Raw genomic sequence first — 57,671 nt, 5'->3', positions numbered from 1 at the left:
GCCGCCAGATAATTTTGCTTACTTTCCATGCTTTCAACGTATCGTCAGACGGCATTAAGCCCTCAGGCCCGCTCCACTCACCGGAAAAGACGTAGCTAATATGTTGACTTCCTTCTGCTTTACATTCAACACCCGCGCTGTCATCGCCAGTCGCCTTCTGACAATTACCAAAGGCTTTAGTGTAAAGGTCGCTAAACGGTGTACCGATTTCGACACCCGCAGAAGAGGGAATATCGCTGTCGACTACATCAATACGGCTAATCGTTCCCTGATTGCCATTGATGACCATCGCCAGCTTGTCATCTTTCATCGCTTCATAAAAGCGCACCACATTACCGTTATCGGTCTTCATCCCGCTACGCAGGCGGTAATCACCGTCCAGCGCATCAGCAATGTTTTTTTCATCCAGCGGGGTTGCGCCAGTCAACGCTCCGACGCCCTGCTCAGTGACCTGCGTTGAAGAACCAAACCAGTTCCACGGATTGGCGGCAGACCAGTTCACCGATGACAACGTTGAACACCCGGTCAATAGCAGCGGCATCGCGCATAAAGTCAAACGCAGTGATTTCATTTCACTTCCTTCCTTATTTATCAACGTTGCTTGGAGTCCGGTTTCGCCAAAAAGTGCCGTTATTCTTTCTCGAGGGAAAAACAGGCGCGCAGACGTTGATTAGTTAACAGCCAGATCAGCGCAACGACATCCGCCACCAGCAGCGCCAGCCCGACGCCGTTGACCGGATCGCCTGCCAGCCACATCACCGGCTGCCAGCACAGCAGCACCAGTTGAGCGAGGATCAGTAACTCGCGCAGCCAGCGCCATAACACAGGAAACGCAAAGCGTCGCCCGCTGAGTAAAAATGCTAATACCGCGGGAACGCCGGGAAGCAAACCCAGCCAGAAAGCGTCGTGATCGGGATAAAACAGATTCAGCAACGTGTTGCCCTGCTCACGGGAAGAACCGGCAATCACAAACAGAACCCAGGTGCGCGCCTGCAGCAGCAGCACGCACCAGAAGAGAAAAGGTAGGCGCAGACGCCCATGAGCGTCATAGTCGGCCGGATGAAACTCAGTACTCTTCATCTTCGATCAAACGCTTGCCCAGATTGAGTACATCCGCATGTTCATAGCCAAGACGTTCATACATACCCTGTACGACGTCATTATCGTCACGCACCATGATTTGAATCTTCGGACAACCGCGGGCAATGAGCTTTTTCTCCAGCCGGTTGAGCAGCGCATTGGCAATGCCGCGACCGCGAAACTCAGGATGTACGCCCAGGTAATAGGCCGAGCCGCGATGCCCGTCATATCCGCCCATCACCGTACCGACCACCTCGCCATTCACTTCAGCGACCAGGAACAAGCTGACGTCATGATTGACTTTACGCTCAATGTCCATTTCAGGGTCGTTCCATGGACGCAGCAGATCACAGCGCTCCCAGAGGGTGATCACCTCTTCGAAATCTTCCTGGCGAAAAACGCGTATTTCCATGGTATTGGTTACCTTTTCAGGACGTTAAAAAGCGATTATGGCGCGAACGGCTGATTTAGCCAATATCTGACGCGAAGCGGCGGAAAAAATGGCATAATACGGAATTGTCACGTATTGAAATGAAAAGTAAAACAATTCTTATCCCGATCCGTCGCAACGGACAACGCGATACGATATAACGTTTAGAACCTTTTTTTACAACTCAGGCCGTATGAGCACTTTTAAACCACTAAAAACACTCACATCGCGCCGCCAGGTGTTGAAAGCCGGGCTGGCCGCCCTAACGCTGTCAGGCATGTCGCAAGCCATCGCTAAAGAAGAAGCGCTTAAGACCAGCAATGGACACAGCAAACCGAAAGCGAAAAAAGCCGGCGCTAAGCGCGTTGTTGTCCTTGATCCGGGTCACGGAGGGATTGATACCGGCGCAATTGGTCGCAATGGGTCGAAGGAAAAGCACGTGGTACTGGCGATTGCCAAAAACGTGCGCTCGATTCTACGCAACCAGGGGATTGATGCGCGCCTGACGCGCTCCGGCGATACATTTATTCCGCTTTACGATCGCGTCGAGATCGCACATAAGCATGGCGCTGACCTGTTCATGTCGATCCACGCCGATGGTTTTACCAATCCGAGCGCTGCAGGTGCGTCGGTCTTTGCGTTGTCCAATCGCGGTGCCAGTAGCGCCATGGCGAAGTATCTGTCCGATCGTGAAAACCGGGCCGATGAAGTGGCCGGGAAGAAGACCACCGATAAAGACCATTTGCTGCAGCAGGTGCTGTTCGATCTGGTGCAAACGGATACCATTAAAAACAGCCTGACGTTAGGCTCGCATATTCTCAAAAAGATCAAGCCGGTACATCGTCTTCACAGCCGCAGTACGGAACAAGCCGCCTTCGTGGTGCTAAAATCACCATCAATTCCGTCGGTACTGGTCGAAACCTCGTTCATTACCAACCCGGAAGAAGAACGTCTGCTGGGTACGGCGGCATTTCGCCAGAAAATCGCCACCGCTATCGCCAATGGCATCATCAGCTATTTCCACTGGTTTGATAACCAGAAAGCACACTCGAAGAAACGTTAACCATGAAGCCCGATGCACAGCGCGTAAAACAGTTCCTGCTCAGCCTGCAAGATGATATTTGCCAGCAGTTATCCGCCGTAGACGGCGCCGAGTTTGTTGAGGATAACTGGCAACGTGAAGCAGGCGGTGGCGGGCGCAGCCGGGTGCTGCGTAACGGCGGTATTTTCGAGCAAGCGGGCGTCAACTTCTCCCACGTTCACGGCGAGGCAATGCCGGCCTCGGCTACCGCCCATCGCCCCGAGCTTGCGGGACGCAGCTTTGAGGCCATGGGCGTCTCGCTGGTGGTACATCCGCAGAATCCCTACATTCCGACCAGTCATGCCAACGTGCGATTTTTTATCGCGGAAAAACCGGGCACTGACCCGGTCTGGTGGTTTGGCGGCGGCTTTGACTTAACGCCCTACTACGGCTTTGATGAGGATGCGGTTCACTGGCACCGCACGGCGCGAGATCTGTGCCAGCCGTTCGGCGAAGACGTTTATCCCCGTTACAAAAAGTGGTGCGATGACTACTTCTTCCTCAAGCATCGCAACGAACAGCGCGGCATTGGCGGGCTGTTTTTCGATGATTTGAATACGCCGGATTTCGACCACGGCTTCGCCTTTATGCAGGCGGTAGGTCAAGGCTATACCGAAGCGTATCTGCCCATCGTTGAGCGCCGCAAAGCAATGAGCTGGGGCGAACGTGAACGCAATTTTCAGCTTTACCGTCGCGGACGATATGTGGAATTTAACCTGGTGTGGGATCGCGGCACGTTATTCGGTCTGCAGACCGGCGGCCGTACGGAATCGATTCTGATGTCGATGCCGCCGCTGGTGCGCTGGGAGTATGACTGGCAGCCGGAAGCGAACAGCCCGGAAGCCGCCCTTAGCGAGTTTATTCAGGTTCGCGACTGGGTGTAACCCCAGACAATACCAGCCCCCAGGCCGGATAAAACGCATTTGCGTCGCATCCGGCACGTTCATCGCATCATGCCCACTGGCGCATGCGCTGATGCAGCGTCAATGAAGGTTTTTCCGCAAACAGCTGCTGGTAGTCGGTGGCAAATTGCCCTAAATGCCAGAATCCCCACTGCATGGCGGCGTCTTTCACCGTCGTACTCTGCGACCACGGGCTTATCAGCTCGCGACGTACAGCGTTCAGGCGAATCCGTTTTAACCAGGCATTCGGACCGATACCAAGGATCGCGTGAAAGGCGTTTTGCAACGTCCGACGGCTGACGTGCAGTTGATTACACAGATCGAGCACGGTCAGCGGTTCTGACATATTTTCCAGCACATATTCCCGCGCACGCGACAGCAGGCGACGATAGCTCTGATGGCTGATGCTCTCAGCCGTGATAATCGGCTGCGCCTCTTCCAACATAGTGCCCATCGCCAGCAGCAGGTTATCGCCCAGCACTTTGCGTACCGCAGGTTGATGGAGGTTTTCCGGATTTTCGCTAAACGTCGCCAGCGCCTGCTGCACAAAGCCCCATAACGCGGCTTTGTGTTGTTCTTTAACTTCCAGCGCCGACTGGTTGCGCAGCATATGCAGCACTCTTTCCGGGTTATGCAGGAAGTTGGCCTGACGGGCAATCGCCTCTTCCGAAATGACGACACCCAGAATGGTGTAATCATCCGGCGTACTCAGTTCAAACTCTGTCCCGCCAGGGCGGGTGGCAATTTCAGCGCTCCCCAGACACTGGGTGCCAATAAATCCCTGTTCGCCGCGCGTGGCCGGAATACCAAACCAGAAAGAGTTCGGCCAGACAAGACACGACTGACGTAACGCCAGTCCGGTGTATTCACGGAACACCTGAATATCATCGAGCAGGATTTCCGTGAACTCGCCATGAAATTTTCCCGGATGTAACTGGTCGTAGATCTGCTGCCATGCGGTAATCGTCAGCGCATGCTCATACACATCCGTTGTTCGCCGCTGGTGAACGTTGTCCACCTCCACTTTCGGCGTAAGTTTAACGTCTTCGGGTAATGCTTCATGATAAAGATGGTGCAGGTTTGCAGTACGGTTCTTTTTCATGATCTTTTAAGCCGGAAGCTTCAACGAAGCCCCCGGCCCTCCGACAGGTTAATTTTTTAAGCGATAGCGACTACTGCGTTTACGCAACGCTCCGTCAGAAAAGAGCTGTTCCAGCGCCTTTCTGGCTTCATCAAGTGACCAGCCAAAGTGGGCAGCCACTTCCCCTGCCGTCATTCCTTGACGGACCGATGCCAACAGCGTCAGAAGTTGATCAGAGGATTCAGGCGTCAACGGGGCGTCCTGCGTCTTCTGCGTTTTTACATCTGTTTTCACTTCTGGCTTCTGTTCTGGTTTCTTCGGCTGGCGCTTAAAACCGCCGATCAGCCACTGGGTATCATCGTCCGGTCGGCCGATTTCCTTACGGCTGATAACACGGCCTGTACGCGCAGCAGCGGCGCTACCGGCATCCAGCGCTGCGCGGCACGCCGCCAGATCGCCTTCCACCACCAGCGTCAACCGGCCAGGATCGAGCACTTCGTGGCTAAGCAGGCGCACGTTCGCGGCTTTCAGCATGGCATCCGCCGCATCCACGGCAGCGACCATGCCATCCACTTCCAGTAATCCCAGTGCATTGATCATCACAACCTCTCTTACGCGCGCTGGATTGGGTTACGGGCAATATCCAGAACGGCATCGGCAAAGGCGTTACATGCAGCTTTACAAGCGGCCTGGCTACCGGTCATAAACGCAGCCGAATAGTTGGTTTCTGACGGCGGCGGAACGTAAGTCACCAGTTGTACATCGGCCGATTTCAGCGCAGCATCAATACCAAATGTCGCTTCCAGCGGCGGCGCCACCAGGTACGCCATCGGATCGCCAAGCCGACATCCTGCGGTCGCCGAGAGATACGAGCCGGTACGCGAAACCACATGCGCCAGGAAGGCGGTATCTTCTGCGTCATTCGCCCACTGAAACGCCGCGCCGCTTTCAATATTGGCTACCATCGCGTCCAGACCTGCGCGAACTTCTGCCGGGTTGGGTCCACCGAGCATAATCAGCACTTCACCCGAAGTTGGAGAGGGACTGTGCGCCGCGCCGGCATACAGCGAGCGGCCATAAACCACTTCCACCATTGCCTGTTTTGTCGCTTCGTCTGCGGCAATATACGCCACGTCATCAGAATCTGCTGTGATGAGTCCGAGGCTACGTATATGTGGCGGTAATTTAAGTTCACGGGCAAAACCGTCATTTACCGAGGCAATCACGCGCATTGCGGTGACTGAAGGTCTAATCAAATCTAATGCTGGCATGATGCCTCCTTAACGGGTCATATTGATGCCGGATGCTTTTTGCTCCAGCATGCGCTTGGCCAAATCCACAATGACCGCCGCCGCTTCAACCGGTGGCGTACCGCCCTGGTGAATGTTCGAGATACAGGTACGGTCAGCTTCAACGGTCGTCGCCACACGCGGCGAATAGACGGCGTAGCAAGAAAGGCTTTCCGACTGGCCCAGGCCCGGACGTTCCCCAACCAGCAGGATCACCGCTTTCGCGCCCAGCAGTTCGCCGATCTGATCTTCGATTTTCACGCGACCATAGCGAACAAAGAACGGCGTCCCGACCTTCAATCCGGCCTGTTTTAAGCCAGACAACAGCGGCGGCAGGATCTCTTCGTAGTTAGCGGTGATAGCGTCCGTAGACAGGCCATCAGAGATAATCACCTGCACATCCGGGTTCATTACACACTGTGATTTCAGCGCTTCAATGGCTTCCGCACTCAGACGGCGCCCCAGATCCGGACGCGTCAGATACAGGTTTTTGTCACTGATTTCCGAGCGCACTTCCAGCAGCCCCTGGGCTTTTACCCACTCTTCCGGCACTTCTTTCAATACCGTATCTTTCGAACGCGAGTGGTCGGCCAGGAAGCGCAGCAGCGCCTGGGTACGCGGACGTGGACCGGCTCGACCGGTACATACACGCGCCGCAGTGCTGCGACGCAGTTCAGTCAACACCTCTGCGCGGTGCGGATTCTCAACACCAATCCACGCTTTAGCCTCGGCTGAGCCTAAATCCATCGCACAGCTTTCACCGGTCGGCGCGGCGCACTGGGTGGTGCTGCATTGCGCTTGTACTGCCGGCGCTTGAGCCTGCGGCTGCGACTCATCCATTGACGCCATCACGCTGCGTACAATTTCTTCAATCTGTTTTTGATCCATCGTGTGTCATCCCCGCGTCATCAGAAGAACAGTGACGGATCGCCCGCCCGTTTGGTCAGGCGACCGTTTGCCATAATGCCCATGGTTTCCAGCCAGCGTTCAAACTCCGGCGACGGACGCAGGTTCAGCAACTGGCGCACGGTCGCGGTGTCGTGGAAGGCGGTGGTCTGATAGTTGAGCATGATGTCGTCACCGAGCGGCATGCCCATGATGTAGTTGCAGCCAGCGGTGGCGAGCAGAATCATCAGGTTTTCGTTGAGGTTCTGGTCAGCATCAGCATGGTTGGTATAGCAGCAGTCGCAGCCCATTGAGATGCCGCTCAGCTTGCCCATAAAGTGATCTTCCAGACCCGCGCGAATAATCTGACGGTCGTTGTAGAGATACTCCGGCCCGATAAAGCCGACAACGGTGTTCACCAGGAACGGATCGTAGTGACGCGCCAGACCGTAGTTACGTGCTTCCATCGTCACCTGATCGGCACCGAAGTTAGCGCCAGCGGAGAGCGCAGACCCTTGTCCGGTTTCGAAGTACAGGCAGTTTTCCCCGGCGATACGGTTAAACTCAGCGCCCACTGCACGCGCTTCATCCAGCATGGCCAGCTCAACGCCAAACTCTTTTAAGCCTTTCTCGCTGCCGCAGATACTCTGGAAAATCAGCCCGCCCGGCGCGCCGCGACGAATGGCTTCGATCTGGGTAGTAACGTGCGCCAGGACGCAGCCCTGGGTCGGGATATTGAATTTGTCGATGACGCCGTACACGGTATCAAGTACGCGGCTTAAGTTTTCCACGTCATCGGTTACCGGGTTAACGCCAATCACCGCATCGCCCGCCCCGAAGGACAGCCCTTCGTAGATTTGTGCCGCAATACTCTGCACGTCATCACGGGTGTCGTTCGGCTGTAAACGACAGCTGAAGGTGCCCGGCAGACCAATGGTGGTGTTGGCCTTTTTGATCACCGGCATTTTCTTACCGCCGTAGATCAGGTCCGCGTTAGAGCAGATTTTTGCTACCGCTGCGACCACTTCCGACGTTAATCCTTTGCGCGTAAACGCAATGTCATCAACGGAGGTTTCATCGCTCAGCACGTACTCGCGCAGCTCGCTGATACTCCAGTTTTTGATGCGGTTATAGGCCGTTTCGTTGACGTCGTCCTGAATCAGACGCGTCACGCAGTCCTCTTCATAGGAAATCACCGGGTTGTTGCGGATATCCGCTACCGTCATTTCCGACAGCACCTGTTTGGCCGCCACTCGCTCTTGCGAACTGGTTGCAGCTACCCCTGCCAGCACATCCCCCGAACGCAGTTCGTTGGCTTTTGCCAGCACCTCTTTAACATCCTTAAACTGATAAACATTGCCGAACAATGTGGTCTTTAGTTTCATAAGTCGTTCCCTCAGGAAGGAAATGCGAGTGATTTCACCGTCACCGGCACAACCGATCCGCCAAAAAGAGGCGTACCAATGTCGATATAGTCCCCCGCCCGGACAACCACCTCATCGATGACTGCCAGCGGGTGTTGCTGTAACTGTGGGCGTAACAGCATGCCCAGGGCTTTACCAAAATCCTGCTCGGCTACCACCAGCAGGGGATGCGGATTCGGATGGCGCGCGACAAAGGCCAGTAGCGCATCAATAACCGTTAACAGCGCGGCGTAGCGCACCGGCAGCGAACCGGGCAGCGCCAGCACGTAAGCGTCTGTTTGCGGGTCCAGATCGAGCTGCATCAGCGCTTGTTGCCAGGCGGCCACCAAATCAGCCTCATCAACCGGAATCGCCACCGGCAGATTGCGCAGCGGAAGCGCCACACCTTCCAGCCAGATGGTGCTGCCCGAAAGCGACAGCGTATGCGCACCGGCGCCAATCACCGTGGCGCGCACGGTTTGCGCCGGGAACTGCACGTTCATCTCACGCAGACGCGGATGTTCATGCAGCGCCGTCGCTAACAGCGGCCCAATATCGGAAAAACAGAATGGATCGGCAGGCTGGTTGCGGTAGCACTCGCCCACCCCGCCGGACAACGTAATCACTTCCGGCTTCACACCCGTCGGCAACAGACCGGTTTGCATCAGCGCCTGCGCCAGCGGTGACAGCGTGCCGTCAATCACCTCAACGATCAGCGCCGCCATCCGTCGGGCCACCTGAACAAGCTGCGCCGCATTGAGGGTCCGGGCGTCGGTGCCTGGACCAAATACGTCATCAACAATCATCTGTCCTGGCTGATGCGCATGCACCACCCGCCCCTGACCGTCCGTTTCCAGCAGCCGTCCGCCGACGTTCAGGCAGGCCGAACCGCTGACTTTTCCGGCATCGAACAGGACGTAGTTCGACGTCCCGCCACCGATGTCGATATTCAGTACGCGGCACAACTTCTGCTCTGACAGGGTTTGAGCCCCTGCGCCGTGACCGGCAATCACTGATTCCAGATGCGGACCGGCGCTGGCAACCACGAAGTCCCCCAGCGACTGAGAGAGCGTCATCACCGCAGGTCGCGCGTTGCGGGTTTTGGCACTTTCTCCGGTAATGATGATCGCGCCGGAATCGACGGTCTCAGGCGCAATTCCCGCCGCCTGATACTGGGCGAGGATCAGCGCCTTAAGTTCGGCCTCTTTCAACCCGCCCTGCTTATCAACGGGGGTAAAGAACACCGGGCTTTGCCAGCTAATTTCGCGTTTGATGAATTCGTAACGCGGCACCTGCGACACTGCCGCACGGTTGACCAGCTCAAGGCGCGAGAAGATGACCTGAGTGGTGGTGGTGCCGATATCGATACCGACGCTGAGTAGCTGGCGAGTATTCACGATTGCGCCTCCGGGTTGGTTTCTGCTGGTGCCGGAACATCTTCGTCTTTCGGTACCAACAGCATAGCCACACCAATCGCCGTCACGCCGCCAATCAGCTTGCCGACAATCATTGGGAAGATCATCGCGTTCATGTTGGCCGCGGCGAAACCTAAGTGGTCACCCAGAGCGAAGGCTGCGGAGACCGCAAAGGCGCAGTTGATCACTTTGCCGCGGGTATCCATATTCTTCATCATGCCGAACATTGGGATGTTGTTCGCCAACGTCGCCACCATGCCAGCAGCCGCGATGTTATTGATTTTTAACAGGTTACCGACGCTCATCAGCGGCTTTTCAAACCAGCGGGTCAGCAGCAGTACCATTGGGTACGCACCCAGCAGCACGCAGGAGATAGAACCGATAACTTCGATGGCGCGCATCACTTCACCCGGCTTGTCACCCGGTGCCATGAAGATAGGATCAAGACCCGGAATCAGTTCCCAGCCGAGCAGGAATTTGATTACCGCTGCCGCCAGACCGATGGTGATCAGCGCCACCAGGAATTTCGCGAAGATCTGGAAGCCGTTGATCATTTTTTCCGGGATGAATTTCAGTCCCAGCGCCACCAGCACGGCAACGATCAGCACAGGGATCATGTTCATCAGGATCAGCGCGAAGGTGAACTCCACCGGCTGCCCGTTGATTTCGACACCGGAGTACATCGCGATCAAACCACCTGCAATACAGCCAATCGGAATGGTGACGATCCCAGCCAGCACGCCCAGCGCCAGATAACGACGGTCGGACGGCTCAATAATCCCCAGCGCAACCGGAATAGAGAAGACCAGCGTCGGCCCCATCATCGCCCCGAGGATCAGGCCGGAGTACAGCCACGCCGCAACGTCGCCGCCCGCCAGTTCTTTCGCCAGGAAGAAGCCGCCCATATCGCACGCCAGCAGCGTTCCGGCAAACATCGACGGGTTAGCACCTAACATTTCGTACAGTGGAATAATCACCGGCCCGAGCACATGCGCCAGTACCGGTGCCAGCGCGGTCATACCAACCATCGCCAGACCCAGCGCGCCCATCGCCATAAAACCTTCTTCAAACTGGCCGCCCGATCCCTCAATACTCTTCCCGAACTTACCGAGGAAGCGTGCCGAACCGCCGAACTGCGACAGGATCCTGTCCACGGCGGCAATCAGCATAAAGAACATCATGATGTACATGATGATTTCGTTAATTCCCATAACCTTCACTCCCTGTCATATGTGTATTTATTGTGCCGCCGCATACAACGCGATAATGTCGGCCTGCGTGGCGGTGCGTGGGTTACTGCGAATACAAATATCCTCCAGCGCGGCGTGAGCCCATGCGCTGTAATGCTCGGGCTTTGCCCCAACGTCAGAGAGTCGTTTGGTCTGGCCCACTTCGTTAATCAGCTCGCTGACGGCGTTGATGGCATCGCGATCGTCCGACTTCTTGTTGGTTAGCGCCCGTCCGATATGGCTGAAACGCTCACGACACACCATGCGGTTGAAACCCATTACTGTGGGCAGCAGCATGGCGTTAGCCTGTCCATGTGGGATGTGCAGCGTCGCACCCGGCTGGTGCGCCATCGCGTGACACAGGCCCAGCCCGGCGCTGGAAAACGCCATCCCGGCCATACAGGAAGCCAGTAGCATGCTTTCTCGCGCCGCCAGATCCTGACCATAGCCAACGGCCTTCGGCAGCGATTTACCTATCATCGCAATCGCGCCAATCGCCAGACTGTCGGTAAACGGCGTCGCGTTCAGAGCGCTATACGCTTCAACGGCGTGCGTCAGCGCATCGATCCCGGTCATCGCCGTTACGTGTGCGGGCACACCTTCCGTCAGCGCGGCGTCAAGAATCGCCACATCCGGCATCAGGGTTGCGTGGGCCAGCACTTTTTTAAGCCCGGTCGCAGCGTCGATAATCACCGTGACATTAGTGGTTTCTGAACCCGTTCCGGCGGTAGTCGGTACGGCAATCAGCGGCAGACGCGGGCGTAACGCGCTGCTCTCATCCATGTCTGCCAGCGTCTGGGTGGGATTGGTCACCAGCAACGCCACAGCCTTTGCGGCATCCAATACGGAACCACCACCAAAGGCCACTACGCCATCGCACTTCGATTCACGCAGTTGCGCGACCGCCGCGCAGACGTCCGTAATGCACGGTTCGCCCACCGGACATGGCCACAGCGTCATCGCCACGCCTTTCATCGCCAGGCTGCGTTCCAGTGCGGCGGTCATCCCCGCCTGGTGCAGGAAACTGTCGACCATGACGAACATATGCGTCAGGCCGCGCGTTTGTGCTTCCTGTCCGCAGGTACTGAGCGCTCCCAGTCCACACAACGTAACCGGTGGAACGCTAAACGTTTTTACGCGTTGCAGATTCAGGGTATCGAATGCCTGAAAGAGCGCGGTCTGCAATTCAGCTTGCATAGATTCCTTCCGCTTTTTCTTTTCCGCTATTTGCAATCGCCAGCGGGGTCATAAACAGGCTGTGCTGGGGTAAATGCACCTGCAGTTCCGGGAAACGCTTACGAAACAGTTCATCAACGCCCGGCTGCATACAGGAACCACCGGCCAGCCATAAATCAGCCACGCCCTGTCCGGCAATATGGTGAGCCACAATTTCCGCCATTTTTTCGTAGACCGGCTTAACCACCGGCCAAATTTCTTTACCGTTGCTGCGTTTGTACTGCTCCGCCTCTTCCAACTGGATGCGACGGTTCCCGGCAAGCGTCAGAGAAATGTGGTGCCCGCCGGTCGCTTCATCGGCGGAGTAAGTCACCTTGCCTCGCTTCACAATCGCAATCCCGGTGGTACCGCCACCGATATCCACCACGCCAGCGTTATCAAGCTGCAACAGGTCCGCCACCGCGGTCGGTTCGTCGAGCACATGACTGACTTCAAGCCCGGCAGATTCCAGCACGTTGATCGATATCCGTGGGTCAGTTCCCGGTGGAAACGAGGTTGCCGCGTGGGTAAAGCGGCAACCCAACTGTTGTTCGAGCGTATCGAGATGGCGACGAACGATGGTCACCGCACCGAAGAAATCCCAGACGATGCCATCGCGCACGACGTCGGCCCAGTCCAGGCAAACCGCAACCGGCTGTCCGTCACTGTCGACAACCATCGACACCACATCACACGTCCCCAAATCCACGCCCAGCCACAGCGGTGAATCGCTCTTTACGGGCGTCTGGTTACATAGCGTTGCCGCTTTTAGCAATCTGGGTGTCAGCCAACATTGTTCGTCGTGCGCCATGTCGTTCACTCCTTATACAATTCTGAAGGCGTCCACCAACACACAGCGACGCAGACGCACAAATGTGCGTGCGCTGGTCACCCCTTCCCCGGTTGGCGTGGTAATGGTCATCGTGGTCCAGCCTTCGCCGCCGAGTCCAAGACCGGCAATGCACGGTCCGTTCTTAACGAAAATGCTGGTATCAATGGCGTTTGCCATGCGGTTCATGTTGTCGATATTGCGTGAGTGCATCGCCGCCGTATGGTGACAGCCGCCTTCAAGCTTGACCGCCAGTTCAATGGCCTCATCGACGTTGGCGACCCGCACGACCGGCAGAACCGGCATCATCAGTTCGGTTACGGCAAACGGGTGAGTCGCAGAGGTTTCGACGAACAACAGCCGGGTTTGCTCCGGTACGTTCAGACCAATCGCCGCAGCGATTTTTCCTGCGTCGCGACCTACCCAGTCACGACTGACCGTGCCTTTACCGCGTTCATCGACATTTTTCAGCAGCACCGGTTGCAGCTGTTCGGCCTGAGCCGTGGTCAGCTTGACTGCATGCTGGCTTTCCATCAGACGCATCAGCTCATCAGCGACGCTATCGACCACGATCAGCACTTTTTCGTCGGCGCAGATAATGTTGTTGTCAAACGAAGCGCCTTTGACGATCGACTGGGCTGCGCGTGCCAGATCAGCCGTTTCATCAACCACCACCGGCGGATTTCCCGCACCGGCGGCAATCAGACGTTTGTTGGTGTGCTTACGCGCGGCATCCACTACGGCTTCACCGCCGGTCACCACCAGCAGGCCGATGCCTGGGTACTTAAACAGACGCTGGGCGGTTTCGATATCCGGATTGGCCACGGTAACCAGCAGGTTTGCCGGTCCGCCTGCAGCAACTACCGCCTGGTTAAGCAGAGTGATAGCGCGCTGAGACACGCCCTTGGCAGCCGGATGCGGTGCGAAGACCACGCTGTTGCCAGCCGCAATCAGGCTGATGGCGTTGTTAATAACGGTCGCAGCCGGGTTGGTGGACGGTGTCACCGAGGCCACCACGCCCCACGGCGCGTTTTCAATCAGCGTCAGGCCGTTATCACCGGTCAGAACCTGTGGAGACAGGCATTCCACGCCCGGCGTGGCGCGTGCCTGCGCCACATTTTTGGCAAATTTATCTTCAACGCGTCCCATGCCGGTTTCTGTGACGGCAAGTTCCGCTAATTCTCGGGCATGTTTTTCGCCCGCCTCACGTAGAGCCGTGATAGCCAGTTGGCGCATGGCAACGCTTTTCAGCCCTTGCTGGGCCAGTTTTGCTGCCGCCACTGCGTCATCCAGGGAGGCAAAAACGCCCATTTCTTGAACGGCACTGACGGGTTGGCTGCTGTCTTTCATTTTCAGCAGCACCGCTTTCACGACCTGTTCAATATCCTGTTGATTCATGATTTTCTGCCTTATTTATGGAAGATCACCTGACCACCTGCCACCACTTCATCAACAATGCCAATCACGCACAGATCGACAGGTGATGATTCGTTACGGTGCGCCTGACGGGCTGAGCTTCCGCTGACCAGCAGCACCCACTCTCCGGTTCCCGCCCCAATGCTGTCGATAGCAACAGCACATTGCCCGTCGGGATTTCCGCAGGCATCAATCATTTCCACCATCAGCAACTTGTCGTGCGCGAGCCCCTGATGGCGTACGGTACAAACAATTTGTCCTGTGACGATTGCCAGTTTCATACGCGCCTCCGTGGCATATTTCAGGTAAAACCTCCCCCTACCCTCCGCAGAAGGTAATGTGAAAAGGAGAGAGGGTGACGCCAGCAATGAAGTCTGTGGCGTCACATGGACGACTTACATGTCGTTGCTGTCGCCTTTAAAGCTGATCGGGAACACTTCTTCCAGATCGCCATGCGGACGCGGGATTACGTGTACGGAAACCAGCTCACCAATACGCTGCGCAGCAGCAGCACCAGCATCCGTTGCGGCTTTACATGCCGCTACGTCGCCACGGACCATTGCAGTAACCAGACCGCCGCCGATCTGCTTCACGCCGACCAGTTTCACGCGTGCCGCTTTAACCATTGCGTCAGAAGCCTCAATCAGTGCAACCAGGCCCCGGGTTTCAATCATTCCTAATGCTTCCATTGTGTTTTCCTCTCATTAAGGGGTCCAGAACGGGACCTAAACAACCAGTGTGTGTGAGGCGTTTTCACGACTCATGTCAGTCTGACGCGGCACTGCTGCCACCAACGCCAGTTCGATAATTTCCTGTACGCTACAGCCGCGAGAGAGGTCATGAAGCGGTGCGGCAAGCCCTTGGATCAACGGACCTACGGCACGATACCCTCCCAGACGCTGGGCGATTTTGTAGCCAATATTGCCTGCCTCCAGCGATGGGAAGACCATCACATTGGCATTGCCCTTTAACGGACTGGCGGGCGCTTTTTGCGCGGCGACATCCGGAACAAAGGCGGCATCAAATTGCAGTTCCCCATCCACGGTAAGCTGCGGGGCACGCTCACGAACGATCTCCGTAGCCTGCTGCACGTTAGCGACGTTGGGATGACGAGCGCTGCCTTGACTTGAAAACGACAGCATGGCCACGCGCGGTTCTTCACCGGTGATCGCCTGCCATGTCTGCGCGCTGGCAATCGCAATATCCGCCAGCTGTGCGGCTGTGGGCTGCGGCACGACGCTGCAATCGGCAAACCCTAATGCCGGCCCGAGGTACTGCGGCAGCATCAGGAAAATTGACGACAGCGTTTTACAGCCTGGCTGTAGCCCAATAATGCGTAACCCAGCGCGCAGCACGTTTGCTGTCGACGACAAATTGCCCGCAATACAGACGTCAGCTTTACCCGCGCTAACCATGGCGGCGGCGAACATCAGCGGATCGTTGAGTTTTTCCAGCGCATCTGCAGGCGTTTTATCTCCCGCGCGGGCCAGCCAGCGCAGCGCAAACTCTTCACGCATGGACTGGTTGCTTTGCGGGTCGATAACCTGAATGCCATCCATCGCCACCCGATGGCTGAGGGCAAACTGGCGCAGCGCAAACGGACTGGCGACGAGAACAGGATGTGCCAGACCGTGCTGATGCAGGTAATTTGCCGCTTTCAACACCCGAACATCCAGCGCATCCGGGAACACCACCCGTGCAGGTGAGCGCTGGGCGAGTTGACGAGCACGTTCAATGATCATTGCTTCTCCCCCAGTCGCTGTTGAATTTGGCTAACCGTCAGTGGATGCTTCGCTACGCTCAGAATCATCATCACGTAGACCGTACTGGAAAGGCGATTGAGCGCCTGCATGATGTCCGGTCGCATTACGTCAAAACTACGGGTGATGAATACCTGGGCCGCCACCGTCTCCGTTTCACGGACTTTGGTACGCAGCAGATTAAGCAACGCGCAATCACGGCCATGACTGGCTTCAGGCACCAGATGGTCGTGGTCCAGATAGCGCAGCGGCTGATGCGAAAGCCGGTGTAAATCTTCGTCGCTTAACCCGACGATAGCTTGTGCTGCCAGCGGCTCGTCGATAGCGTCGGCGCGCATAATGTTGCCCAGACGCGAACGGATATCCGCCAGCCACGGCTGCCACGGTTCCGCCAGCTCTATCTGCAACCACACGGCCAGGGCGATGGTGCTGTCCAGCGCGGCGCGAAATCCCAGGCGCGGGTCACTTTTAGCGACCATCTTGTCCGCTGTCAGATGCGTCAGCGTGTCTGCTTTCTTCACCACCGGTTGATGACACAGTTCGCAACTGGCCTGTGGATGCGTATCGCTGCTGGTTAAACCATGCACCGGCTGCGGCTGCTGTTCTTCGTCATCAATAAACAGGCTGCCCTGCTCGTCGATATACTTAATACGCAGATGTCGGCTTTCCAGTAATTCCCGGGCAGATGGCGTCAGGCGAGCGTCAGCGGGGAGATGAATTTCAGCCCCTTCGCTGAGAGTATGATTCGCTCTGAGCCATGCTTCGGTAATGAAATCCTTCATACATCCGCCTTAGCAGGACTGCCAGTTCGCAGGCCAGGCCACATACAGAAATTTCACCGTCGATGGCGTACCAAATTCGATGCTGGAGCCTTTCGGGATAAACATCACGTCCCCGGCTTTAGCAATCATGGTTTCGCCTTCGTGGCGAACGTGCAGCTCGCCTTCCAGAATCATGTCGATTTCGTCGTAGTTCAGCGTCCATGGGAAAAAAGCGTTATCCCACTGCATGAACCCGGCGGCCATGCTGCTACCGTCCTGGTCGGTCACCAGATCGGTTAAACCCACGCAGTGCGGCTGTGCGCCGTCAAAACGACCAAACTTCACGCTGCTGCCATCGATGACTTTGACGCCGCCTTTGCCGGTCACAGAGTTAAAGCTCGGCTGCATTCCGCCCTGCTCCAGCGACTGTTTCTCCTTCATGACTTTGTCCATCAGTTGGGCGACCAGGCTTTCGGTAAACTGCCCTTCCGGTAACTGCGCAATGATGGTTTCGCGAATGCGCTGGCTTTCCGTTTTGCCATCATCCACCGCAACCGGTGCGGCAGCAGCAACGGTTGGCGCGGATTCATCGCATTCACTGATGGTGACGCCCAGCAGCTCCGCAACTTCGCGCGCCTCCGGGGTGATGATGCTGGCGCGCAGAACAACCGACATTTCCTGTTCGCCGCGTGCGTGGGCCGCACGAATATCGTTAGCTGTGATGAGTTTTTTCACCTGCCCTTTCCTCCTTTTGGCTGAGCTCAGTCAGATAATCCACCAGGTGCTGCACGCTGCGCGGGTCATGGCTGTTGAGTTCGAAAATCGGCTCATGGAACCCTATCCCGCGAAGTAGTTGTCGCGTTGCGGCGACGTCGGCATCCGGCATGTCCGTTTTGCTGATAACGGCGATTTGTCGTTTACTGGCGCCGATATCCAACAGCCCGGCAGGTAAGCGACTTTCTTTATCATTTGCCGCGTGTATATAAATCAACGTATCAACATCCTGCAGCGTGGTAATTAAGGCGTGATACCAGCGCGGATGGCTAAAATATTCTCCTGGCGTGTCGATATCGCCATTTTCATTAAACTCCACGGCCTGTGTTTTTCTGGCGAGGGAATAATTTCCCTGTAGCGCATTAAAGAGCGTTGTTTTCCCCGCCCCCACCGTACCGACAAACGCAATACGTTTCATCGCCGCCTCTGATTAACTTTTTGTCAGGTTGCACAAAGTGAAATTTAATAACCGACCCAGACCGCTTACCGTCTGTAATAACGCTTCTTCTACCGCGCCTACCGAGCCGTAGATGACCAGCGCACCGCTGAATCGATCGAGAAAGCCGATATGTACATCTGCCGCCTTCATAGCTAAGTCACCGGCAATCATCGCGGTTTCGCCTGGCGTCAGCGTCATGATGCCGATGGCGCCCGCTTCGGGAACGCCGATCTTTTTCGCCAGTTCCTCACCAGGGTGCGCAATGAGATGCGCCAGCGTAACCTGTTTCCCCGGCACAAATTCCTGAATAATGCGTTCTTTTTCCATTGCTCACCGCCTCCGCTAAAACTGCCCTCATCGTGGCAATTTTTTGTCAGAGTAAATAACAAAATTCGGCAACCATGTTTAAAAGGTGAAGTGGATCACTAAGAAAGGGGAAATAAAAAGGCGCGGGAGAAACCCGCGCCGGAAATAAATTAAAGTGAAATTACAGCGGTTGAGTTTGGGCTTCTACGACCGCCAGCGCCACCATATTAACGATACGACGAACAGAAGCGATCGGCGTTAATACGTGAACCGGTTTCGCAACCCCCATCAGCACCGGGCCGACCGTTACGCCTTCAGAGCTGGAAACGCGTAGTAAGTTGTAACTAATACGGGCAGCTTCCATATTCGGCATCACCAGAATATTCGCTGAGCCTTTCAGCGGACTGTCCGGCATGCGGTCATGACGGATGCTTTCCACCAGCGCGGCATCGCCGTGCATTTCGCCATCAATCATCAACTCTGGCGCACGCGCCTTAATCAGCTCCAGCGCTTCGCGCATTTTGCTGGCCGACGGACAGTTAGATGAGCCAAAGTTGGAGTGCGACAGCAGCGCTACCTTCGGTTCGATACCAAAGCGACGCACGGTTTCTGCCGCCATCACGGCGATTTCCGCCAGTTGTTCCGGCGTAGGATCGTCGTTAACGTAGGTATCGGCGATAAAGGTGTTACCGCTTGGCAGCAGCAAGGCGTTCATCGCCCCGGCAGTATGCACGCCATCGCGGTGACCAAACACCTCTTTCACCACGCTGAAGTGCTCATGGTAGTCGCCAATCGTACCGCAGATCATTGCATCCGCTTCGCCGCGCTGCACCATGATCGCGCCGATCACCGTGGTGTTGGCAATTACCGCACGCTGCGCCTGCTCCTGGGTAATACCACGACGTTTCATAATCTGGTAGTACTCGCTCCAGTACTCTTTAAAGCGCGGATCTGACTCATTGTTGACGATCTCAAAATCGACGCCCGCTTTGATCTGCAGACCCAGTTTCTGGATACGCATTTCGATAACGCTCGGACGACCGATCAGGATCGGTTTCGCCAGACCTAAAGTGATCAGCTCCTGCGTGGCATGCAGTACACGCGCCTCTTCCCCTTCAGTCAGCACCACGCGCTTCGGCGCTTTGCGTGCCAGGGAGAAAATCGGCTTCATGAACAGGTTGGTTTTGTAGACGAATTCGGTCAGCTTATCGATGTAAGCGTCAAAGTCGGCAATCGGACGCGTTGCCACACCGGAATCCATCGCCGCCTTCGCCACCGCAGGGGCGATTTTGACGATCAGACGCGGGTCGAACGGTTTCGGAATGATGTATTCCGGCCCGAAGCTCAGGTCCTGGTCACCATAGGCGGAGGCCACCACTTCGCTCTGCTCGGCGTGCGCCAGCTCAGCAATGGCGTGTACCGCGGCCAGTTTCATCTCTTCGTTGATGGCAGTAGCGCCAACGTCCAGCGCGCCGCGGAAGATGAACGGGAAGCACAGGACGTTATTAACCTGGTTCGGGTAGTCGGAACGGCCGGTGCAAATGATGGCGTCGGAACGCACCTCTTTCGCCAGTGGCGGCAGGATTTCAGGTTCCGGGTTGGCGAGGGCCAGGATCATTGGCGCACGTGCCATCTTCTTAACCATTTCCTGCGTCAGCACTTTCGGACCAGAGCAACCGAGGAAAATATCCGCGCCGTCAATGACATCATCCAGCGTACGCTTACCGTCATCCACCACTGCGTAAGCCGCTTTGGTTTCCGCCATGTTTGGTTCACGATCTTTGTAAATCACCCCTTTGGAGTCGCAGACCACAATGTTGTGTTTCTGCATACCCAGCGCCACCAGCAGGTTCATACAGGCAATCGCCGCCGCACCTGCACCGGACACCACCATGCGCACATCAGAGATATTTTTCTCAACCACCCGCAGACCGTTAAGGATTGCGGCAGTACTGATGATTGCCGTACCGTGCTGGTCATCGTGGAATACCGGAATATTCATGCGCTCACGGAGTTTTTGCTCAATGTAGAAGCACTCCGGCGCTTTGATATCTTCGAGGTTAATGCCGCCAAACGTTGGTTCAAGCGCCGCTACCACGTTGATAAATTTATCCGGATCGAGTTCATCAACTTCGATGTCGAACACGTCAATCCCGGCGAATTTCTTAAACAGAACGCCTTTACCTTCCATCACCGGTTTACCGGCCAGCGCGCCAATATTACCCAGGCCCAGAACCGCAGTACCGTTGGAAATAACCGCAACCAGGTTGCCGCGTGCGGTGTATTTGTAGGCTGCCAGCGGGTCCTTTTCAATTTCAAGACACGGTGCAGCCACGCCCGGCGAGTAGGCCAACGCGAGGTCGCGCTGGGTTGCCAGAGGCTTGGTCGGAGAAACCTGGATTTTACCGGGTACCGGAAATTCGTGGAAATCGAGGGCGCTTTGTTTTAACTGGTCATCCATCTTGTTGTTCCTTTCACGTATCTATCAAAAAAGTGGCGCGGGTAACCATTCTACTGAGCCGCACATTATCACCTCAGTCAACGGCACAAACTTTGAAGGTCCCCATACTCTCACCATTCAAAGAAAGAATTTGTTATCAATTTATAACATCTATGTTACCTGCTTAAGCCAGCAATACCATGCTTGTCTGCTATGCTTTTTGCTGACAACGCCCGCAATTATCTCAAAAGTGTGAATCACAACACGCATCTAACACTTTACTTTTCAAGGAGTATTTCCTATGACCCGTAAAGAGCTTGCCAATGCCATTCGTGCGCTAAGTATGGATGCCGTCCAAAAAGCTAACTCTGGCCACCCTGGAGCACCAATGGGGATGGCCGATATCGCCGAAGTACTGTGGAACGATTTCCTGCGCCATAACCCGTCCGATCCCACCTGGTACGATCGTGACCGGTTTATTTTATCCAATGGCCACGCCTCAATGCTGCTTTACAGCCTGCTGCATCTTTCCGGCTACAACCTGCCGCTCGAAGAGTTAAAGAACTTCCGCCAGCTCCATTCGAAGACGCCAGGACACCCGGAAATTGGCTATACGCCGGGCGTGGAAACCACCACCGGACCGTTGGGTCAGGGTTTAGCCAACGCTGTCGGAATGGCAATTGCAGAACGCACGCTGGCGGCGCAGTTTAACCAGCCAGACCACGAGATTGTTAATCACTATACCTGGGTCTTTATGGGCGACGGCTGTCTGATGGAGGGCATTTCTCACGAAGTGTGCTCGCTGGCGGGCACCCTGGGACTTGGTAAACTCATCGGCTTTTACGATCACAACGGCATCTCAATTGATGGCGAAACCGACGGCTGGTTTACCGACGATACCGCGAAACGCTTTGAGGCCTATCACTGGCATGTGGTGCACGAGATTGACGGTCATGACCCTGAGGCGGTGAAAAAAGCGATTCAGGAAGCACAGGCCGTTACCGATAAACCGTCGCTGATTATCTGCCGCACGGTGATTGGTTTTGGTTCACCGAATAAAGCCGGGAAAGAAGAAGCGCACGGCGCTGCGCTGGGTGAAGAAGAAGTGGCGCTGACCCGACAGAAGTTGGGGTGGCATCATCCTGCCTTTGAAATCCCCAAAGAGATTTACCGGGCGTGGGACGCTCGTGAAAAAGGCGAGAAAGCCCAACAGAGCTGGAATGAGAAATTCGCCGCTTATCGACATGCGCATCCGGATCTGGCGGCAGAGTTTACCCGCAGGATGAGCGGTGGACTGCCGGAAGAGTGGGAAGAAACGACCCAGAAATATATCACCGAGCTGCAGGCCAACCCGGCCAAAATCGCCACCCGTAAGGCCTCGCAAAATACCCTGAACGCCTACGGGCCGATACTGCCTGAGCTGCTTGGCGGTTCGGCGGATCTGGCGCCCAGCAATCTGACCATCTGGAAAGGCTCCACTTCTCTTAAAGAGGATCATGCAGGAAACTACATCCACTACGGCGTGCGGGAATTTGGCATGACCGCGATTGCCAACGGTATCGCTCACCACGGGGGTTTCGTACCGTACACCGCAACATTCCTGATGTTTGTCGAATATGCCCGTAATGCCGCACGCATGGCGGCGCTGATGAAAGCCCGACAAATCATGGTTTATACCCACGACTCGATTGGCCTTGGGGAAGATGGTCCCACGCACCAGGCCGTCGAACAGCTCGCCAGCCTGCGTCTGACGCCTAATTTCAGCACCTGGCGACCCTGCGATCAGGTTGAAGCGGCGGTAGGCTGGAGGCTGGCGGTCGAACGCCATGACGGGCCAACGGCGCTGATCCTCTCGCGGCAAAATCTGGCGCAGGTTGAGCGGACGCCTGAGCAAGTGCAGCAGATTGCCCGCGGCGGCTATGTGCTGAAGGATGGCGGCGGTAAGCCGGATGTTATCCTGATTGCTACCGGTTCAGAAATGGAAATCACGCTGCTGGCGGCGGAAAAACTGACCGGTGAAGGTCGTAACGTGCGAGTGGTTTCTCTGCCCTCAACCGATATCTTCGACGCCCAGGATGAGGCGTATAGGGAATCGGTTCTCCCCTCAAACGTCAGCGCGCGCGTGGCGGTAGAAGCAGGAATTGCCGACTACTGGTACAAATATGTTGGGCTGAAAGGGGCGATTGTCGGTATGACGGGTTATGGGGAGTCGGCTCCGGCAGACAAGCTGTTCCCGTTCTTCGGCTTTACGGTGGATAACATTGTCGACAAAGCGCATAAGGTGCTTAACGTGTGATCCACAGCGTGGGCCAGGCATCTGGCCCATGCCAGTTATCGCAGCTTGGCTCTTGGGCATAGCGCACCAGACGAAAACGCTGGCCGTCGTAGCGCCAGCGGGTCTGGATACCGCAATCTGCCAACCCTCGTCCTTTAGCGAGGGTTACCAGCTCGCGCGACTTCTCATCAAACGTGGCGTTGGTCAGCTCCATATCGCGGCTTTCCGCATCCGTTTTAAAAGGCAGGCTTAGCCGTACCGCCCGTGACGTCAACGGGGTAGTACGTGAAACCACCCACGCCAGATCGATGGTGTTATATGCCCCGGCTTCACAGCCGATCATCAGCAGCGCTTTATCATCCGTTAAGGCCGTGACGCGCATCTCGCGACGCAGCGGATCGATCGAACAGCGAATACCGTTGATCCGCCAGTTACCGTAATCCAGCAATTCACTGCGCTCTTGTTGCGTGAGAGGCGTTGGCGTTGGGTTAATCACAGCCACGCCTTTTAAAGCGGGAGCGGGAGGCACGCTGAGCGGAGGCTCGTCGCCTTTTTCGATCCATGCGGTTTCACTGCCGACCCGTTTTTGCTGGGCGTCGATAAAAAGCAGCGCGGCTTTTAGCCCGACCAGGGACAGGTTTTGCGCCCCTTTTTGCAGGGTTATCGCCTTCGCGTCCTGTACGGTTGTTAAAAATGCGCTGATGGTGGCCGGATCATCGGTCATCAGTTGCCAGGGGGTAATACGCCAGTGTTCGCCGCGAAGCGGGAGCGGCGCGCCATCCAGTAGCAGACGTGGCGCAATATCGCTCTCTTTGGCTGTAGGCGATTCCAGCCCACCCAGTTCAATACGCAACACGGCGTCGGTATGTGCCCCGGCACTGCGGCTCAAGGTCATGACCAGGCCGTGATGTTCTCCGGTATTGCGCGCCACACAAAAGTTTTGGTTATTGCACGTCACCTGCCAGTCAGAAAACGTCTGTTGCGCGGGCGCGGCCCACAGCAAACGGACGGGTAACAACCCGAGCAGGAAAAGTAAAATAACGCGATAGCGCATGGACGGTACAACCCCAAAGTCAAAACACACAGCCTAAGCGGTATCTTCCTTGCGCGACTGATGTGGCTCAATAAGAATCGTCGGATTGGCCGAAAATTTGTAAAGAAATATAAATCCCGCGCATTAGTCCATGAGATGCGACGACTGCAAATAGTTCAGCAATAGCACCGTCTTACCGTCACGGATTTCACCCGTTTTAATCATTTCCAGCGCCTGGGTGAACGGCAGCTCCAGAACCTCAATATCTTCATCTTCCACACCTCCGCCCGCATTTGCCCGCTGGCTGTCGCTGTATTGCGCAATAAAGAAATGAATTATCTCCGTCACGCCGCCCGGCGACATATAGAGCTCAAACAGCTTACGCACTTCCCCCACTTCAAAGCCGGTCTCTTCAATGGCCTCTTTCCGAATGCACGCTTCCGGTTCGTCGTTATCCAGCAGCCCGGCGCAGGTTTCAATCAGTTGACCGCTTTCATTACCATTGACCCAGGTGGCGACGCGAAACTGGCGGATGAGCACCACCGTTTTCTTCTCCGGGTTATACAGCAGGATAGTGGCGCCGTTGCCGCGATCGTAAACCTCGCGTTTGTGGCGAATCACCTCACCATTGCTACGGGTCAGGTCATAGGTAATATTGCGCAGGATGAAGTAGTTATCGGAAAGGACTTTATCTTTGATGAGGGTAATTTTTTGCGACATACCGGCTCCACAGCAAGAAGTGAGAAATAATACTACGCCGTGAAACCGGGTTTGTCTTGGTGCAATGTCGGCCTGATAAGCGAAGCGCCATCAGGCAATTATGCGGCACAGAGCCGGATAGCAACGCTAACGCGCCTTATCCGGCCTTCTTAGCGACTTAGTGAGATTTGACTGATTTTACGCCCAGCCAGTCGACGATCCCTTGGGCGGCATGCCGTCCTTCCGCCATGGCCGTAACCACCAGATCCGCACCGCGTACCGCGTCGCCACCGGCGAAGATTTTCGGGTTACTGGTTTGATAACGGTATGCGCTTTCAACATTGGCGGCTATGCGCCCCCAGTTATCGACCTTAACCCCATGCGTCTCCAGCCACGGCATGCCATGTGGGTGAAAACCAAACGCCATGATCACCGCATCTGCGGGCATGACAAACTCACTCCCGGCGAGGGGAACCGGGCGACGACGTCCCTGCGCGTCTGGCTCGCCAAGCTGGGTACGTAAAAAACGCACGCCGCTGACTCGCCCATCATCATGTAACACCAGCTCAACCGGCTGGACGTTAAACTCGAAGTTCGCCCCCTCTTCCCGGGCGTTCTTCACCTCTTTTTTCGAACCGGGCATGTTGGCTTCATCACGACGATAAGCGCAGGTCACCTGGCGTGCGCCGTGACGCAGCGCGGTACGCACGCAGTCCATTGCCGTATCGCCTCCGCCCAGCACAACCACGTTCAGTCCGGCGGTATCGATGAACGGCTCTTCAGGCAGTTCATCCAGCCCCATCACCTGTTTGGTGTTGGCAATCAGGAACGGTAACGCGTCATAAACGCCAGGCGCGTCTTCATTCGGCAGATCCGCCTTCATGGAACGATAGGTTCCTACGCCCACGAACACGGCATCGTAATCCTCCAGCAGCGCCGACAGCGCCACATCCTTACCCACTTCACAGTTAAGTTCGAAATGAATACCCATGGCGCTGAAGATTTCACGGCGGCGGGCCAGCAGCGATTTGTCCAGCTTGAAGGCCGGAATGCCGAACGTCAGCAAACCGCCGATTTCAGGGTGGCGATCGTATACGGTGGCGCTGACTCCGCTGCGCGCCAGCACATCCGCGCAGGCCAGACCCGCCGGACCCGCGCCGATGATAGCAACGCGCTTATCCACTTTCTGCACGTGGCTTAAGTCCGGTCGCCATCCTTTGCTCAGGGCCCGATCAGAGATGTAACGCTCAATATTTCCGATAGTGACCGCCCCATGCTCGCTACGCACCGTACATGCCCCTTCGCAAAGTCGGTCCTGCGGACATACGCGCCCGGTCACTTCCGGCAGGCAGTTGGTCTGGTGAGAAAGCTCAACCGCCGCATCGATATTCCCGGCTTTGACCAGTTCAATCCACTGCGGAATATGGTTATGCAATGGGCAGGTCCATTCGCAAATACTGTGGTCGCCGCATTTCAGGCAGCGGGACGCTTCCCGTTCCGCCTGCGCCGTACGAAACGGCAGATAGATCTCCTCAAAGCTGGTTTTACGGGCCTCAATTGCCAGCTTATCCGGCTCACCACGCGCAGGCGTCGCCTGCATTTGCTCACGTTTGGTAATTGCATGCGAAACGAAATCGGTGGCGTTGGCATGCCAGGGCTGACTTTCCAGACTGGCGGTGCGTAGCCTGCGCGCTTTTGACAGACCGGTAAGCGAATTTTCCGTCACCAGTTGTAACGCCTGCGCCGGACAGTTCTCTACGCAGGCGGGTCCCTGTTCGCGTCCCTGACACAAATCGCATTTGTGCGCAGTGGCTTTCACCTTCCCTTTAGCGACAGGAGTGAGTACGATCTGCATCGTGCCGAAAGGACAAGCAACGACGCACGATTTACAGCCAATACACTTTTTCGGGTTCACCTGAACGCTGTCGTTATCATGGCTGATTGCCCCGTTCGGGCAACTTCTGGCGCAGGGCGCATCTTCACAGTGATGGCAGGTTACCGCACTGCGCTGCTGCTGATGCTTGATGACGGTAATTCGGGGCTGGAAATGCCGTTGACTCAGGACATGCTGCTCGCCATTGTGAGCCATGACGCAGGCGACCTCACAGGCATGGCATCCCAGGCACTGCTGGCTATTAACCATAATAAAACGATTCATGGCTTCCTTCTTTTTTGGTTGCAAAAACCTTATTCTTTATATGAGTGTTGTTATTAACCGACACGGAAGGAAGCGGCAATGTTCATTTGCCCAGGAAGCACAACTATTTATCCAGAACCTGTGGCAGATCAATTTATTTCATCGCATATGAAATTGTGTTTCAGTTACCATCCAGTTTCATGGCGTTTTATTAACATTTATCAAATACACCGCATCGTTCGGGCTGTTTTAAGGCGCGACGTGTATTGTGTGAGGATGCACAAGTGACGGTAAAGCGTCCGGTCTCGGCCAGTCTGGCTAAAGCTTTTTTCTACATAGTGCTGTTGTCGATTCTCTCAACGGGTATTGCGCTGCTCACGCTGACCAGCAGCTTACGAGATGCCGAAGCCATCAACGTGGCTGGCTCATTGCGCATGCAAAGTTACCGTCTGGGTTACGATCTGCAAAGCCAAAGTCCGCAGCTTAACGCTCACCGCCAGCTTTTCCAGCAGGCGCTAAATTCGCCAGCACTACAGAACCTGAACGCGTGGTACGTGCCTCAAGCGGTAAAAAGTCGCTATGGACGTCTACATGCAAACTGGCTGGAAATGAACGCCCGTCTGATCGATGGCGATTTAAATTGGTACCAGAGCAATATCAATAACTATGTCGATCAAATCGATCTCTTCGTGCTGGCGCTGCAACATTATGCCGAACGCAAAGTAATGCTGGTTTTTGGTATTTCACTGGCGGGCGGGATCGGCATATTCACCCTCGTTTTCTTTACCTTGCGGCGTATTCGCCAGCAGGTGGTGCGTCCGCTGAATAAGCTGGTGGTGGCAAGCCAGCACATTGAACACGGTCAGTTTGACATCCCGTCGCTGGATACTGATTTGCCCAACGAACTCGGGTTGTTGGGCAAGACCTTCAGCCAGATGTCGAGTGAATTACACAAGCTGTACCGCTCGCTGGAAGCGTCTGTCGCTGAGAAGACCCACGATCTCCACGAAGCTAATCGTCGTCTGGAAGTGTTGTATCAGTGCTCTCAGGCGTTAAATACCAGTCAGATTGATGTGTACTGCTTCCGCCATATTTTACAGATCGTCCGCGAACATGACGCCGCCTATTTCCTGGAACTCACCGTCGGAGATAACTGGCGAATTAGCGAAGGCGCAAAAAGCCCCGAGCTGCCGATGCAGATCCTGCCGGTCACCATGCAGGAAACCGTCTACGGTGAACTGCACTGGCAAAGCCCGAACGTCAATGCTTCTACCCCGCTACTCAACAGCGTCTCCTCAATGCTAGGTCGCGGGTTGTACTTCAACCAGGCGCAAAAACATTTTCAGCAGCTGTTGTTAATGGAGGAGCGGGCGACGATTGCGCGCGAGCTGCACGACTCGCTGGCGCAAGTGCTCTCTTATTTACGCATTCAGCTCACGCTGCTGAAGCGTTCGATTCCCGAAGATAACGCCCCAGCGCAAAGCATTATGGCGGATTTTTCTCAGGCGCTGAACGACGCCTACCGCCAGCTACGCGAACTGCTCACCACCTTCCGCCTGACTTTACAGCAGGCCGATCTCCCCTCCGCCCTGCATGAAATGCTGGAAACGCTGCAAAATCAGACCTCGGCTAAACTGACGCTTGATTGCCGGTTACCGACGCTGGCGCTGGACGCGCAAATGCAGGTGCATCTGCTGCAGATCGTCCGTGAAGCAGTGCTGAACGCGATTAAACATGCCAGCGCAACCGAAATTGCCGTCAGTTGCGTGACCGCGCCGGATGGTAATCACACGGTTTATATTCGCGATAACGGCATCGGCATTGGCGAGCCGCATGAGCCTTCGGGGCACTATGGATTAAATATTATGCGCGAGCGGGCGGAAAGGCTGAGCGGCACGCTGACTTTCTCTCAACCCTCCGGAGGGGGAACGCTGGTGAGCATCAGTTTTCGTTCGGCAGAATCCGACGGTGAGCTAACGTAAAGAACCGCAAAGCGCCGTCGGTTCTCGATCCAGGCCTGACGGCGTTGGCACGAAAGGTAAGCTGTAAACGGGCATGATAATTTACATTATCTTCTTTTTTTCTCCACGTTTGCCCCGTACCTTGCCGCTAAAGTGAAGCAATTCACACCCATAACGATACGCAGAAACACGAGGTCCCCTTTTAATGGCGAATTTTTTCATCGATCGCCCCATTTTTGCCTGGGTGTTAGCAATCCTGTTGTGCCTGACAGGAGCCCTGGCTATTTTTTCGCTGCCCGTTGAGCAATACCCCGATCTGGCACCGCCAAACGTGCGGGTAACCGCGAACTACCCTGGCGCGTCCGCACAAACCCTGGAAAATACCGTCACCCAAGTTATCGAGCAGAACATGACTGGTCTCGATAATCTGATGTACATGTCGTCGCAGAGCAGCGGGACAGGCCAGGCGTCGGTTACGCTGAGCTTCCTCGCAGGAACCGATCCTGATGAAGCCGTCCAGCAGGTGCAAAACCAGCTGCAATCGGCAATGCGTAAGCTGCCGCAGGCGGTACAAAATCAAGGGGTCACGGTGCGCAAGACCGGTGACACCAATATTCTGACCATCGCCTTCGTCTCCACCGATGGCTCAATGGATAAGCAGGACATCGCCGACTACGTCGCCAGTAATATCCAGGATCCGCTCAGTCGTATAAACGGCGTGGGCGATATTGACGCCTACGGTTCACAATATTCCATGCGTATCTGGCTCGACCCGGTCAAACTTAACAGCTTCCAGATGACCGCTAAAGATGTGACCGATGCTATCGAGTCACAGAATGCGCAGATTGCCGTCGGGCAACTTGGCGGCACGCCTTCGGTGGACAAACAAGCGCTGAATGCGACGATCAACGCCCAGTCGCTGCTGCAGACTCCGGATGAATTCCGCGCGATTACGCTACGCGTCAACCAGGACGGCTCAGAAGTTAAACTGGGTGATGTGGCGACGGTCGAAATGGGAGCGGAAAAGTACGACTATCTCAGCCGCTTCAACGGCCACCCGGCTTCCGGTCTGGGGGTAAAACTGGCCTCCGGTGCTAATGAAATGGCAACGGCGGAGCTGGTTATCGACCGCCTGAATGAGCTCTCACAGTATTTTCCGCACGGGCTGGAATACAAGGTGGCGTATGAAACTACCTCCTTTGTCAAAGCCTCAATTATCGACGTGGTGAAAACGCTGCTGGAAGCGATCGCACTGGTATTTCTTGTGATGTACCTGTTCCTGCAAAACTTCCGCGCCACGCTGATCCCTACAATCGCCGTTCCCGTCGTCCTGATGGGTACCTTTTCCGTGCTCTACGCCTTTGGCTACAGCGTTAACACCCTGACGATGTTTGCGATGGTGCTGGCGATCGGCCTGCTGGTCGATGATGCCATTGTGGTGGTGGAAAACGTCGAGCGAATTATGAGTGAGGAAGGCCTCTCGCCGCGGGAAGCGACGCGGAAATCGATGGGGCAAATCCAGGGAGCGCTGGTCGGTATCGCCATGGTGCTGTCGGCGGTGTTTATCCCGATGGCCTTCTTCGGCGGTACTACCGGGGCTATTTACCGCCAGTTCTCGATTACCATCGTCTCCGCAATGGTTCTTTCAGTTCTGGTGGCGATGATCCTCACCCCTGCCCTGTGCGCCACTCTGCTCAAACCGCTACATAAAGGCGAGCATCACGGGCAAACCGGTTTCTTTGGCTGGTTTAACCGGATGTTTAACCGCAACGCCGAACGCTATGAAAAAGGCGTCGCCAGGATCCTGCACCGCAGCCTGCGCTGGATACTGATTTACGGCCTGCTGCTCGGTGGTATGGTTTTCCTGTTCCTGCGCCTGCCAACCTCCTTCCTGCCGCTCGAAGACCGCGGCATGTTTACCACCTCGATACAGTTGCCCAGCGGCTCGACCCAGCAGCAAACATTGAAAGTAGTTGAGGAAGTGGAGAAGTATTACTTCACCCATGAGAAAGACAACATTACGTCGGTCTTTTCCACGGTCGGTTCTGGCCCTGGCGGGAACGGTCAAAACGTGGCGCGGATGTTTGTCCGCTTAAAAGACTGGGATGATCGCGACACCACCACCGGAACCTCTTTCGCCATCATCGAGCGCGCGACCAAAGCCTTTAATAAGATTAAGGAAGCCCGCGTCTTCGCCAGCAGCCCTCCGGCGATTAGCGGTCTCGGGAGCTCTGCCGGTTTCGATATGGAGCTGCAAGATCACGCCGGTGCGGGCCATGATGCGTTAATGGCCGCGCGCGACAAGCTGATTGAGCTGGCCGGGAAAGACGCGTCTCTGACCCGTGTTCGTCATAATGGTCTGGACGACAGCCCGCAGTTGCAAATTGATATCGATCAGCGCAAAGCCCAGGCACTGGGCGTTTCCATTGATGACATCAACGACACCTTGCAAACGGCCTGGGGCTCCAGCTACGTCAATGACTTTATGGACCGGGGTCGCGTGAAGAAGGTTTACGTGCAGGCGGCGGCAAAATATCGCATGCTCCCGGACGACATCAATCTGTGGTACGTCCGCAATAATAGCGGCGGCATGGTGCCTTTCTCGGCCTTTGCCACGTCGCGCTGGGAAACGGGTTCACCGCGTCTGGAACGCTATAACGGCTACTCCGCCGTCGAGATTGTTGGCGAAGCCGCCCCAGGCGTCAGTACCGGTACGGCGATGGACATTATGGAATCGCTGGTCCACCAGTTGCCGACCGGATTCGGCCTCGAATGGACCGCGATGTCTTACCAGGAACGGCTGTCGGGCTCTCAGGCGCCAGCCCTGTACGCCATTTCTTTACTGGTGGTGTTCCTGTGTCTGGCGGCGTTGTACGAAAGCTGGTCGGTTCCCTTCTCCGTCATGCTGGTTGTACCGCTGGGGGTCATTGGCGCGTTGCTCGCTACCTGGATGCGCGGTCTGGAAAACGACGTGTACTTTCAGGTCGGGTTACTCACCGTGATCGGGCTTTCGGCGAAGAACGCAATATTGATTGTTGAATTCGCCAATGAGATGAACGAGAAAGGTCATGACTTGCTCGACGCCACGCTGCATGCCTGTCGCCAACGCTTACGCCCAATTCTGATGACGTCACTGGCGTTTATCTTTGGGGTATTGCCGATGACCATCAGCAGTGGTGCAGGTTCCGGCGGTCAACATGCGGTGGGGACTGGCGTAATGGGCGGGATGATTTCAGCCACTGTCCTGGCGATTTACTTCGTTCCTCTGTTCTTTGTGCTGGTACGCAGACGCTTCCCATTGAAGCCCCGCCCAGAATAATCGGACACAAAAAAGGCGACTTACGTTGAGTCGCCTTTTATTATCCTTTGCAGGATATGAATTTCTTCCAGAAAATTATTTACGAAGCATCACTTCGATAAAGTCTTTCCAGTTCCCCAGTTCACGTTCAATCATAACAACCTCTCTTATTATTATGGGCATTCTACGAAATCATCATCATAAAAAGAAGATCATTTAACCAATGGTTGCGATTACATCCTCCAGTGTTCGGGGGTATATGTAATCACTATGCGCTAACCCCATAAATTTTATGTGACTTACTGCAATATTTTGAAATATTCATACATCATCTACGACTTTGGCAATTCTGATGGAAAAACAGGCTGATGCAAACAGGCAAATTCTGATTTTCAGTTTCCCGTGAATTTTGGAACTTTCAGGAATCATTATTCACCATTCAACAACAATGTTATATTTTTCTATAACGGTTCGATGACAATATGTATTATTCATGTTTATAGAACACGAGAATAAATATTCAAATTACGTCAATAAGGATTCAAATGATCACCCTCTACGGCATTAAGAATTGCGATACGATTAAAAAAGCCAGACGCTGGCTGGAAGACAATGGGGTCGACTACCGCTTCCATGATTATCGCGTCGACGGCCTGGACAACGCGTTATTACACGCCTTTATCAGCGAATTGGGTTGGGAGGCGCTGCTCAATACACGTGGAACCACCTGGCGCAAACTGGATGAAGCCACACGTAACCAAATCACCGATGCGTCCTCTGCTGCTGCATTGATGATTGAAATGCCTGCAATTATCAAACGCCCATTGCTCTGCGCGCCGGGTAAGCCTATGCTGCTTGGCTTTAGTGAATCCAGTTATACGCAGTTTTTTAATGAGGTATAGTCTATGTCGTGCCCGGTTATTGAGCTGACACAGCAGCTTATTCGCCGTCCTTCCCTGAGCCCGGATGATGCCGGGTGCCAGGCGTTAATGATTGAACGCCTGCGCGCGGTAGGTTTTACCGTTGAGCGTATGGATTTTGGTGACACACAGAATTTTTGGGCATGGCGCGGCAAAGGTGAGACTCTGGCATTTGCCGGTCACACTGACGTAGTGCCTGTCGGCGATGTCGATCGTTGGATTAATCCACCGTTCGAACCGACCATTCGCGATGGCATGTTGTTCGGGCGTGGCGCAGCCGATATGAAAGGCTCACTGGCGGCAATGGTCGTGGCCGCAGAACGTTTTGTCGCCCAGCATCCGAACCATCAGGGTCGTCTGGCGTTTTTGATAACCTCTGACGAAGAGGCCAGCGCCCAAAACGGCACCGTAAAAGTGGTTGAAGCACTTATGGCACGCAATGAACGACTGGATTATTGTCTGGTTGGCGAGCCGTCCAGCACGGAAATCGTTGGCGACGTGGTGAAAAATGGGCGTCGTGGTTCACTGACCTGCAATCTGACCATTCACGGCGTGCAGGGCCACGTAGCCTACCCACATCTGGCCGATAACCCGGTACACCGCGCGGCGCCAATGCTTAATGAACTGGTGGCGATTGAGTGGGATCAGGGCAACGAATTCTTCCCGGCGACCAGCATGCAGATTGCCAATATTCAGGCAGGAACCGGCAGCAACAATGTTATTCCCGGCGAACTGTTTATCCAGTTCAACTTCCGTTTCAGCACCGAATTAAACGATGAAATGATTAAGTCCCGGGTGCTGGAACTGCTGGAGAAACATCAGTTGCGTTATACCGTCGACTGGTGGCTTTCCGGTCAGCCGTTCCTGACCGCACGCGGTAAACTGGTGGATGCGGTGGTGAACGCCATTGAGCACTATAATGAGATTAAACCGCAGTTACTGACTACAGGCGGGACGTCCGACGGGCGTTTTATTGCCCGCATGGGGGCACAGGTAGTAGAACTGGGGCCGGTCAACGCGACCATTCATAAAATTAATGAATGTGTTAATGCCGCCGACCTGCAGCTGCTTGCCCGTATGTATCAACGTATCATGGAGCAACTCGTCGCCTGATGAGTGTTCCTGTAAGAGGAAATGAGCATGGACTGGCTGGCAAAATACTGGTGGATTCTAGTGTTGGTGTTTCTGGTAGGCGTATTGCTGAACGTGATTAAAGATCTCAAGCGCGTCGACCACAAGAAATTTCTTGCCAATAAGCCGGAGCTTCCCCCGCATCGTGATTTTAACGATAAATGGGATGACGACGACGATTGGCCAAACAAGGATCAACCGAAGAAATAAGCCAACGTAGGCCGAATGGCGGTTACACATCGCCATCCGGCCTGCGGGTTAAATCATCTCAATCACATCATCATCGTGAGGCTTACCACCGCTCAGCGCTTCATCAAAGTAGTGCTTCGGTACGGTAAAACGCAGGTGGTCGAGCGCAAACTGCATACTGCGTTCATCAATGGCGTGCCCCAGATTTTCGACGATATCCAGCGTCACATCCCCACCGGCGCGTATTAACGCCTCCTGCGCGGCAACGGCATGAGATAACTCAATCACCCGGTCTTCACCGCCGTGAATCAAATGCACTGTCGTCGCGGTGGTTGCAACCTCCGGCAACGTGGCATAGCGACCATTAAAGGCGATGACCCGCGACGCCAGCCCAGGCTCGGCTTTAATACTCTCAAGCGACATAATCGAGCCCTGAGAAAAACCAATCAGCGCGGTCGCCTGAGGCGAAACGCCGCTTTGCTTCTGCCAGTAGCGAACGGTTTCGATAAAGACCGGCATAATCGCGTCAATACGCGCCTGGCGGTTCTCTTCCGTTATCCCCTGTACAGAAAACCACTGACGCCCGGAAGTCGTACCATAAGGCTCTGCCCCGCCAATGCTGACGATTAGCGCATCCGGAAACAGCGGCGCAAACCAGGAGCCAATTTCGCCCATGGCAACCGGGTTATCGCCGACGCCATGAAACAGCAACAAGAGCTGTTGAGCGGGTTTATCGGGACTTTGAACAACAAAATGGTCATGTTTCATGGCGATCTCCTTAACTGATGAGAATCATTCTACGCCGCTTAACCGCAATGACCATGCCAGGAAATTGAAGAAGTTAGTGAAAAAATTGCCATTGCATAATGCGATTATGTAGCCGTTGTTCACGCTCAGCATCCAGCTGTTTTAAGGCCTGCGCCGCCTCGGCGCGCTGAACTGCCAACAGCGCTTTGCGACCCGATATTTTCAGCTGTTGGCACAATTCAGCATCGCTGCGTTGAGCCTGTATACGCCCGCGTAATGCCGGAAGAGGCAACTCGCTGCGCTCAAGCAAACGACTCAGACAACCTAATGATGTCAGTAATGGTCGATGCGCGAAGGCAAACCCAGCCAGCTCACCCCAGTCATCCTCATTAAGCGTAGTCTCTTTCAGTGGTACCAGCGGAATGCGCTCTGCGTTCCACTGCGCAAGAATCTCCGCATCCCGTCGCAGGCGCTGGTGCGCCCGCCAGGCAAGGCGTTTTCCCGCTTCGCTGATGGGCAGCACCGCCATAGCGGTATAACAGCCGCTGCTGGCTTCCCGATGATTACCCATCCGTACCAGGACAAAACCGCAGCGCTGCCAGAAACGCCATAATTCAGCCGTATAACCAAAGCTGACGGACAGATAGTCGCACTGCGTGCAATAGTGCCGGGCCTGCAGAATCAGCTGTTGCCCAATACCTTCCCTTTGACGCGCGGGATGAACCGCAATTCGACTGACCCGCCGCCCGACGAGCGTCGCCGCCAATGGGTCTCCGCCGTGCGCCGCCAGTGACTGCGCAACCAGATTTCCTCTTGGTCGGCGAAATCCGGCCCAGACGGCCTGGCTTAATTCTGCGGATAATCCCCCCTCGTCGACCAGCCAGACGGCACCCGCCACCGGGTCAGCAGCCGAAGCCTGAAGAAAATGCTGACCCGGCGCGTCCATCATTCGCCGCAGATCCAGTGGCGAGGTGCGATAATGCGCACCGGAAAGTAGCTGATATACCGCTAACGGCAGCGCCGGGTTTGTCTGCCATGAGAGTTGATCAAATGCCGAGAAGTTAAGCTCCCCTAAGGGGGCGTGCGCAAAGGTTTCGTCGTCAAACACCAGCGCATCGCTGACGATTTTCTCCAGCGGACATCCCTGCGCCCAGCGCACGGGTTGTTGCAACTCATAGCGTCGAAGATGGGGAAAGCGGGCGCAGAATTTCAGCAAAAAGCCTCTGCCGGTTCCCTCGTAGCCCTGTACGGTGGTGGTTAACAGCGTACGAGGGAAACGCGCAACCAGTTGGTGCAGCAGCGGCGCGGGGATCGCGGCGGCTTCATCCACAACCAGCCAATCTGCGGTTGCAGAACTGCTTAACAGCGCATCCGGGGCCATAAAGCGGTAACGCTCTGCGGCAAATTGCGCCAGCACATCCGTTGCCGCTTTAGCAGGCGCGGTGACAATCGCGGTCCCGTTGATACGTGCTATCAATTGCCCTGCCAGAGCCGATTTACCCCGGCCACGTGCAGCTGTGACCACAGCCACGCCGGGAGGCATATCCAGCAACTGGGTTAAAATCATCACCTGTTCAGGCTGAGGGTAACCGGTTGCCGCGTGCCAGACTGCACGAACAGGAAAACGCGGGCTGGAAACTGCCTGATGCTGCTGCCAGTGCAGCGCCTGTCCGTCACGGGAAATCACCCGTTTGACATGTTCAACAAAGTGCGGCGTTGGGATAGGTTCAGCACAGTCGCTCCAGCGCAGTGAATCCACGTCCGGATGCGTGTGCCAGGTATGCCAGGGGGGAGTCAGCAAAACCAGCCAGCTCCCGGCGATCAGCGTTCCGCTTAAGGCGGCAAACGCCGCAGCGTCAAATCCCTGCCCGGCGTCAAAAACCGCATGACGAAATTCGCGCCCTAATAACGTTTGCAGCGCCTGTGGCGTACAGTTTGGCTCAGCAGGGGCGAGTGCGCCCACCCATAACCAGTCGCCGGGTAACGTGTCGCGTAGCGCTAAAGCCCGCTCCTGACACCAGTTCCCCTCACCACTGATAATCAGCAGACGACGGATCCCTTCGCGGGCCATCTGTTCGGTTAACGCGCTCAGCGCCGTATTATCAGACATCCCTGCCTCAGTAGCTTAAATGCCTTTACCAAAAGTATTACATTGTCCCGGATCGCCGCTGTCAAAACCGCGTTTGAACCAGCTAAGCCGCTGCTCAGAAGTGCCGTGGGTAAAGCTGTCCGGCACAACGCGTCCTTGTCCCTGCTGCTGCAGGCGATCGTCGCCAATAGCCTGAGCGGCGTTCAGCGCTTCAGCCAGGTCGCCGGACTCCAGCACGCCCTGCTGCTGCATACTGTTGCCCCAGACGCCGGCAAAGCAGTCCGCCTGCAGTTCCATACGTACGGAAAGACGGTTCACCTCAGCCTGTGAGGCATTCTGCTGCATCTGGCGAACTTTCGGTTCAATACCCAGCAGTTTCTGCACGTGGTGGCCCACTTCATGGGCGATAACATAGCCCTGAGCAAAATCACCATCGGCGCCCAGCTTGTTTTTCATGTCATCATAAAATGAGAGGTCGATATACACCGTACCATCCGCCGGGCAGTAAAACGGCCCCATCACCGACTGACCTGCGCCACAGCCGGTACGCGTCGCTCCGCGATACATTACCAGCTTCGGCTGTTGGTAGGTCCGGCCCATTTTTTCAAACTGCTGCCCCCAGGTATCTTCCGTGGTGGCCAGAATCACCGAAGTGAATTTTGCTGCTTCATCATCGTTTGGGCTGATGGAGTGTGATGATTGCTGTTGGGAAACTGGCTGGCCGGTCATTAATCCGGTGAGATCCACGCCATAATATCCCGCCACCAGCACCACAATCAGCAGGATGATGCCGCCTTTACCACTGGGCAAACGAAAACCAGGGCCGCCTATAGAAGGGCCGCCACCGGAGCTATTTCGTCTGTCTTCCACATTGTCACTTTCACGACGCCCTTGCCAGCGCATAATCACCTCAACTTTTTATTCATTATGATGATGATCGTAGGCGGTTCGGAACAGGATTACCATAAGAAACAGTAATCAAAATCGGCGGGATTGATGAGCCGGAGAGCGATCGCCGGCTCAGGGGAGGATTAGTCTAACTTCACACCCAGACGATGCGCGACGGCTTCATAAGCTTCGATCAGGCCGCCCAGGCTCTGGCGGAAGCGATCTTTGTCCATTTTATCCAGCGTTTCTTTGTCCCACAGACGGCTGCCGTCCGGTGAGAACTCATCGCCCAGGACCACTTCACCTTTATACAAACCAAATTCAAGTTTGAAGTCGACCAGAATCAGACCGGCATCATCAAACATCTTTTTCAGCACGTCGTTGGCTTTGTAGGTCAGCTCTTTCATACGCGCCAGATTCTCTTTGCTCACCCAACCAAAAGTTTCGCAATAGGAATCGTTAATCATTGGATCGTGCATAGCATCGTTTTTCAGGAACAGATCAAACAGCGGCGGATTCAGTTCAATACCTTCCTCAACGCCTAAACGCTTAACCAGGGAACCTGCTGCGCGGTTACGAACCACACATTCAACCGGTACCATCTCCAGTTTTTTCACCAGACATTCAGTATCGGAAAGCAGTCGCTCCATCTGGGTAGGAATGCCCGCTTCTTGCAGTTTAGTCATAATGAAATGGTTGAACTTGTTGTTCACCATGCCTTTACGATCAAACTGTTCAATGCGCGCGCCATCCCCTGCTGACGTATCATTGCGGAATTCGAGCACCAACAGGTCCGGGTTTTCCGTGCTGTATACGGTCTTCGCTTTACCACGATACAACTCAGCTTGCTTTTGCATCTTTATTACTCCTGGGTGTGAATTAACGATAAATATTGCGTTTTTCTGCCGACGCACACGTTTGCGTATCATATCAGAAAAAAAGGGCTGGAGTTATCCAGCCCTTTATTTTTACTTACTGAACGCTGCCTGGAAGACGGCGACCAGCGCGTCGTTCTGGCTTTGCGTCAGGGTATGCCCCTTCGGATCGATAAACTGCAAGCTACTGCGGTTGTCTAAATCACCGACCTGCAGTTTATAGTCGCCGGATACCAGACCCGGATCGCTTGCGCCCAGCTCCTGCCAGTTGCTATCAGACAGTGGTTTGTAGGTCACGGCGATGCTGCCCTGAGAACGGGTGCTGTCGGTCACTTTCATCCCCACTTTCTCAAGCGCTGCCGGCAGACGCTGCCATACCACGTTGAACGGTCCACGTACCACCAGCATCGGTAAACCGGTGTCATCGGCAGCACTCTGAACATCCATGGTGGCGGCAGAGCGGTTCTGCGCGGCATTCGCGGCGTCAGTGGCGTTCTTATCCAGACCTGCGGAGATAACGTTCATCATCTCAGCGCTGTAACGCTGCATTGATGCTGGATCAGCTACGGGTTTACCCGCCTGCTCGAGGTTAATCAGTTTCACCGTTACCGCTTGCTGATAGCCCTGCGGTTTAACCGAGATTTGATAACGTCCACGGTACTGCTCGTCTTCATCCAGACGGTTCCAGTTAACCCAGTCGGTGGTCAACGTCTGGCTGGCATCATCACGTTTGGTGATCGTGTAGTTTTTAGACTGAATGACGCTAACGACCTGTGGCCACAGCGTGTTGCCACGACCATTTTCCACCAGCAATGTCGACGTATCACCCGCGATCTGAGTGCGAGCGCCGGTGACTAATGCTAACGGCTGTGCCGGCGGGCGAATGTCCAGCGCTTTACCAACGGCACCGCTGCCGTTGGTGACCGGGATATTATAGTCACCCGACATAACCGGCAGAATCATCCCAGCTGGAGCGTGAAGCTCAGCAAGCGGTGCGGCCTCCAGATAGGATTCATCACCGCTCACCTGGCGCTTATAACGCGAGTCAGAACTACAGGCCGCGAGCAACATAACAAGCGAAACACCCGCAACCTTGGCCAGGCGCGACTTTTGTACTGAGTAAGCCATCAAATCTCCCTAAACTTTACAGCAAACCGGCATGCTTAAGCGCCGCTTTGACGATTTCACGAGCATTATCCGTGATTGGCGTCATCGGCAGACGTAGCGTATCGGTCGCCACAAGTCCCAACTCCTTACACGCCCATTTCACTGGGATAGGATTGGGTTCGACAAATAGTTTGTTGTGTAACGGCATCAGACGCTGGTTAATCACCCGCGCCTCGGCAAAGTTCCCGGCTGCCGCCAGTTTGCACATTTCGGCCATATCGCGTGCCGCAACGTTAGACGTCACGGAAATCACGCCATGACCACCGAGCTGCATAAAATCCAGTCCGGTCGCGTCATCACCGCTGAGCAGAATAAAGTCGTCTGAAACCAGCTCTTTGATCTGGTGAACGCGACTTAAGTTCCCCGTGGCCTCTTTAATAGCGATAATATTTTTTACTTTCGCCAGGCGACCAACGGTTTCCGGCAACATATCGCAGCCGGTACGGGACGGTACATTATACAGAATTTGCGGCAGGTCAGTATGTTCAGCGATGGCTTTGAAATGCTGGAACAAACCTTCCTGGGTTGGGCGGTTGTAGTAAGGCGTCACCGTCAGGCAGCCGACAACACCACTGTCGTTGAAACGCTGCGTCAGACTAATGGCTTCCGCGGTCGCATTAGCGCCGGTTCCGGCAATCACCGGAATACGCCCGTCGGCCAGCTCCAGGGTCATCATCACCACATCGCCATGTTCATCATGACTCAGGGTGGCAGACTCACCGGTGGTGCCAACCGAAACGATCGCCGAGGTGCCGCTGGCGACATGATAATCAATCAGTTTTTTCAGGCTCGACCGGCAGACTTTACCTTTCTCATCCATCGGCGTAACAAGCGCGACAATACTTCCCGTGAACATGGGCCATCCTCTGTGCAAACAAGTGTCTCAATGGTACGTTTGGTACGACAATAAAAGCAAGCGACCAGAGCCGTTCTGATTGTTGTATGCATGTTTTTTTTATGCTTTCCTTATGATTACCTCACCGCTCAAAGGAAGAACAGGTTTGACATCGTCATCGCAACACTATCTGGTCATTACTGCGCTGGGTGCTGACCGCCCGGGAATTGTGAACACCATCACACGTCATGTCAGCAGTTGCGGCTGTAATATCGAAGACAGCCGACTGGCCATGCTGGGTGACGAGTTCACGTTTATCATGTTGCTGTCGGGCACCTGGAATGCCATTACCCTAATTGAATCAACCTTGCCGTTGAAAGGTGCAGAGCTGGATTTACTGATTGTGATGAAGCGCACGACCGCACGCCCCCGTCCGGCGATGCCCGCTACGGTATGGGTGCAGGTCGATGTTCCTGATTCTCCGCATTTGATTGAACGCTTTACCGCTCTGTTTGACAGCCACCAAATGAATATTGCGGAACTGGTTTCACGTACGCAACCGGCTGAGAACGAAAAGGCGGCACAGCTGTTTATTCAAATTACCGCACATAGTCCTGCGTCACATGATTCGGCAAATATTGAAGATGCGTTTAAAGCACTCTGTACAGAACTCAATGCGCAAGGCAGTATTAACGTCGTCAATTACTCACAGCATGATGAACAGGATGGAGTTAAGTAATGAACCCACTGAAAGCCGGTGATATCGCACCGAAATTTAGCTTGCCGGATCAAGACGGAGAACAAGTAAATTTAACCGACTTCCAGGGACAGCGTGTTCTGGTTTATTTTTACCCGAAAGCCATGACACCCGGCTGTACCGTACAGGCCTGCGGCCTGCGCGATAACATGGATGAGTTAAAAAAAGCAGGTGTTGAAGTGCTGGGAATCAGCACCGATAAACCAGAGAAGCTTTCCCGATTCGCGGAGAAAGAAGTCCTTAACTTCACGCTCCTGTCCGACGAAGATCACCAGGTTTGCGAGCAGTTCGGCGTCTGGGGTGAGAAGTCATTTATGGGCAAAACCTATGATGGCATCCACCGCATCAGCTTCCTGATTGATGCTGAAGGGAAAATTGAGCATGTGTTTGATGACTTCAAAACCAGCAACCACCACGACGTGGTAATGAACTGGCTGAAAGAGAACGCCTGATTTACATTTTGCCGGATAGCGCCTGATGGTGACGCCACGCGTCTTATCAAGCCGCCATCCGCATAACTCCGTAGCCGGATAAGGCGTTTACGCCGCCATCCGGCATCAACGTCGTTTATTCAAACGTCCCTTTTACACAGGCTTTTTTCTCTCTGACGACGACTTTTCCCTTCGCCCACAGGTGATGAACTTCAAGCGCATCATTGAGCACCAGAATGTCGGCATCGCATCCCACCGCCAGACGCCCTTTATGCTCCAGTCCCAAAAATTCTGCGACCGTTCGCGTCAGCGGACACAGCGCCAGTTCCAGCGGTATGGCATGAACCTTCACCAACTGGCGCACTGTTTCAGCCAGTGATTCAAACCCTGCGACACCGATGCCGGTAAGATTACCGTAGTCATCAAATTCCGGCTGGCTACCGTTGCCATCCGAACTCAAGGTAATACGCGACAGCGGCACGTTCTGGCGTAGCGCCGTGGCGATAGCCGTGGCCGGGTCGACGGGTTCATCAATGCTGCTGGTAATGTCGATATAACCGCCTTTGCGGGCATACTCCAGCGCCGACTGAAACAACGGTTCCGCACGATTGACGTGTGTGGGCAGCAGCTTGGTAATCGGTACATCGCAGCTGTCGAGGATCTGGTACAACGGCTCCAGCATGCGCGGGCTGTCGCCCATATGGAAGACGCTAATCCCCGGCTTGCGCCCTAACAATCCGCCAACGCGCGACTGCGCCGCCATGTTTGCCAGCGCCGAGGTGTCCGGGGCTGAAGAACGATGGTCCGAAACAGCACATTTCACGCCAATGATTTTATCGATCAGCGCCACATCGCGATCGATACTGCCGGTGATGGTCGGGGAAGGCAGAGAATACGCCCCGGTCAGCATCCATGCGCTGATGCCTTCAAATTCCAGCGCGCGGGTTTTCGCCAGCAGCGATTCAGGGTGACGGGTAATACCATCTGTCCCCAGCAATCCCACCACCGAGGTGACGCCAGCTTCAACCAGCCGCGACAAGCGTACTTCCGGCGTGCGGGTGTGCGGCCCCGCTTCTCCACCGCCGCCAATCAGATGGACGTGTTGATCGATAAATCCTGGGCACACAATCGCACCGTCAAGATTGATACACTCGCAGCCAGGAAAATCGTCAGGGGAAATCGACGGCGCGATGGCAACAATTTTGCTGTCAGACACCAGTATATCCTGGCGCCCTAAGTCTTCCGGCGCGTACACGTGTCCCTGCTGGAACAACGTCAAATTAAGAATGGAACAGTTCATAACCTTCCTTGTCAGGCAATAACCTGCATAACCCAAATAGAGAGCAGCGCATTAATTACGCATACCGCAATAATAAGCGGGTAATAACGGGGATGGACCCCCGCAGTACCCAGACAGCGTCCCACATTTTGCACCGGATTGCCCATCAGGTAGATAGCCGGTAACAGCACCGTAGCATCATGTCCCGTAAGCGTACCGGCGATAACCAGGCTGGCGCAAACACCGACGCCGCCTCCCATACTCATCACCGCCGCCAGCAGTACGGTAGCAGATTCCCCCGGCAGTCCCCACAGCGCCATTACCGGCTCACATACCCGCCCGACAATCTCGAGCAGTCCCGTCACCTTCAGCGCCTGAATAATCACAAACGCCATTACCACGTTAGGCAACAGGCTGGTTGTTGCAATAGTGAATCCGCGCCGTGCGCCATCGATAAACATATCCATGACGTTTTTACGTACTTGCGTTGTCATCTCACGCCTCCTGCTGCGTACGGCGATTTTCCAGCTGCGCAATCCACAAACGCAGCAGGTTCGCACCCACAAATTTGAAGACAAGGATCACCGCCAGGGGCGTAATCACCGGAACGGTAACCATCGTAAACAACGCGGCACCCGAGGAAAAATAGTTGGTAATACACGCACTGCCGCTGGTTTGCCAGCAGGCAAAAATGGCACGTTCCTGTTCAGTGATAATGCCCTCTTCCGCCATTTCTTTAGTCATCCCTGCCGCAGCATCGGTATTTTGCAAATTCGCAATCAGCGCCAGCGAACAAATACCTGGAATACCGAGTAACGGGCGCAGGACTGGCGTCATCAGTTGCTGTGCCGCACGCAACCCTCCCAGCCCTTCGGTGACGGAAATTATCCCGAGTGAAAGAATGACGGAAGGCGCCAGCTCAAGCGCGAATAAGAAGCCGTCTTTTGCGCCCATACCGCCCGTGCCGCGAAAAGAGACCGCCGTGTCCCCCGCCGCATTAATCTGCCCAAACGCACCGTTGAGAACGGTGAAATCAAAGACTCGCCACCATTCGGTACTTTTCGCAAACATGCCGGAAAAAAGAATAATCGTAATAAAAAAAGCGAGATAACCGCCCCATCCCACCTTCTGCTGCGTGTGTGTGTTGTGACCCATTTTGTTCTCCTGTTGGCCTTATTCCTTGCGTGACTTAAAGACATCACGCGGGTCAAGTTAAAGACAAACGCAGAGAAAAACGACACCAGAGGAGATTATTCAGAATGTGTGGATAGAGGTCAGACAAGTTCGGCTCCGGCGACATTGCATCGCCGGAGCAAACAGATTAGGGTTCATCAACGACCTGACCATCCGGCCAGGCATGCATTACCGCTTTGATTAACGTCGCCAGAGGAATCGCAAAGAATACGCCCCAGAATCCCCACAGGCCGCCGAATATCACCACTGAGAGAATAATCACCAGCGGATGCAGATTTACCGCCTCGGAGAACAGCACCGGCACCAGCAAATTACCGTCCAGCGCCTGGATTATCAGGTATACGGCAAAACAGCTCCAGAACTCGGTGCCAAGCCCGAACTGGAACAATGCCACACCGACCACCGGAATAGTGACCACGAAAGCGCCGATATACGGGATCAGTACGGAGAAGCCTACCAGCACCGCCAGCAGCAGCGAATAGTTGAGGCCAAACAGCAGGAAGCCGAGCCAGGTCGCCACGCCGACCACCACCATTTCCAGCACCTTGCCGCGGATATAGTTGGTGATTTGCTGGTTCATCTCTTTCCACACCTGCCCCGCCAGTCCGCGATTACGCGGCAGCACCCGACGCACTGCGTTCAGCATTTGTCCTTTATCTTTGATCAGGAAGAACACCATCAACGGGACGAGAATCAGATACACCGCCAGCGTCAGCAATCCGACCAGTGAAGCCAGCGAATATTTCACCACCGAATCGCCCATGGTGAGCATTCGCGAGCGCATATTCTCCGCCATCGCATCAATAATGCCCGCATCCATCAGCGCCGGATAACGCCGCGGTAAGGTGGCGGCAAAATCAGACAATTTATTGAGCATGCCGGGCATATCGCGGATCAGGTAGATCCCCTGTTGCCATGCAACGGGCATTACCACAAACGCCATCAGCAGCAAAATACCGACAAACACCACCAACACAATCGATGTCGCCCAACGCCGTGAACAACCAATATGTTCCAGCCGTACTGTCGGCCATTCGAGCAGGTACGCCAGCACAATGGCGACCAGCAGCGGCGCCAAAAGACCGCTAAAAAAGAACAGGATGCCAAAACCGGCAACCAGAATAATCAGCAAGGCGATGGCTTCGGGGTCGCTAAAGCGGCGGCGATACCATTGCATCAACATTTCGAGCATAAAACCCTTCCATGAATCCAATAGCGGGATTGCGATCCCGAATTGTATCGAAATGTCACAAAAAAGACTTCGCTTTTTATAGCGGATTACGCAAAGTGAAAAGTCATTTTTCCTGGGTGTTCATCGTCAGGTTTCGCAGTTACACTCCCTAAGCTTGCGGAGTGTGAACGAAACTTCACGGCATTGGTCAAATGGCTATCTCAAAAAAGAATACAGGACAGAGGTTATGTTCAGGCAGTTGAAAAAAAACCTGGTTGCTACCCTCATTGCTGCACTGACCATCGGTCAGGTTGCGCCCGCATTTGCCGAAACCGCGGACACCCTGCCTGATATGGGAACCTCGGCAGGGAGTACGCTTTCCATAGGACAGGAAATGCAGATGGGCGATTATTATGTACGCCAGCTGCGCGGCAGTGCGCCATTAATTAACGATCCGTTGCTGACGCAATACATTAATGCGCTGGGGATGCGTCTGGTCTCGCACGCCGACTCGGTAAAAACGCCCTTCACCTTCTTTTTGATTAACAACGATGAAATCAACGCCTTTGCTTTCTTTGGCGGCAACGTTGTTTTGCACTCCGCACTGTTCCGCTATTCCGATAACGAAAGCCAACTGGCATCGGTTATGGCGCACGAAATTTCCCACGTTACGCAGCGTCACCTGGCGCGTGCAATGGAAGACCAGAAACGCAGCGCGCCGCTAACGTGGGTGGGTGCGTTAGGGTCAATTTTATTGGCGATGGCCAGCCCGCAGGCGGGTATGGCGGCGCTGACCGGTACGTTGGCGGGTACACGCCAGGGGATGATTAGCTTTACGCAGCAAAACGAACAGGAAGCAGACCGCATCGGTATTCAGGTACTGCAACGCTCGGGATTCGATCCCCAGGCCATGCCGACGTTTCTGGAAAAATTGCTCGATCAGGCCCGTTACTCTTCGCGTCCACCAGAAATTTTGCTGACTCACCCCCTGCCAGAAAGCCGTCTGTCGGATGCCCGTAACCGCGCCAACCAAATGCGTCCGGCTGTCGTCCAGTCTTCAGAAGATTTTTATCTGGCCAAGGCACGCACCTTAGGCATGTACAACTCTGGTCGCAACCAGCTGACCGATGACCTGCTGAGTAACTGGTCGAAAGGCAACATACGTGAGCAACGTGCGGCGCAGTATGGCCGGGCATTGCAGGCAATGGAGGCCAGTAAATATGACGAGGCACGTAAAGCACTGCAACCGCTGCTGGCGGCAGATGCTAACAATGCCTGGTATCTCGACCTGGCAACGGATATCGATCTCGGCCAGAAGAAAACCAGCGATGCCATTAATCGGTTGAAAAACGCCCGCGACCTGCGCACCAATCCGGTACTGCAGCTCAACCTGGCAAATGCGTATTTACAGGCCGGGCAAGCCAAAGAGGCAGCGACCATCCTGAATCGCTATACGTTTAGCCATAAGGACGACCCTAACGGCTGGGATCTGTTAGCGCAAACGGAAGCCAACCTGAACAACCGTGATCAGGAACTGGCAGCCCGCGCGGAAGGGTATGCCCTCGCAGGACGTCTGGATCAGGCGATTTCGATGCTCAGCAGCGCAAGCTCACAGGTCAAGCTGGGTAGCCAGCAGCAGGCCAGATACGATGCCCGTATCGACCAGCTACGCCAACTGCAAGAGCGCTTTAAACCGTATACGAAAATGTAATTATCGAACCCTTGCCGGATGGCGATATGTAGGCCTGATAAGGCCTTTGGTCGCCATCCGGCAGGATTGTTATGCAAGGAGAAGTCATGTCAGACGCGATTAAAATCTACCATAACCCACGCTGCTCCAAGAGCCGTGAAACGCTGGAGTTACTGAAGTCCAACGCTGTGGACCCGGAAGTGGTGTTGTATCTGGAAACCCCGGCTGACGCCACAACCCTGCGTGAATTGCTGCAGATGCTGGGCATGTCCAGCGCGCGCGAGCTGATGCGCCAGAAAGAAGATCTCTATAAGTCACTTAATCTGGCGGACGTAAATCTGAGTGAAGATGCGCTGATTCAGGCAATGGTGGAAAACCCGAAATTGATGGAGCGCCCGATTGTGGTTGCCAAAGGCCAGGCGAGAATTGGACGCCCGCCGGAGCAGGTACTGGAAATCATCGGTTAACCTGAAACCTGCCGCAGTCTCTTCGGCTGCGGCGCTTACAGCTTCAGTATCTCTTTTACGAATGGAATGGTCAGCTTACGCTGGGCGGTGATCGATGCATGATCAAGCTGATCCAACGTCATAAACAGCGTACGCATTTCTCGATCCAGACGCTTGAGCAGGAAGCGTCCCACATCTTCCGGCAGTTCAAACCCACGAAGTCTGGCGCGTAATTGCAACGCCTGCAGCTTATCTTCATCGGAAAGCGGCTGCAGCTTGTAGATTTGTCCCCAGTCCAGGCGCGAGGCGAGATCCGGCAACCCCAGATTCAGCTGTCTTGGCGGGCGATCGCCTGTGATCAGCAGACGCGTTTTCCCCGACTCCAGGATGCGGTTGTAGAGATCAAAGATCGCCATTTCCCACAGCGAATCCCCGGCCACACATTCGATGTTATCGATGCATACCAGCGATAAATGCTCCATACCGTCGAGCACCTCGGGGACGAACCAGGTACGCTTGTCGAGCGGCACATAGCCTACCGCATCGCCGCGCGCGGACAGTTCCGCACAAGCTGCATGCAGCAAATGACTACGGCCAGCGCCTTCACGCGACCAGAGATAAATATACCCGCTATGGTCCTGACGCAGCACGTTTTGCAGTGCAGCCAGTAAAGAGGAGTTATCCCCCGGCCAGAAACTTGCGAAAGTTTCGTCGTCAGGAAGATAAAGTGGCAAAGAGAGCTGTGCCGGTGTGTTCAGAGATACCTCAACCCAGGATTTCATAAAATCGCGTTGAGTTTAACACAGAAATACGTCGTGATAGAACCGGGCAGCATCGCCACCCGGTAAGAGATTTACTGTTGCGGACTGTCGGCATCTTCCGCGTCAAGCACGACTTCTTCCGGACGCAGCAGGCTGATAACTTTGAAAATCAGGCTCAGACAAACGCCAACAATGGTCGCCAGCGCCATGCCTTTCAGCTCAGCGGCACCAATGTGAACTTTCGCACCACTCACGCCGATGATCAAAATAACCGAGGTCAGGATCAGGTTTTGCGCCTTGTTGTAGTCAACTTTTGACTCGATCAGTACGCGAATACCGGAAGCACCAATCACGCCGTACAGCAGCAGCGATACGCCACCCATGACCGGCAGTGGAATGATTTGGATCGCCGCCGCCAGTTTGCCCACACAGGAGAGCAGAATGGCAAAAATTGCCGCGCCGCCGATAACCCAGGTACTGTAAACACGGGTAATCGCCATTACGCCAATGTTTTCGCCGTACGTGGTGTTCGGCGTAGAGCCGAAGAAACCAGAGATAACCGTAGACAGGCCGTTGGCAAACATAGAACGATGCAGGCCAGGATCGCGAATCAAATCTTTTTTCACGATATTCGCCGTCACCACCAGGTGTCCAACGTGTTCAGCGATGACCACCAGCGCCGCCGGCAGGATGGTCAGAATGGCAACCCATTCAAAGCGCGGCGTGTAGAACGTTGGCAGAGCAAACCAGTGGGCCTGCGCAATCGGCGTGGTGTCCACGACCCCCATCACGAAGGAGAGTGCGTAACCGGCCAGCACCCCAATCAGAATCGGGATAATCGCCATAAAACCGCGGAACAGTACAGAGCCAAATACCGTAACAGCCAGCGTCACCATTGAGATGATGATGGTTTTTGAATCCGGTAATTGTCCCTCTGCTGGCAGTAACCCCGCCATGCCCGCAGCGACGCCAGCCAGCTCCAGACCGATGACGGCAACGATTGCGCCCATCGCCGCAGGAGGGAACATGACATCCAGCCAGCCGGTTCCTGCTTTCTTAACGATGAAAGAAACCAGGCAGAACAGAACGCCGCACATAATGAAACCACCCAGCGCCACTTCATACCCTAACGGCAGCAACAGCAGTACCGGGGAAATAAATGCGAAGCTTGAACCCAGATACGCAGGAATTTTACCTTTACAGATAAAGAGATACAGCAACGTACCAATGCCGTTAAACAGCAGAACGGTAGCCGGGTTGATGTGGAACAGGACTGGCACCAGTACCGTTGCGCCAAACATGGCGAACAGGTGCTGCAAACTAAGCGGGATTGTCTGTAAAAGCGGCGGTCTTTCACTCACCCCGATAGCACGGCGCGTCATAGTGTTTTCCTCTGAGTGTTGTTTGTTATTAGCCTTGGGTTGTTATATTCAAAAAAAAGCCGACTCTTAAAGTCGGCTTCTTTTCACTTATTCGTTTACTTGGTACCAAAAATCTTATCGCCGGCATCGCCGAGCCCCGGAATAATGTATCCGTGCTCGTTCAACCCCTGATCGATGGAGGCCGTGTACAGCTCAACATCCGGGTGCGCTTTTTCCAGTGCCGCGATACCTTCCGGTGCCGCAACCAGGACCAGCACTTTAATGCTGGTGCAGCCTGCATTTTTCAGCAGGTCGATGGTGGCGATAACGGAACCGCCGGTTGCCAGCATCGGGTCAACGATCAGCGCCATACGCTCATCGATGTTAGATACCAGCTTCTGGAAGTACGGAACCGGCTCCAGCGTTTCTTCGTTACGGTACATACCAACCACGCTGATACGCGCGCTCGGAACGTTTTCCAGTACGCCTTCCATCATGCCCAGGCCCGCACGCAGGATTGGCACAACGGTGATTTTTTTACCTTTGATTTGGTCAACTTCAACCGGACCGTTCCAGCCTTCAATGGTCACCTTTTCGGTTTCCAGACCAGCGGTTGCTTCATAAGTCAGCAGGCTGCCAACTTCCGAGGCGAGTTCACGAAAGCGTTTAGTGCTGATGTCGTTTTCACGCATCAGTCCCAGCTTGTGTTTGACGAGTGGGTGTTTGACTTCCACGATCTTCATACTCTTCTCCTTTCCTCAGACGAGTGGCAACCACAAAAAAATCGCCGGATTATACCGCTTTTCGTCTCTGGCGCAACACTGGATACGCTTGATATGGATCAACCAAAGTCGTTTGCGTCTGGATGATGAGTATAAAACAAGCCCCGCATTATTGGCGGGGCTTGCTGTCAATGCTATGAATTTTATAGATATTCAGCATTGGTCTGGATAACGTTTTGATACCATGAAAAAGATTTCTTCGGCGAGCGTGCTAACGTTCCGCTTCCGTCATTATTTTTATCAACATAGATAAAGCCGTAGCGTTTTTTCATCTCCCCCGTCCCGGCCGAGACTAAATCAATACAGCCCCACGGGGTATAGCCCATCAGGTCCACGCCATCTTCCACTACCGCTTTTTTCATTTCGCTGATATGTGCGGCCATATAGTCAATACGATAGGAATCATCTACCGAGCCGTCGGCCTGCTGCACGTCAATCGCACCAAAGCCGTTTTCGACGATAAACAGCGGCAGTTGGTAATGATCCCAGAACCAGTTCAGCGAATAGCGCAGACCAACGGGATCAATCTGCCAGCCCCAGTCCGATTTCTGCACGTACGGGTTGGAAACCAGACTTTTCGACTCGTCGTAGTCCAGCTGTGGGTTGTCTGCCGTGGCCTGCGTTGCGAAAGACATATAGTAGCTAAAGCCGATGTAATCGACACAACCCTCGGTCAGCGCCTGACGGTCTTCCTCGGTGATATCAAGATCAAAGCCACGCCGGGCAAAGTAGTTGAGAAGATGCTGCGGGTATTTGCCGCGCACATGGACATCGGTAAACCAGTAACGCCGGTGCATGGCGTTCATCGCCATCATCATATCGTCCGGCGCGCAGGTCAGTGGATAGATAGGACACATGGCAATCATGCACCCTATCTGCAATGCCGGGTTAATCTCACGCGCAGCCTTTACCGCCAGCGCGCTTGCCACCAGTTCATAGTGCGCCGCCTGGTACATAACCGGCTCGCGGTCTTCACCGGGCTGGTATTTCAGGCCAGAGTTAGTAAAAGGCGCGAAGTCTTCGTGATAATTTGCCTGGTTGTTAATTTCATTAAACGTCATCCAGTACTTCACTTTGTGCTGGTAACGGGTAAAAACCACTGCGGCAAAACGGACAAAGAAATCGATAAGCTTACGGTTGCGCCAGCCGCCATATTGCGTCACCAGATGGTATGGCATCTCGAAATGCGACAACGTAATCACCGGTTCAATGCCATATTTCAGGCATTCGTCAAACAGGTCATCATAGAACTGCAGGCCAGCCTCATTGGGTTGCGCTTCGTCGCCTAAGGGGAAAATACGCGTCCAGGCAATCGAAGTGCGAAAACATTTAAACCCCATTTCGGCAAACAGTTTAATGTCGTCTTTATAGCGGTGATAAAAATCGATGGCGTCGTGGTTAGGGTAGTTTTTACCGGCAATCACACCGTCAGTGATTTCACGCGCCACGCCATGCGCCCCCGCCGTCATGACATCGGCAACGCTAATTCCTTTTCCACCTTCCTGCCAGCCACCTTCCAGTTGATGAGCGGCTACGGCACCACCCCACATGAAATCTGCTTTAAATCCTGACATACCCTTCCCCTCTCGTGATTACTCTGTGCAAAACGATGTTGATGAGGTCCGCAACAGAAAACAGAAACCGGTTTCAGTACGATACTGTGTATTCAGCAGGCAGGTTTCAAGCACAAGACTGTACCCGGTTTCATTTTCGTGGCGCAGTTCAAACAAATAGATAAATGATTGTAAAATGCTGAAAAAATCAGCACATAAAACTTGATGCAGAGCAGGCTCGCAAACGTTTGCTTTCCCTGTTAGAATTGCGCCGAATTTAACTTTTACTGCAAGTAAACATGTGGGGAAGCAGGCAGTGACCGATAAAACCTCTCTTAGCTACAAAGATGCCGGTGTTGATATTGATGCAGGTAATGCTCTGGTTGATCGAATCAAAGGCGTAGTAAAGAAAACTCGTCGTCCGGAAGTTATGGGTGGTCTGGGTGGCTTCGGTGCGCTGTGCGCATTGCCGCAAAAATATCGTGAACCGGTACTGGTTTCCGGCACTGATGGCGTCGGCACAAAACTGCGTCTGGCGATGGATCTGAAACGCCATGACACTATCGGCATTGACCTCGTCGCAATGTGCGTCAACGACCTCGTGGTTCAGGGCGCTGAGCCGCTGTTTTTCCTCGACTACTATGCTACCGGCAAACTGGATGTGGATACCGCAGCCAGCGTCATTAACGGTATTGCCGAAGGCTGTCTGCAGTCTGGCTGTGCGCTTGTCGGCGGTGAAACGGCTGAAATGCCGGGGATGTACCACGGCGAAGATTACGACGTGGCAGGCTTCTGCGTTGGCGTCGTCGAAAAATCTGAGATCATCGACGGTTCAAAAGTGGCTGACGGCGACGTACTGATTGCACTCGGCTCCAGCGGTCCGCACTCCAACGGCTACTCTCTGGTGCGCAAAATTGTTGAAGTCAGCGGTTGTGACCCGGAAACCACCGAGCTTGAAGGCAAGCCGCTGGCCGATCACTTACTGGCCCCGACCCGCATTTATGTCAAATCCATTCTGGAACTGATTGAGAAGGTTGATGTTCATGCCATTGCCCACCTGACCGGCGGTGGTTTCTGGGAAAATATTCCACGCGTTCTGCCAGACAACACGCAGGCTGTGATCGACGAATCTTCATGGCAGTGGCCAGCCGTCTTCAACTGGCTGCAAACGGCGGGTAACGTCAGCCAGCATGAGATGTATCGCACCTTTAACTGCGGCGTAGGCATGGTTATCGCCCTGCCAGCTTCTGAAGTGGACAACGCCCTTGCTTTGCTCAATGAGAAAGGTGAAAACGCATGGAAAATCGGTATCATCAAAGCTTCTGATTCCGAACAGCGTGTGGTCATTGAATGAAAAACATTGTGGTGCTCATTTCCGGCAACGGAAGCAATTTGCAGGCGATAATGGATGCCTGCGAACAGAATAAAATCAATGGCACCATACGTGCAGTATTCAGTAACAAGGCCGATGCGTTCGGCCTTGAGCGCGCACGCGAAGCGAATATTCCTGCACACTCGCTGGAAGCCGCCCAGTTTGCCAGTCGCGAAGCATTCGACCAGCAACTGATACAAGAAATCGACGCTTATGCCCCCGATGTCGTGGTGCTGGCCGGTTATATGCGCATTCTAAGTCCGGCGTTTGTTGCTCACTATTCTGAACGATTGCTGAATATCCACCCGTCTTTATTGCCGAAGTATCCTGGCCTGCACACGCACCGTCAGGTTCTGGAAAACGGCGATGAAGAGCATGGCACTTCCGTCCATTTCGTCACCGATGAACTGGACGGCGGACCGGTTATTCTCCAGGCCAAGGTTCCGGTATTTGAAGGCGACAGCGAAGATGATGTCACGGCACGAGTCCAGACCCAGGAACATACCATTTACCCGCTGGTGGTAAGCTGGTTTACTGATGGTCGCCTGAAGATGCGTGATAACGCAGCATGGCTGGACGGCGTTCGTCTGCCGCCACAAGGCTACGCCGCCGACGAAGAATAAAATCAACCTGTAAACCGGATCTCATCATCCGGTTTACAGGCATAAATACCTTTTCCGGTTAACATCTCCGGTATTCATCTACGCTCCCCCTTTCTCTTTGCTATCAGACGGTTTATTGTCATATTTTTCTGGCACTGTTGGACATCTGAGAGCAATGCTCGCCATAATAAATCGGTAGTGTCCCGTGAATGAAACGGAGTAAAAGTGGTAATGGGTCAGGAAAAGCTATACATCGAGAAAGAACTCAGTTGGTTAGCGTTCAACGAACGTGTACTCCAGGAAGCTGCTGATAAGTCAAACCCGTTGATCGAACGGATGCGTTTCTTAGGCATCTATTCCAATAATCTCGACGAGTTTTATAAGGTTCGTTTTGCCGAACTGAAGCGCCGAATCATTATTAGCGAAGAACAGGGTTCAAACTCTCACTCCCGCCATCTGTTAGGTAAAATCCAGGCCCGTGTATTAAAAGCCGATCAGGAATTTGACGGCCTGTACAACGAGTTGCTGCTGGAGATGGCGCGCAACCAGATTTTCCTTATCAATGAACGTCAGTTGTCGGTCAATCAACAGAGCTGGTTACGCCATTACTTCAAACAATATCTTCGCCAGCACATTACACCGATCCTGATCAACCGCGAGACGGATTTAGTTCAGTTTCTGAAAGATGACTACACCTATCTGGCGGTGGAAATTATCCGCGGCGATACGATCCGCTACGCGCTGCTGGAAATCCCTTCCGACAAGGTTCCCCGTTTTGTGAATCTACCGCCGGAAACCCCGCGCCGTCGCAAACCGATGATCCTGCTGGACAACATCTTACGCTACTGCCTTGACGACATTTTCAAAGGGTTCTTTGATTACGATGCGCTGAACGCCTATTCGATGAAAATGACTCGCGACGCCGAATACGATTTGGTGCACGAGATGGAATCGAGCCTGATGGAGCTGATGTCGTCCAGCCTGAAACAGCGTCTGACCGCAGAGCCTGTACGTTTTGTCTATCAGCGCGACATGCCCAATGCGCTGGTCGAGGTACTGCGTGAAAAGCTGACGATTTCTCGCTACGACTCGATTGTTCCCGGCGGGCGTTACCATAACTTCAAAGACTTTATTAATTTCCCCAACGTTGGCAAAGCTAATCTGGTGAACAAACCGCTGCCACGTTTGCGCCATATCTGGTTCGATAACGAGAAGTTTCGTAACGGCTTTGACGCCGTTCGCGAACGCGACGTGCTGCTATATTATCCGTATCACACTTTTGAGCACGTTCTTGAACTGTTGCGCCAGGCCTCTTTCGACCCGAGCGTGCTGGCGATTAAAATCAACATCTACCGTGTGGCCAAAGACTCGCGCATCATTGATTCGATGATCCATGCTGCGCACAACGGTAAGAAAGTCACCGTAGTGGTGGAGTTGCAGGCTCGCTTTGATGAAGAAGCCAACATTCATTGGGCCAAGCGTCTTACCGAGGCAGGCGTTCACGTCATCTTCTCCGCGCCGGGCCTGAAAATTCACGCAAAATTGTTCCTTATCTCGCGTAAAGAAGGTGATGAAGTTGTGCGCTATGCGCATATCGGGACGGGGAACTTCAACGAAAAAACGGCGCGTCTCTATACCGACTATTCGTTACTTACCGCCGACTCACGCATTACCAACGAGGTTCGTCGGGTGTTCAACTTCATCGAGAACCCGTATCGTCCGGTGACGTTCGATTATCTGCTGGTTTCTCCGCAGAACTCGCGCCGTTTGCTGTACGCGATGATTGACAAAGAAATCGCCAACGCGCAGCAAGGACAGCCTTCCGGTATCACCCTAAAACTGAATAACCTGGTCGATAAAGGCCTGGTTGATCGTCTCTATGCGGCCTCAAGCTCAGGCGTGCCAGTCAATTTATTGATTCGCGGTATGTGCTCTTTGATTCCGAATCTGGAAGGCATTAGCGACAATATTCGCGTGATAAGCATAGTTGACCGCTACCTTGAACACGACCGGGTTTATATCTTCGAAAACGGTGGCGACAAGCAGGTATACCTCTCCTCCGCAGACTGGATGACCAGGAATATCGACTATCGCATCGAAGTCGCCACACCGCTGCTGGACCCGCGTCTTAAGCAACGTGTGCTGGATATTATCGATATCCTGTTCAGCGACACGGTGAAGGCTCGCTTCATCGATAAAGAACTCAGTAATCGCTACGTACCGCGCGGAAACCGCCGTAAGGTTCAGTCACAATTGGCGATATACGACTACATCAAATCACTCGAGCAACCTGACTAACGCTATGCCAATACACGACAAGACTCCACGACCGCAGGAATTTGCTGCGGTCGACCTTGGTTCAAACAGTTTCCATATGGTCATTGCCCGCGTGGTTGATGGCGCAATGCAGATTATCGGGCGACTGAAACAGCGCGTTCATCTGGCGGATGGCCTCGGCGAAGATAACAAGCTGAGCGAAGAGGCAATGGAGCGCGGATTAAGCTGCCTGTCGCTGTTCGCCGAACGTCTGCAGGGCTTTCCCCCATCAAGCGTATGCATCGTGGGAACCCATACTTTGCGTCAGGCGCTAAATGCGACCGATTTTCTCAAGCGAGCAGAAAAAGTTATCCCCTACCCGATTGAGATTATTTCCGGTAATGAAGAAGCCCGACTGATTTTTATGGGCGTGGAGCACACCCAGCCGGAAAAGGGTCGTAAGCTGGTTATTGATATCGGCGGTGGTTCAACAGAACTGGTGATCGGCGAAGATTTCGAGCCCAAACTGGTGGAAAGCCGTCGTATGGGCTGCGTCAGTTTTGCTCAGATGTATTTCCCGGGCGGCGCTATTAGTCGGGAAAACTTCCAGCGTGCGCGCATGGCGGCAGCGCAAAAGCTTGAAACCTTAACCTGGCAGTTTCGCATTCAGGGCTGGAACGTTGCGCTGGGCGCGTCGGGCACGATTAAAGCGGCACACGAAGTGCTGCTGGAGATGGGTGAGAAAGATGGTTTTATCACCCCTGAACGCCTGGACAAACTGCGAACCGAAGTGCTGAAGCATGCGTCATTCGATGCGCTCAGCCTGCCGGGGCTGTCTGAAGAGCGAAAAGCGGTGTTTGTGCCGGGACTCGCGATTCTGTGCGGCGTTTTTGACGCACTGGCTATCCGCGAACTCCGCCTTTCTGATGGCGCACTACGCGAAGGCGTGCTGTATGAGATGGAAGGTCGTTTTCGCCACCAGGACGTTCGCAGCCGTACCGCGAGCAGCCTGGCGAACCAGTACAACATCGACAGCG

Annotated in this window: 55 protein-coding genes (2 of these 55 running past the window's edge); 16 read left to right on the top strand and 39 right to left on the bottom strand. The window is 54.5% G+C overall.

Features of this window, described 5'->3' with window-relative positions; genetic code table 11:
• The 3 genes in view from HVZ39_RS07490 to HVZ39_RS07480 are tightly spaced (at most 59 nt apart) and all read right to left on the bottom strand, a layout consistent with a single transcriptional unit that may run on beyond the window.
• A protein-coding gene (locus tag HVZ39_RS07490; RefSeq protein WP_016157097.1) for an RpoE-regulated lipoprotein crosses the window boundary here: on the bottom strand, positions 1-571 show its 5' portion. It extends 5 nt beyond the left edge of the window; only the first 571 of its 576 coding nucleotides appear in the window; its start codon is at positions 569-571; the stop codon falls past the left edge of the window.
• A 59-nt stretch (positions 572-630) separates the two neighbouring features.
• The gene (locus HVZ39_RS07485) at positions 631-1,080 is read right to left on the bottom strand and encodes a DUF2919 domain-containing protein (RefSeq protein WP_016153941.1); all 450 of its coding nucleotides are present in this window, start codon (positions 1,078-1,080) and stop codon (positions 631-633) included.
• Positions 1,067-1,492: a GNAT family acetyltransferase gene (locus tag HVZ39_RS07480; protein WP_003038048.1), complete on the bottom strand. Its 426-nt coding sequence runs from the start codon at positions 1,490-1,492 to the stop codon at positions 1,067-1,069. The genes HVZ39_RS07485 and HVZ39_RS07480 overlap by 14 nt, the downstream gene beginning before the upstream one ends.
• A 211-nt stretch (positions 1,493-1,703) precedes the next feature.
• On the opposite strand from HVZ39_RS07480, the gene amiA reads away from it, so the two are divergent.
• Both amiA and hemF read left to right on the top strand, forming a co-directional pair.
• Positions 1,704-2,573 (top strand): N-acetylmuramoyl-L-alanine amidase AmiA, encoded by an 870-nt coding sequence (gene amiA / locus HVZ39_RS07475; protein ID WP_016153942.1) that lies wholly within the window; start codon positions 1,704-1,706, stop codon positions 2,571-2,573.
• A gap of 2 nt (positions 2,574-2,575) precedes the next feature.
• Entirely contained in the window at positions 2,576-3,475 is a 900-nt protein-coding gene (gene hemF / locus HVZ39_RS07470; RefSeq protein WP_019077353.1) for an oxygen-dependent coproporphyrinogen oxidase, read from the top strand.
• Between the two features lie 67 nt (positions 3,476-3,542).
• Here hemF and eutR read toward each other — a convergent pair whose 3' ends face one another.
• From eutR to maeB, 18 genes are all read right to left on the bottom strand, one after another.
• Complete coding sequence (gene eutR, locus HVZ39_RS07465) at positions 3,543-4,595, bottom strand: HTH-type transcriptional regulator EutR (RefSeq protein ID WP_016153944.1); 1,053 nt, start codon at positions 4,593-4,595, stop codon at positions 3,543-3,545.
• Positions 4,596-4,643: 48 nt separating this feature from the next.
• Positions 4,644-5,174 carry an ethanolamine utilization microcompartment protein EutK gene (gene eutK, locus HVZ39_RS07460; protein WP_016157100.1) on the bottom strand — a complete coding sequence of 177 codons (531 nt, stop codon included), beginning with the start codon at positions 5,172-5,174 and terminating at the stop codon, positions 4,644-4,646.
• A gap of 11 nt (positions 5,175-5,185) precedes the next feature.
• A complete protein-coding gene (gene eutL, locus HVZ39_RS07455; protein ID WP_016153946.1) occupies positions 5,186-5,845 on the bottom strand; it encodes an ethanolamine utilization microcompartment protein EutL in 660 nt (219 codons plus the stop codon).
• A gap of 9 nt (positions 5,846-5,854) precedes the next feature.
• Positions 5,855-6,751 (bottom strand): ethanolamine ammonia-lyase subunit EutC, encoded by an 897-nt coding sequence (gene eutC / locus HVZ39_RS07450; RefSeq protein WP_181633419.1) that lies wholly within the window; start codon positions 6,749-6,751, stop codon positions 5,855-5,857.
• A 20-nt stretch (positions 6,752-6,771) separates the two neighbouring features.
• Entirely contained in the window at positions 6,772-8,133 is a 1,362-nt protein-coding gene (gene eutB, locus HVZ39_RS07445) for an ethanolamine ammonia-lyase subunit alpha (RefSeq protein WP_003038029.1), read from the bottom strand.
• Positions 8,134-8,144: 11 nt separating this feature from the next.
• Positions 8,145-9,548 (bottom strand): ethanolamine ammonia-lyase reactivating factor EutA, encoded by a 1,404-nt coding sequence (gene eutA, locus HVZ39_RS07440; RefSeq protein ID WP_016153949.1) that lies wholly within the window; start codon positions 9,546-9,548, stop codon positions 8,145-8,147.
• Positions 9,545-10,777, bottom strand: a complete 1,233-nt coding sequence (eutH, locus tag HVZ39_RS07435; protein ID WP_016153950.1) for an ethanolamine utilization protein EutH — start codon at positions 10,775-10,777, stop codon at positions 9,545-9,547. Before eutH ends, eutA begins: the two co-directional genes overlap by 4 nt.
• A 27-nt stretch (positions 10,778-10,804) precedes the next feature.
• Positions 10,805-11,992, bottom strand: coding sequence for an ethanolamine utilization ethanol dehydrogenase EutG (gene eutG / locus HVZ39_RS07430; RefSeq protein WP_181633418.1), 1,188 nt, complete (start codon positions 11,990-11,992; stop codon positions 10,805-10,807).
• On the bottom strand, positions 11,982-12,821 hold the full coding sequence (gene eutJ / locus HVZ39_RS07425) for an ethanolamine utilization protein EutJ (RefSeq protein WP_181633417.1): 840 nt from the start codon (positions 12,819-12,821) through the stop codon (positions 11,982-11,984). Before eutJ ends, eutG begins: the two co-directional genes overlap by 11 nt.
• A 12-nt stretch (positions 12,822-12,833) precedes the next feature.
• Positions 12,834-14,237 carry an aldehyde dehydrogenase family protein gene (locus HVZ39_RS07420; RefSeq protein WP_016153953.1) on the bottom strand — a complete coding sequence of 468 codons (1,404 nt, stop codon included), beginning with the start codon at positions 14,235-14,237 and terminating at the stop codon, positions 12,834-12,836.
• 11 nt (positions 14,238-14,248) lie between these two features.
• On the bottom strand, positions 14,249-14,536 hold the full coding sequence (gene eutN, locus HVZ39_RS07415) for an ethanolamine utilization microcompartment protein EutN (protein WP_016153954.1): 288 nt from the start codon (positions 14,534-14,536) through the stop codon (positions 14,249-14,251).
• Positions 14,537-14,650: 114 nt separating this feature from the next.
• Positions 14,651-14,944: an ethanolamine utilization microcompartment protein EutM gene (gene eutM / locus HVZ39_RS07410; protein WP_003835054.1), complete on the bottom strand. Its 294-nt coding sequence runs from the start codon at positions 14,942-14,944 to the stop codon at positions 14,651-14,653.
• Between the two features lie 36 nt (positions 14,945-14,980).
• The gene (gene pta, locus HVZ39_RS07405; protein WP_016153955.1) at positions 14,981-15,997 is read right to left on the bottom strand and encodes a phosphate acetyltransferase; all 1,017 of its coding nucleotides are present in this window, start codon (positions 15,995-15,997) and stop codon (positions 14,981-14,983) included.
• On the bottom strand, positions 15,994-16,797 hold the full coding sequence (eutT, locus tag HVZ39_RS07400; RefSeq protein ID WP_046275200.1) for an ethanolamine utilization cob(I)yrinic acid a,c-diamide adenosyltransferase EutT: 804 nt from the start codon (positions 16,795-16,797) through the stop codon (positions 15,994-15,996). The genes pta and eutT overlap by 4 nt, the downstream gene beginning before the upstream one ends.
• A gap of 9 nt (positions 16,798-16,806) precedes the next feature.
• Positions 16,807-17,511 (bottom strand): ethanolamine utilization acetate kinase EutQ, encoded by a 705-nt coding sequence (eutQ, locus tag HVZ39_RS07395; protein WP_137351741.1) that lies wholly within the window; start codon positions 17,509-17,511, stop codon positions 16,807-16,809.
• Positions 17,489-17,968: an ethanolamine utilization acetate kinase EutP gene (eutP, locus tag HVZ39_RS07390; RefSeq protein ID WP_181633416.1), complete on the bottom strand. Its 480-nt coding sequence runs from the start codon at positions 17,966-17,968 to the stop codon at positions 17,489-17,491. Before eutP ends, eutQ begins: the two co-directional genes overlap by 23 nt.
• A gap of 12 nt (positions 17,969-17,980) precedes the next feature.
• A complete protein-coding gene (eutS, locus tag HVZ39_RS07385; RefSeq protein WP_003037995.1) occupies positions 17,981-18,316 on the bottom strand; it encodes an ethanolamine utilization microcompartment protein EutS in 336 nt (111 codons plus the stop codon).
• A 160-nt stretch (positions 18,317-18,476) separates the two neighbouring features.
• Positions 18,477-20,756, bottom strand: a complete 2,280-nt coding sequence (maeB, locus tag HVZ39_RS07380) for an NADP-dependent oxaloacetate-decarboxylating malate dehydrogenase (protein ID WP_016153959.1) — start codon at positions 20,754-20,756, stop codon at positions 18,477-18,479.
• Positions 20,757-21,036: 280 nt separating this feature from the next.
• Here maeB and tkt point away from each other — a divergent pair, with 280 nt between their 5' ends.
• The gene (tkt, locus tag HVZ39_RS07375; RefSeq protein ID WP_181633415.1) at positions 21,037-23,031 is read left to right on the top strand and encodes a transketolase; all 1,995 of its coding nucleotides are present in this window, start codon (positions 21,037-21,039) and stop codon (positions 23,029-23,031) included.
• On the opposite strand, the gene HVZ39_RS07370 is transcribed toward tkt, so the two are convergent.
• From HVZ39_RS07370 to aegA, 3 genes are all read right to left on the bottom strand, one after another.
• A complete protein-coding gene (locus HVZ39_RS07370) occupies positions 23,021-24,064 on the bottom strand; it encodes a DUF1176 domain-containing protein (protein WP_016153961.1) in 1,044 nt (347 codons plus the stop codon). The two genes, tkt and HVZ39_RS07370, sit on opposite strands and share 11 nt — an antisense overlap.
• A gap of 123 nt (positions 24,065-24,187) precedes the next feature.
• On the bottom strand, positions 24,188-24,763 hold the full coding sequence (gene nudK / locus HVZ39_RS07365; protein WP_016157107.1) for a GDP-mannose pyrophosphatase NudK: 576 nt from the start codon (positions 24,761-24,763) through the stop codon (positions 24,188-24,190).
• 157 nt (positions 24,764-24,920) lie between these two features.
• Entirely contained in the window at positions 24,921-26,900 is a 1,980-nt protein-coding gene (gene aegA / locus HVZ39_RS07360; protein ID WP_049270080.1) for a formate-dependent uric acid utilization protein AegA, read from the bottom strand.
• A 263-nt stretch (positions 26,901-27,163) separates the two neighbouring features.
• Here aegA and narQ point away from each other — a divergent pair, with 263 nt between their 5' ends.
• Positions 27,164-28,861: a nitrate/nitrite two-component system sensor histidine kinase NarQ gene (narQ, locus tag HVZ39_RS07355; RefSeq protein WP_016157109.1), complete on the top strand. Its 1,698-nt coding sequence runs from the start codon at positions 27,164-27,166 to the stop codon at positions 28,859-28,861.
• A 184-nt stretch (positions 28,862-29,045) separates the two neighbouring features.
• Positions 29,046-32,159, top strand: a complete 3,114-nt coding sequence (gene acrD / locus HVZ39_RS07350; protein WP_016153965.1) for a multidrug efflux RND transporter permease AcrD — start codon at positions 29,046-29,048, stop codon at positions 32,157-32,159.
• A gap of 75 nt (positions 32,160-32,234) precedes the next feature.
• On the opposite strand, the gene ypfM is transcribed toward acrD, so the two are convergent.
• On the bottom strand, positions 32,235-32,294 hold the full coding sequence (gene ypfM / locus HVZ39_RS07345; protein WP_001386977.1) for a protein YpfM: 60 nt from the start codon (positions 32,292-32,294) through the stop codon (positions 32,235-32,237).
• Positions 32,295-32,683: 389 nt separating this feature from the next.
• On the opposite strand from ypfM, the gene HVZ39_RS07340 reads away from it, so the two are divergent.
• Genes HVZ39_RS07340 through HVZ39_RS07330 form a run of 3 tightly spaced genes read left to right on the top strand, consistent with a single transcriptional unit; the run spans position 32,684 to position 34,399 of the window.
• On the top strand, positions 32,684-33,040 hold the full coding sequence (locus tag HVZ39_RS07340; protein WP_016153966.1) for an ArsC family reductase: 357 nt from the start codon (positions 32,684-32,686) through the stop codon (positions 33,038-33,040).
• Between the two features lie 3 nt (positions 33,041-33,043).
• Positions 33,044-34,171, top strand: a complete 1,128-nt coding sequence (dapE, locus tag HVZ39_RS07335) for a succinyl-diaminopimelate desuccinylase (protein WP_016153967.1) — start codon at positions 33,044-33,046, stop codon at positions 34,169-34,171.
• A gap of 27 nt (positions 34,172-34,198) precedes the next feature.
• Entirely contained in the window at positions 34,199-34,399 is a 201-nt protein-coding gene (locus tag HVZ39_RS07330) for a YpfN family protein (RefSeq protein ID WP_003835080.1), read from the top strand.
• Between the two features lie 48 nt (positions 34,400-34,447).
• Here HVZ39_RS07330 and ypfH read toward each other — a convergent pair whose 3' ends face one another.
• The 6 genes from ypfH to dapA form a co-directional block, all read right to left on the bottom strand.
• Positions 34,448-35,146 carry an esterase gene (gene ypfH / locus HVZ39_RS07325; RefSeq protein ID WP_016157110.1) on the bottom strand — a complete coding sequence of 233 codons (699 nt, stop codon included), beginning with the start codon at positions 35,144-35,146 and terminating at the stop codon, positions 34,448-34,450.
• Positions 35,147-35,219: 73 nt separating this feature from the next.
• Positions 35,220-37,235, bottom strand: coding sequence for a GNAT family N-acetyltransferase (locus HVZ39_RS07320; protein ID WP_181633414.1), 2,016 nt, complete (start codon positions 37,233-37,235; stop codon positions 35,220-35,222).
• Positions 37,236-37,250: 15 nt separating this feature from the next.
• Positions 37,251-38,117 carry a neutral zinc metallopeptidase gene (locus HVZ39_RS07315; protein ID WP_016153970.1) on the bottom strand — a complete coding sequence of 289 codons (867 nt, stop codon included), beginning with the start codon at positions 38,115-38,117 and terminating at the stop codon, positions 37,251-37,253.
• Between the two features lie 128 nt (positions 38,118-38,245).
• Positions 38,246-38,959, bottom strand: a complete 714-nt coding sequence (gene purC / locus HVZ39_RS07310; protein WP_003835086.1) for a phosphoribosylaminoimidazolesuccinocarboxamide synthase — start codon at positions 38,957-38,959, stop codon at positions 38,246-38,248.
• Positions 38,960-39,070: 111 nt separating this feature from the next.
• Complete coding sequence (gene bamC / locus HVZ39_RS07305) at positions 39,071-40,105, bottom strand: outer membrane protein assembly factor BamC (RefSeq protein WP_016153971.1); 1,035 nt, start codon at positions 40,103-40,105, stop codon at positions 39,071-39,073.
• Between the two features lie 16 nt (positions 40,106-40,121).
• The gene (gene dapA, locus HVZ39_RS07300; protein WP_016153972.1) at positions 40,122-41,000 is read right to left on the bottom strand and encodes a 4-hydroxy-tetrahydrodipicolinate synthase; all 879 of its coding nucleotides are present in this window, start codon (positions 40,998-41,000) and stop codon (positions 40,122-40,124) included.
• A 145-nt stretch (positions 41,001-41,145) separates the two neighbouring features.
• Here dapA and HVZ39_RS07295 point away from each other — a divergent pair, with 145 nt between their 5' ends.
• Together HVZ39_RS07295 and bcp are read left to right on the top strand one after the other, a co-directional pair.
• The gene (locus tag HVZ39_RS07295; protein ID WP_019077363.1) at positions 41,146-41,718 is read left to right on the top strand and encodes a glycine cleavage system transcriptional repressor; all 573 of its coding nucleotides are present in this window, start codon (positions 41,146-41,148) and stop codon (positions 41,716-41,718) included.
• Positions 41,718-42,188, top strand: coding sequence for a thioredoxin-dependent thiol peroxidase (bcp, locus tag HVZ39_RS07290; RefSeq protein WP_003835095.1), 471 nt, complete (start codon positions 41,718-41,720; stop codon positions 42,186-42,188). Before HVZ39_RS07295 ends, bcp begins: the two co-directional genes overlap by 1 nt.
• 115 nt (positions 42,189-42,303) lie before the next feature.
• On the opposite strand, the gene iadA is transcribed toward bcp, so the two are convergent.
• From iadA to HVZ39_RS07270, 4 genes are all read right to left on the bottom strand, one after another.
• Complete coding sequence (gene iadA / locus HVZ39_RS07285; protein ID WP_103928448.1) at positions 42,304-43,467, bottom strand: beta-aspartyl-peptidase; 1,164 nt, start codon at positions 43,465-43,467, stop codon at positions 42,304-42,306.
• 11 nt (positions 43,468-43,478) lie between these two features.
• Complete coding sequence (locus HVZ39_RS07280) at positions 43,479-43,940, bottom strand: YjiG family protein (protein ID WP_181633413.1); 462 nt, start codon at positions 43,938-43,940, stop codon at positions 43,479-43,481.
• A 1-nt stretch (position 43,941) separates the two neighbouring features.
• Positions 43,942-44,601 (bottom strand): nucleoside recognition domain-containing protein, encoded by a 660-nt coding sequence (locus HVZ39_RS07275; RefSeq protein WP_016153974.1) that lies wholly within the window; start codon positions 44,599-44,601, stop codon positions 43,942-43,944.
• Positions 44,602-44,767: 166 nt separating this feature from the next.
• Positions 44,768-45,832 carry an AI-2E family transporter gene (locus HVZ39_RS07270; RefSeq protein ID WP_016153975.1) on the bottom strand — a complete coding sequence of 355 codons (1,065 nt, stop codon included), beginning with the start codon at positions 45,830-45,832 and terminating at the stop codon, positions 44,768-44,770.
• 226 nt (positions 45,833-46,058) lie between these two features.
• Here HVZ39_RS07270 and bepA point away from each other — a divergent pair, with 226 nt between their 5' ends.
• Both bepA and arsC read left to right on the top strand, forming a co-directional pair.
• On the top strand, positions 46,059-47,522 hold the full coding sequence (bepA, locus tag HVZ39_RS07265; RefSeq protein WP_047416411.1) for a beta-barrel assembly-enhancing protease: 1,464 nt from the start codon (positions 46,059-46,061) through the stop codon (positions 47,520-47,522).
• A gap of 86 nt (positions 47,523-47,608) precedes the next feature.
• Positions 47,609-47,968: an arsenate reductase (glutaredoxin) gene (arsC, locus tag HVZ39_RS07260; protein WP_181633412.1), complete on the top strand. Its 360-nt coding sequence runs from the start codon at positions 47,609-47,611 to the stop codon at positions 47,966-47,968.
• A gap of 35 nt (positions 47,969-48,003) precedes the next feature.
• On the opposite strand, the gene HVZ39_RS07255 is transcribed toward arsC, so the two are convergent.
• From HVZ39_RS07255 to HVZ39_RS07240, 4 genes are all read right to left on the bottom strand, one after another.
• The gene (locus HVZ39_RS07255; protein WP_200049399.1) at positions 48,004-48,705 is read right to left on the bottom strand and encodes a DnaA inactivator Hda; all 702 of its coding nucleotides are present in this window, start codon (positions 48,703-48,705) and stop codon (positions 48,004-48,006) included.
• Positions 48,706-48,800: 95 nt separating this feature from the next.
• On the bottom strand, positions 48,801-50,090 hold the full coding sequence (gene uraA, locus HVZ39_RS07250) for a uracil permease (RefSeq protein WP_016157119.1): 1,290 nt from the start codon (positions 50,088-50,090) through the stop codon (positions 48,801-48,803).
• Positions 50,091-50,185: 95 nt separating this feature from the next.
• A complete protein-coding gene (gene upp, locus HVZ39_RS07245; RefSeq protein ID WP_003835110.1) occupies positions 50,186-50,812 on the bottom strand; it encodes a uracil phosphoribosyltransferase in 627 nt (208 codons plus the stop codon).
• Positions 50,813-50,994: 182 nt separating this feature from the next.
• On the bottom strand, positions 50,995-52,425 hold the full coding sequence (locus HVZ39_RS07240) for a 6-phospho-beta-glucosidase (protein ID WP_019077368.1): 1,431 nt from the start codon (positions 52,423-52,425) through the stop codon (positions 50,995-50,997).
• 295 nt (positions 52,426-52,720) lie between these two features.
• On the opposite strand from HVZ39_RS07240, the gene purM reads away from it, so the two are divergent.
• From purM to ppx, 4 genes are all read left to right on the top strand, one after another.
• On the top strand, positions 52,721-53,758 hold the full coding sequence (gene purM, locus HVZ39_RS07235; protein WP_016157121.1) for a phosphoribosylformylglycinamidine cyclo-ligase: 1,038 nt from the start codon (positions 52,721-52,723) through the stop codon (positions 53,756-53,758).
• A complete protein-coding gene (gene purN / locus HVZ39_RS07230) occupies positions 53,755-54,399 on the top strand; it encodes a phosphoribosylglycinamide formyltransferase (RefSeq protein ID WP_016153983.1) in 645 nt (214 codons plus the stop codon). Before purM ends, purN begins: the two co-directional genes overlap by 4 nt.
• Positions 54,400-54,609: 210 nt before the next feature.
• Positions 54,610-56,676 (top strand): polyphosphate kinase 1, encoded by a 2,067-nt coding sequence (ppk1, locus tag HVZ39_RS07225; protein WP_003835119.1) that lies wholly within the window; start codon positions 54,610-54,612, stop codon positions 56,674-56,676.
• Between the two features lie 4 nt (positions 56,677-56,680).
• A protein-coding gene (gene ppx, locus HVZ39_RS07220) for an exopolyphosphatase (protein ID WP_016153985.1) crosses the window boundary here: on the top strand, positions 56,681-57,671 show its 5' portion. Its footprint extends 551 nt past the window's final position; the window shows 991 of its 1,542 coding nt (coding positions 1-991); the start codon lies at positions 56,681-56,683; its stop codon lies off the right edge, out of view.

The sequence above is a fragment of the Citrobacter sp. RHB35-C21 genome (genome assembly GCF_013816515.1).
Lineage (GTDB): Bacteria > Pseudomonadota > Gammaproteobacteria > Enterobacterales > Enterobacteriaceae > Citrobacter > Citrobacter braakii.
The sequence above is the reverse complement of the archived record's forward strand: the minus strand, read 5'-3'. Positions and strand labels throughout refer to the sequence as shown.

Bases quoted from the DNA above. Each gene is read 5' to 3' on its own strand.
- eutB (WP_003038029.1), bottom strand. From the start codon at position 8,133: ATGAAACTAAAGACCACATTGTTCGGCAATGTTTATCAGTTTAAGGAT.
- bcp (WP_003835095.1), top strand. From the start codon at position 41,718: ATGAACCCACTGAAAGCCGGTGATATCGCACCGAAATTTAGCTTGCCG.
- bamC (WP_016153971.1), bottom strand. From the start codon at position 40,105: ATGGCTTACTCAGTACAAAAGTCGCGCCTGGCCAAGGTTGCGGGTGTT.
- HVZ39_RS07480 (WP_003038048.1), bottom strand. From the start codon at position 1,492: ATGGAAATACGCGTTTTTCGCCAGGAAGATTTCGAAGAGGTGATCACC.
- eutR (WP_016153944.1), bottom strand. From the start codon at position 4,595: ATGAAAAAGAACCGTACTGCAAACCTGCACCATCTTTATCATGAAGCA.
- iadA (WP_103928448.1), bottom strand. From the start codon at position 43,467: ATGAACTGTTCCATTCTTAATTTGACGTTGTTCCAGCAGGGACACGTG.
- pta (WP_016153955.1), bottom strand. From the start codon at position 15,997: ATGATCATTGAACGTGCTCGTCAACTCGCCCAGCGCTCACCTGCACGG.
- eutL (WP_016153946.1), bottom strand. From the start codon at position 5,845: ATGCCAGCATTAGATTTGATTAGACCTTCAGTCACCGCAATGCGCGTG.
- HVZ39_RS07330 (WP_003835080.1), top strand. From the start codon at position 34,199: ATGGACTGGCTGGCAAAATACTGGTGGATTCTAGTGTTGGTGTTTCTG.
- HVZ39_RS07280 (WP_181633413.1), bottom strand. From the start codon at position 43,940: ATGACAACGCAAGTACGTAAAAACGTCATGGATATGTTTATCGATGGC.
- acrD (WP_016153965.1), top strand. From the start codon at position 29,046: ATGGCGAATTTTTTCATCGATCGCCCCATTTTTGCCTGGGTGTTAGCA.
- eutM (WP_003835054.1), bottom strand. From the start codon at position 14,944: ATGGAAGCATTAGGAATGATTGAAACCCGGGGCCTGGTTGCACTGATT.
- HVZ39_RS07420 (WP_016153953.1), bottom strand. From the start codon at position 14,237: ATGAATCAACAGGATATTGAACAGGTCGTGAAAGCGGTGCTGCTGAAA.
- ppk1 (WP_003835119.1), top strand. From the start codon at position 54,610: ATGGGTCAGGAAAAGCTATACATCGAGAAAGAACTCAGTTGGTTAGCG.
- purC (WP_003835086.1), bottom strand. From the start codon at position 38,959: ATGCAAAAGCAAGCTGAGTTGTATCGTGGTAAAGCGAAGACCGTATAC.
- aegA (WP_049270080.1), bottom strand. From the start codon at position 26,900: ATGAATCGTTTTATTATGGTTAATAGCCAGCAGTGCCTGGGATGCCAT.
- eutH (WP_016153950.1), bottom strand. From the start codon at position 10,777: ATGGGAATTAACGAAATCATCATGTACATCATGATGTTCTTTATGCTG.
- HVZ39_RS07485 (WP_016153941.1), bottom strand. From the start codon at position 1,080: ATGAAGAGTACTGAGTTTCATCCGGCCGACTATGACGCTCATGGGCGT.
- HVZ39_RS07270 (WP_016153975.1), bottom strand. From the start codon at position 45,832: ATGCTCGAAATGTTGATGCAATGGTATCGCCGCCGCTTTAGCGACCCC.
- HVZ39_RS07240 (WP_019077368.1), bottom strand. From the start codon at position 52,425: ATGTCAGGATTTAAAGCAGATTTCATGTGGGGTGGTGCCGTAGCCGCT.
- bepA (WP_047416411.1), top strand. From the start codon at position 46,059: ATGTTCAGGCAGTTGAAAAAAAACCTGGTTGCTACCCTCATTGCTGCA.
- maeB (WP_016153959.1), bottom strand. From the start codon at position 20,756: ATGGATGACCAGTTAAAACAAAGCGCCCTCGATTTCCACGAATTTCCG.
- dapE (WP_016153967.1), top strand. From the start codon at position 33,044: ATGTCGTGCCCGGTTATTGAGCTGACACAGCAGCTTATTCGCCGTCCT.
- arsC (WP_181633412.1), top strand. From the start codon at position 47,609: ATGTCAGACGCGATTAAAATCTACCATAACCCACGCTGCTCCAAGAGC.
- HVZ39_RS07320 (WP_181633414.1), bottom strand. From the start codon at position 37,235: ATGTCTGATAATACGGCGCTGAGCGCGTTAACCGAACAGATGGCCCGC.
- tkt (WP_181633415.1), top strand. From the start codon at position 21,037: ATGACCCGTAAAGAGCTTGCCAATGCCATTCGTGCGCTAAGTATGGAT.
- nudK (WP_016157107.1), bottom strand. From the start codon at position 24,763: ATGTCGCAAAAAATTACCCTCATCAAAGATAAAGTCCTTTCCGATAAC.
- HVZ39_RS07340 (WP_016153966.1), top strand. From the start codon at position 32,684: ATGATCACCCTCTACGGCATTAAGAATTGCGATACGATTAAAAAAGCC.
- hemF (WP_019077353.1), top strand. From the start codon at position 2,576: ATGAAGCCCGATGCACAGCGCGTAAAACAGTTCCTGCTCAGCCTGCAA.
- eutN (WP_016153954.1), bottom strand. From the start codon at position 14,536: ATGAAACTGGCAATCGTCACAGGACAAATTGTTTGTACCGTACGCCAT.
- dapA (WP_016153972.1), bottom strand. From the start codon at position 41,000: ATGTTCACGGGAAGTATTGTCGCGCTTGTTACGCCGATGGATGAGAAA.
- upp (WP_003835110.1), bottom strand. From the start codon at position 50,812: ATGAAGATCGTGGAAGTCAAACACCCACTCGTCAAACACAAGCTGGGA.
- eutC (WP_181633419.1), bottom strand. From the start codon at position 6,751: ATGGATCAAAAACAGATTGAAGAAATTGTACGCAGCGTGATGGCGTCA.
- eutK (WP_016157100.1), bottom strand. From the start codon at position 5,174: ATGATCAATGCACTGGGATTACTGGAAGTGGATGGCATGGTCGCTGCC.
- amiA (WP_016153942.1), top strand. From the start codon at position 1,704: ATGAGCACTTTTAAACCACTAAAAACACTCACATCGCGCCGCCAGGTG.
- HVZ39_RS07315 (WP_016153970.1), bottom strand. From the start codon at position 38,117: ATGCGCTGGCAAGGGCGTCGTGAAAGTGACAATGTGGAAGACAGACGA.
- uraA (WP_016157119.1), bottom strand. From the start codon at position 50,090: ATGACGCGCCGTGCTATCGGGGTGAGTGAAAGACCGCCGCTTTTACAG.
- eutP (WP_181633416.1), bottom strand. From the start codon at position 17,968: ATGAAACGTATTGCGTTTGTCGGTACGGTGGGGGCGGGGAAAACAACG.
- eutT (WP_046275200.1), bottom strand. From the start codon at position 16,797: ATGAAGGATTTCATTACCGAAGCATGGCTCAGAGCGAATCATACTCTC.
- purN (WP_016153983.1), top strand. From the start codon at position 53,755: ATGAAAAACATTGTGGTGCTCATTTCCGGCAACGGAAGCAATTTGCAG.
- HVZ39_RS07370 (WP_016153961.1), bottom strand. From the start codon at position 24,064: ATGCGCTATCGCGTTATTTTACTTTTCCTGCTCGGGTTGTTACCCGTC.
- eutG (WP_181633418.1), bottom strand. From the start codon at position 11,992: ATGCAAGCTGAATTGCAGACCGCGCTCTTTCAGGCATTCGATACCCTG.
- eutJ (WP_181633417.1), bottom strand. From the start codon at position 12,821: ATGGCGCACGACGAACAATGTTGGCTGACACCCAGATTGCTAAAAGCG.
- eutS (WP_003037995.1), bottom strand. From the start codon at position 18,316: ATGGAAAAAGAACGCATTATTCAGGAATTTGTGCCGGGGAAACAGGTT.
- HVZ39_RS07275 (WP_016153974.1), bottom strand. From the start codon at position 44,601: ATGGGTCACAACACACACACGCAGCAGAAGGTGGGATGGGGCGGTTAT.
- ypfH (WP_016157110.1), bottom strand. From the start codon at position 35,146: ATGAAACATGACCATTTTGTTGTTCAAAGTCCCGATAAACCCGCTCAA.